Here is a 55,255-nt window from a genome sequence, read left to right as displayed (position 1 = left end):
GCTCGGCCTGGGCTGGTGGGGCGGTGGCTGGAGCGGCGTGGCCGCCACGCTGCTGCCATCACTGCTGTGCGCCTACGGTGCGGGTGTGGCCGGTGCCGCGCTGCGGGTCGCGCGGGTGGCGCGTCGCAACCTGCTGGGCCTGTGCAGCGGCCTCGGCCGCGATCCACGCAGGCCGGCGCTGACCGAGTGGTTGCATGAATGCCTGCAGCAGCTGTCGGGCAAGCCGCTGGATGCACCGTTGACCTTCGCCGACCTGCACGATGCGCCGCGCTACGCCGGTGAGCCTGACAGCCCGCATGCGATCAGCCTGCAGATGATCACCACCTGCATCTCACACAACGAGCCGCGCACGCTGCCGCTGGGCGGTGCGCAGTTCTGGTTCCTGCGCGAGGAGTTCGAGCAGCTGTTCCCCGCCAGCGTGGTGCAGTGGCTGGTGAGCCAGGCCGGCCCGCCGCTGGAGGTGGAAGGGCGGCAGTACTACCACCTGCCACAGGGCCCGAAGTTGCCGGTGCTGGTGGCCACGCGCATGAGCCTGAGCTTCCCGCTGCTGATCAGCGCGGTGCCGCTGCATGAACCCTCACGCCGCGAACGACGCTGCGAACCGACCGCCCCTGCGGCCGACCAGGAGCACAACGTTGCCGACAGCATGGAAGGGCTGACCAGTGCCGGGCAGACCTGCGGCCCGGTGATCACCGCCTTCCGCATCTGCTGGTTCTCCGATGGCGGCATCAGCAGCAACTTCCCGATCCATCTGTTCGACGCCGCCCTGCCGCGCTGGCCGACCTTCGCCATCAACCTGGTTTATCCACAGCACGCCGAAGCGGTGAGCCAGGGCAGCGGCGGCCGCCAGGCGCTGGAACATGCGGTGTTCCTGCCCACCGAAAACCGCCACGGCTGGCAACGGCATTACCAGTCCATCGCCACGCCACTGGCCGCAGCCGAGCTGGGTCGTTTCCTGTTCGCGGTGGTGGCGACCATGCAGAACTGGCGCGACCTGCTGCAGGCGCGCGCACCGGGTTATCGCGACCGCATCGTGCACGTCAGCCTGCAGGGCGACGAAGGCGGCATGAACCTGGACATGCCGCAGGAGGTACTCTCCCGCATCGCCGACAAGGGCAGCCTGGCCGGTGCGCGCTTCTGTTCGTTCTCGTTCGAGAACCACTACTGGATCCGCTGGCGCAACCTGGCCTCGGCCTACCAGCGTTACACGCTGGAAGTGGCGCGCACCGATGATCCGGCGCAGCAGGTGCTGGCCTACCGCGCGGCGTACGCGATGGTCGCCAGCGGTCAGCCGACGCCACCGTCGTACAAGCTGGGCTCGGAAGACAAACGGCTGGCCTCGCAGCAGTTGTGGGGCTTGATGGTCGAGCAGGGCCGCACCTGGGAGGACCTCGGCCCCGACCTCACCGACGGTGCACCGCGTCCGCTGCCGCAGATGAAGGTCACGCCGATCTACTGACCCGATCCTGCGGTCGAATCGGGGTCAGATCCGTTTCCGCAGGAAAACGGATCTGACCCCGCAGTGGTTGCTGCTCTTGCCGGCCAGCGGCCGGCGCTACCACGGGTGCAGGGCGCGGCCCTGCCAAACCCGCCCTATCGCCCCGGCAACTGCGCGAACGCGCGCTGCATGCAGTCCTCGCGCGGGCACACCCGGCACCCCGGGCCGATCGATACCGAATTGCCCGGGCTCTGCACATCCAGCCCCAGTGAATACACCAGGCGTTCGGCATGCTGCAGGTCGCAGCCCAGCGCCACCGCGAAGGTCTTGCGCGGTTGGCCATGGCCGACCGGGCCACTGCTGACCTGCCGCGCCAGCCAGAAATGACGGCGGCCATCGGGCATGCGCGCGGTCTGGGTGAGGATGCGCCCGGGTTGGTTGAACGCCTCGTAGACGATCCACAGCGGGCACGATCCACCCACCTGCGAGAAGTGGAAATCGGTGGCCGAATGGCGCTTTGAGACGTTGCCCGCCCGATCCACGCGGATGAAGAAGAACGGCAGGCCGGGCGCGCTGCGCCGTGCCAGCGTGCTCAGCCGGTGGCAGACCGCTTCGAAGCCGACGCCGAACTGGTGCGCCAGCAGTTCGATGTCGTAGCTGCTGGTTTCGGCTGCACGCAGGAAGCGCATGTACGGCATCACCAGCGCACCGGCGAAATAGTTGGAGAGACCGATCCGCGCCTGCGCGATGCGTGCCTCATCGGTGAACCCGGCGCGCGCCACCACCGCATCGATCTGCGGCAGGTAGCCGTGCAGGGCCAGCTCGGCCGCCATCTGGAACGCCTGCTGTCCGGGCTCCAGGTAATCGGGCAGCCACAGCCGCCGCGCACCGGCATCGTAGTGCCGCTTTTCGCGCCCGGCCTGCAGTGCGGCCACTTCCACCAGCACGCCATGGCGGTCGGCCAGCAGCTGGCGCAGCCGCGGTGCCACATGCCCGGGCGACAGCCCCCATTCGGCGAACAGCTGCTCGGCCAGCTCGTCCAGCTCGGGAATGTGGTTGTGCATGCGGTTGAAGAACTCGCGCACCTGGTCACCGGCGGGCAGGGTACTGCCGGCGCCGGGCTCGCCCAGCTGGAACTCCAGTGCGGCCGCGTGCTCGCGCAGCGCCAGGTGACGACGGTGCAGGTCCAACAGCGCGCGGCTGACCTGCGGCAGGTTCCCGGCCAGCGCGCGCAGTTCGGTCGCGCTGACCTCGGCCAGGCCCAGGTCGCGCAGGGTTTCGCCCAGCGCTTCCTGCAGGGCGGCGGGCTCATCGTCATCGAACAGCGAGGAAACGTCGCCCAACACCTCTCCCAGCTTCTTCTGCACCGCCGGTGTCAGTGGGCGCTTGTTGCGCTCGATCTGGTTCAGGTAGCTGGCCGACAGCCCCAGCGCACGCGCCAGATCGGCCTGGCTGTAGCCGCGCCGCTCGCGCAGCCGCAGCAGGCGCAGGCCGAGTTGCCGCTGGGGAGCTGAATAATTCACAGAATTAACAGGAATCGTGGGGCGTGTTGGCCAGATTAAGCGGATTCAGCCCGGAAATCGAGTCGGGTGCTGTGAATAATGCCAAGCATCTTTCGCACCCTGTGGGATTGTCGTCATGACTGTTGCAGCGCCCCGTATCCGCATGCTGATCGATGGCCAGTTCGTTGAATCGGCCACTTCCCACTGGCAGGACGTGATCAATCCGGCCACTCAGGACGTGCTGGCCCAGGTGCCGTTCGCCACCACCGGCGAAGTGGACGCCGCCGTCGCCGCCGCCAAGGAAGCCTTCAAGACCTGGCGCAAGACCCCGATCGGCACCCGCGCGCGCATCTTCCTGAAGTACCAGCAGCTGATCCGCGAAAACATGAGTGAGCTGGCCCACATCCTCACCGCCGAACAGGGCAAGACCCTGCCGGACGCCGAAGGTGATGTGTTCCGCGGCCTGGAAGTGGTCGAGCACGCCGCCGCCATCGGCAACCTGCAGCTGGGCGAGCTGGCCAACAACGTGGCCAATGGCGTGGACACCTACACGATCATGCAGCCGCTGGGCGTGTGCGCTGGCATTACCCCGTTCAATTTCCCGGCGATGATCCCGCTGTGGATGTTCCCGATGGCGATTGCAACGGGCAACACCTTCATCCTCAAGCCGTCCGAGCAGGACCCGATGGTCACCATGCGCCTGGTCGAGCTTGCCCTGGAAGCCGGCATTCCGAAGGGCGTGCTGAACGTCGTCCACGGCGGCGAGGAAGTGGTCAACGCGATCTGCGACCACCCGGACATCAAGGCCGTGTCGTTCGTCGGGTCCACCCGCGTCGGCACCCACGTCTACAACCGCGCTTCGCTGGCCGGCAAGCGCGTGCAGTGCATGATGGGCGCCAAGAACCACGCCGTGGTGCTGCCGGACGCCAACAAGGAACAGACCCTCAACGCAATGGTCGGTGCCGCCTTCGGTGCCGCTGGCCAGCGCTGCATGGCGGCTTCCACGCTGGTGCTGGTCGGTGAGGCGCGCAACTGGGTGCAGGACCTGGTGGCCAAGGCCCAGACCCTGAAGGTCAGCGCCGGCACCGTGTCCGGTACCGACGTCGGCCCGGTCATCTCCTGCAGCGCCCGCGAGCGCGTGGAAGGCCTGATCGCCTCGGGCGTGGAGCAGGGCGCCAAGCTGGTGCTCGATGGCCGCAAGCCGCAGGTCGATGGCTTCGAGAAGGGCAACTTCGTCGGCCCGACCATCTTTGCCGGTGTCACCACCGACATGCGCATCTACCAGGAAGAGATCTTCGGGCCGGTGCTGGTCATCCTCGAAGCGGAAACGCTGGAAGAGGCCATCGCGATGGTCAACAGCAACCCGAACGGCAACGGCACCGCACTGTTCACCCAGTCCGGCGCTGCCGCGCGCAAGTTCCAGGAGGACATCGACGTCGGCCAGGTCGGCATCAACGTGCCGATCCCGGTGCCGGTGCCGCTGTTCTCGTTCACCGGTTCGCGCGCCTCCAAGCTGGGCGACCTGGGCCCGTACGGCAAGCAGGTGGTGCTGTTCTACACCCAGACCAAGACGGTCACCGCGCGCTGGTTCGATGACGAGACGCTGAGCCACGGCGTCAACACCACGATCAGCCTGAAGTAACGGCAGGAGCAGCCATGAGCCACTCGATGACGACGGAACTGGAAGAAGCGCAGCAGGCGTACCGCGAGGCGGCGCGCGACTTCGCACAGGCCGAACTGGCGCCGCACGCCGCGCGATGGGATGCGGAGGGCATCTTTCCGCGCGAGGCGATCGCCAAGGCCGGTGAGTTGGGCTTCTGCGGTCTGTACATGGACCCGGAAGTGGGCGGCAGCGGCCTGAGCCGACTGGACGCCGCCGTCGTCATCGAGGAGCTCGCCAACGTCGATCCGTCGACCGCGGCGTACATCAGCATCCACAACATGGCCTCGTGGATGGTGTCCAGGTGGGGCCAGCCGGCCCTGCGCGATGCGTGGGGCACCGATCTGTCCTCGGGCAGCAAGCTGGCCTCGTACTGCCTGACCGAACCGGGTGCGGGTTCCGATGCGGCGTCGCTGAAGACCACCGCCGTGCGCGATGGCGACTTCTACGTGCTGAACGGCTCGAAGGCCTTCATTTCCGGCGCCGGTGCCACCGAGCTGCTGGTGGTGATGGCGCGTACCGGCGGTGCCGGTGCCGGCGGTGTCAGCGCCATTGCGGTGCCGGCGGACCTGCCGGGCATCAGCTTCGGCCGCAAGGAAGAGAAGATGGGCTGGAACAGCCAGCCCACCCGTGGCATCACCTTCGAGAACGTCCGCGTGCCGGTCAGCCACCTTCTGGGAGAGGAAGGCGGCGGCTTCAAGCTGGCCATGAAGGGGCTGGACGGCGGCCGCATCAACATCGCCGCCTGCTCGCTGGGTGCCGCACAGGGTGCACTGGATGCTGCGCGCCGCTACATGGGCGAGCGCCGCCAGTTCGGCAAGGCGCTGGCCGAGTTCCAGGCGCTGCAGTTCAAGCTGGCCGACATGGTCACCCAGCTGGTGGCTGCACGGCAGATGGTGCACACCGCGGCACGCAAGCTCGATGCCGGTGCCAGCGATGCCAACGTGTGGTGCGCGATGGCCAAGCGCTTCGCCACCGATGCCGGTTTCAACGTCTGCAATGAAGCGCTGCAGATCCACGGGGGCTACGGCTACATCCGCGAATACCCGATCGAGCGCCTGCTGCGTGACTGCCGCGTGCACCAGATCCTGGAAGGCACCAACGAGATCATGCGGGTGATCGTTGCCCGTCACCTGCTCAACACCGAAGAGGAACTGCGATGAAGGATTGGCGTACCCAGGAGCACGTGGGCCTGAAGGTGGAGGTGGATGGCCACACCGCCGTGGTCACCCTGAACAACCCGCCGGCGCATACCTGGACCGTGCACAGCCTGTCGGCGCTGCGCGACCTGGTCGGCGCGCTCAACGCAGACCGCGACATCTACGCGCTGGTGATCACCGGTGACGGCGAGAAATTCTTCTCCGCCGGTGCCGACCTCAACCAGTTCGCCTCCGGCGACAAGGCCGCTGCACGTGAGGCCGCGCGCCGCTTCGGTGAAGCCTTCGAAGCGCTGTCCGGTTTCCGTGGCGTGTCGATCGCCGCGATCAACGGCTACGCCATGGGCGGTGGCCTGGAGTGCGCGCTGGCCTGCGACCTGCGCATCATTGAAGACCATGCCCAGGTCGCGCTGCCGGAGGCCACCGTCGGCCTGCTGCCGTGTGCCGGCGGTACCCAGAACCTGCCACGCCTGGTCGGCGAGGGCTGGGCCAAGCGCATGATCCTGCTGGGTGAGCGCATCAACGCCGAGACCGCGCTGCGCATTGGCCTGGCCGAAGAAAAGGTCGGCAAGGGCGAAGCCAAGGCGCTGGCGCTGGAATGGGCGAAGAAGGCCGGCAAGCAGAGCCCGACCAGCATCGCCGCCTGCAAGACCCTGGTGCAGGCCACCCGCACCGGCACCCACGCCTCGGCGCTGGTGGCCGAGCGCGAAGCCTTCGTCGACCTGTTCGACACCGCCGACCAGGTCGAGGGCGTGACTGCCTTCCTGGAAAAGCGCGCCGCGCAGTGGAAGAACGCATGAGCACGGATACCGCTGCCGACGACGCACCGGTGCTGTTCGAAGAGCGCGTGGCTGGCAACGGCACGCGCATCGGCATCGCCACGCTCAATGCGCCGCGTACGCTCAACGGTTTCTCGCTGCCGATGGCGCACCTGCTGCTGAAGCAGCTCAACGCCTGGGCCGACGACGATGGCATCGCCATGGTGGTGCTGCAGGGCGCCGGCGAAAAGGCGTTCTGTGCTGGTGGCGACCTGCACAGCCTGTACAAGGCCATGGTCGCCTTCCGTGAGGCCGGCCACAGCGACATCCGCCAGAACGCCTATGCCGCCGAGTTCTTCGACGTCGAATACCGCGTCGATTACCTCATCCACACCTACACCAAGCCGATCCTGTGCTGGGGCCACGGCATCGTGATGGGCGGCGGCATCGGCCTGATGTCCGGCGCCAGCCACCGTGTGGTCAGCGAGCGCTCCAAGCTGGCCTTCCCGGAAATCACTGTTGGTTTGTTCCCCGATGTCGGTGGAAGCTGGCTGCTGCCGCGCGTGCCGGGCAACGGCGGCCTGTTCCTGGCCCTGACCGGCGCACTGCTCAACCCGGGCGATGCCATCTACGCCGGCTTGGCCGACGTGCACGTGGCTGAAGAGCGCCGCAGCGCGGTGTTCGATGCGCTGCTGCAGGTGGCCTGGTCCAATGACACCGCACACAACCACGAACGCCTGACCCATCTGCTGCAGTCGCATGCCAGCGATGCCGCCACCGGTCCACTGCTGGCCCACGCGGCGCAGGTCGATGCGTTGTGCGAAGGCGATGACCTTGAAGCCATCGTGGCGCGCATTGCCGGCCTGCAGACCGACGACGCCTGGTTGCAGGCGGCTCAGAAGACCCTTGCTGCCGGTGCACCGGGTTCGGCACGGTTGGCGTACGAACTGCAGCGCCGCAGTGCCGGCCAGGACCTGGCCGCGATCTATCGCCTGGAGTACATCGTCGCCCTGCATTGCGCCGCCCATGGTGATTTCGCCGAAGGCATCCGCGCGCTGCTGGTCGACAAGGACCGCAATCCGCAGTGGAACCCGGCCACCCTGGCCGAGGCCACTGGCGCGTGGGCAGACACCTTCTTCGCTTCCCCCTGGGCCGACGCCGCGCATCCGCTGGCCGACCTGGGCACTCCCCTTGTTGAAAGGAGCCTTGCATGAGCCGCATTGCATTCATCGGGTTGGGCAACATGGGTGGCCCGATGGCCGCCAATCTGGTCAAGAACGGCCACAGCGTGCGCGTGTTCGATCTGGTTCCGGCCGCGGTGCAGGCCGCTGTCGACGCCGGCGCCAGCGCTGCATCGTCGGCGCGCGACACCCTGGCCGATGCCGAAGTGGTGATCTCGATGCTGCCGGCCAGCCGTCATGTCGAAGGCGTGTACCTGGGCGACGACGGCATTCTTGCCGCGATCCCGGCCGGTGCAGTGGTCATCGACTGCAGCACGATCGCCCCGGCCAGCGCCCGCAAGGTCTCGGAAGCGGCCGCCGCGCGTGGCCTGCAGATGATCGACGCACCGGTGTCCGGCGGTACCGCCGGCGCCCAGGCCGGCACCCTGACCTTCATCGTCGGCGGCGAGGAAGACGCGCTGGAACGCGCACGCCCGGTGCTGCAGGCGATGGGCAAGAACATCTTCCACGTCGGCGCCAGCGGCGCTGGCCAGGTCGCCAAGCTGTGCAACAACATGGCGCTGGGCGTGATCATGGCGGTGACCGGTGAAGCCATCGCACTGGGCGTGGCGCACGGGCTGGACCCCAAGGTGCTGTCGCAGATGATGGCGGTCAGCACCGGCCGCAGCTGGGCCACCGAAGTGTGCAACCCGTGGCCGGGCGTGCTGGAGAATGCGCCGGCCTCGCGTGGGTACAGCGGCGGTTTCGGCAGTGATCTGATGCTGAAGGACATGGGCCTGGCGGTGGAAGCGGCGATGAGTGTCGGCGCTTCGATTCCGCTGGGCGAAGTGGCCCGCAATCTCTACTCGATGAACCACCAGGCCGGCCGCGGCAAGCTGGATTTCTCCAGCGTCGTGCAGCTCATCGCGAGCGAGAAGTGACCTGGTAGTGCCGGCCGCTGGCCGGCAACCTCATGCCCCCGTGCGGGACAACGGAGGTGGGATGGGCGGATGTTCGGTTTCGACCGGCATCCGCCCATTTTTTTGGGGGTCGGATCCCTTTCGCAACGCGAAAGGGCTCTGACCCCATATAGCCGTGCGGGCCTGGGATGGGGTCAGAGCCCTTTGCCGGTGGCAAAGGGATCCGACCCCGGCGCCGCATCAGGCAACGATCAGCGTTACATCAATGTTGCCGCGGGTGGCGTTGGAGTACGGGCACACGATGTGCGCCTTCTGCACCAGTTCTTCCACCTGCTCGCGCGGCACGCCCGGCACGTTGATGGTCAGCTCTGCCTCGATGCCGAAGCCGGTCGGGATCTGGCCGATGCCGACCTTGCCGGTGACGGTGGTGTCGGCCGGCAGCGCGACCTTGGCCTGGCCGGCCACGAACTTCAGCGCGCCCAGGAAGCAGGCCGAGTAGCCAGCGGCGAACAGCTGTTCCGGGTTGGTGCCCGGGCCGCCGGCACCACCCAGCTCGCGCGGGGTCGACAGCTGGATGTCCAGCACGTTGTCGGACGAGACGGAACGGCCTTCACGGCCGCCGGTGGAGGTGGCCTGGGCGGTATACAGAACCTTTTCGATGGACATCGGGATGCTCCTGGTCAGTGGGTGGGTACTGCTATGGAGCCTACTTTGCCCGGTTTCTGCGTACGTTGGGTTGCAGTCCGTACGAAAAACTTGATTGATCGTCCTGTTGGCCTAGATCGTCCACTCGCGGTCGGTGGTGAACATGATGGTCAGCCAGCGGTCCGGCGAGGCCTCGCCCAGCGCATCGCCGATCTCGTCGCGCAGCTGGTCCCATTCCAGCAGGGGCCGCGGCGGGTCGTCCTCGCGTACCACGAAGAACAACTCGATCTGCTCGCCACGCCCCACCTGGGCGACGTAGCTGCGATGCTCGACGAAGCCATGCTTGGCCACGATCGCGCGTGCCACCGCGTCCACGTGCGCCTGCAGTTCCGGCGGGGTGACCAGCAGGATGCCGGCCAGCGCCCGGCGCACCGTCCCGAGCGGGGCGATCATCACCAGCACGCAGACGAAGGCAAGGATGGCCGGGTCGATGTACGGCCCGACCCAGGCCAGCGAGGTGCCGCGCACCAGTACGCCGCCAAGGAAGGCCAGCAGGTAGCAGGCCGACATGCTGGCGGCGATCACCCAGTTCTTCGCGTCCAGCGCGATGAACTCCGAACCGATGCGGCGGTTGGCGCGCAGCACGAACCAGGCCAGCGCACCTTCGCCGATGATCGACAACCCGGCGAAGGCGATGGCTGGGCCGAGTGCGATGTGGCGGCCGCCGGACATCAGCGCATCCACCGCATTGACCAGCGCATACAGTGCCGCGCCGATCATCAGCGTGCCGCTCACCCCCAGCACGATGGGCTCCAGGTGCCAGAAGCCCATGGTGAAGCGCTGGTTGAGCCGCGACTGCAGCGCGTCGGTGCTGGTGGACAGTGCGATCAGACGCGCGACCAGCAGTGACAGCCACGTCATCACCACATCGATCAGGCCGTAGATGCCATCGAAGATGATCAGCGAGGAATTGGCCAGAAGACCAAATACCACCGCAGCGGCAGCCAGCAGCAATGAGCCTGCGATGGACAGGCGCAGCACGCCTTGTTCGGTACGCGCATCGAAGAAGCGTTCGGTGTTGGCAGGCATGCGGGAATCCAGCGGGAAATGGGCTGCGGAAGCAGCGCGTTGCCATTCTATCCAGCCTGCGGCACGTCGCCATGACCACGCCCGCACAGCGCCAGGAAAAGTCACCAGACTGGTAACCGTTTGCGGATTGACGGGTGCACACCCGAAGCGTATCGTTTGTACCACGATGACATAGAAGCCTCCGGTGACCCCGGGGGCTTCTTTCGTTTGCGCCGTCGCGCGCTGCGAGGTCACCGCCACCGGCCCTGACGTCCCCGTCGCAGCCGTTCTGTTTTCCGCCCCGATCCTGCCTTTCCCGCGCCGTCCTGGTGATCGTGTGGGGCGCCGCCGTGCGCGCAGGATCGGGGCACTCCACATCCATCAACGAAGGAGGATTCGATGCCCCTGCTGACCCTTGAGCAGTGCCGCGCGCACTGCCGTATCGACGGCGATTTTGACGACGCCATCCTGGGTGACCTGCTGGCCGCAGCCAGCGACGCAGCCGCGGCCTACCTGGGCCGCGAGCTGTACGCCGACCAGGCGGCGCTGGACCAGGCGCTGGACCAGCTGCCGCAGGACATGGCGGCGGCGGTGACCGGGCATGAAGCCGCGGTTGCCGCCGCCAATGCCGAGACCAACGCGGCCAAGGCCAAGGCCATGCGTGATGTGGCCGATCGCCGCCTGGCCGTGGCGACCGCGCGCAGTACGCGCCTGCTGCAGGGCATGCCGGTCAACGACAGCATCCGTGCAGCGGTGCGCCTGTTGCTGGGCCACCTGTACGCCCATCGCGAAGCCGTGGTCGTCTCTGCGCAGACGTTCGATGCACCGGCAGGCGCCACGGCCATTGCACTGGAGCTGCCGTTCGGCGTGGCCGCGCTGCTTGATCCGTACCGATCGGCAGCAACGCCATGAACGCCGGCCACTTCAATCGCCGCATCCGCATCGAGCGCCAGGACGGCCAGCTCGATGCGTGGGGGCAGCCGCTGGACGCCTGGCAGCCGGTGGCAGAACTGTGGGCCGCCATCATCGCCGACCGCGCAGACAGCGTGCAGCGGCTGACGCTGGCAAGCCGCCTGCCGGCGACGATCCGGCGCCAGCGCTTCCATGTCCGATTGGCAGCCGCACGACAGGCAGGCATCCAGGCCGGCATGCGCATCGTGCATGACGGTCGTGTTTTCAACATCACCGGCGTTGCGCCCGACTTCAGCCGGCGCCAGACCACGGTGCTGTTCACCGAACAGTCTTCAGGCATCGCCTGAGCGACGCCAACCAGGACACCGCGATGAGTTACGAAGCACAGCTGCACGCGCTGCTGGCCCCGCTGCTGCAGGGCCGGCTGTATCCCGACCTTCCGCCGGAACCGGTCATCTATCCGTGTGCCGTCTACCAGCAGATGGGTGGACAGTCCGTGTGGTTCAACGAAGGTTCCATTCCCGAACAGAAGCACGCTCGCGTGCAGCTGACCGTCTGGGCAGACAGCCGCGCCCAGGCCAACGCCCTGATCCGCAACATCGAGGATCAGGTATGCGCAGGATTGCCGACCGCCGAATCGTTCGGCGCTGCAATCGCCGTGCATGAGCCGATGCTGCACAAGTACGGCGCGCGGCTCGATTTCGGCCTGTGGTACGTCGACCCGTAAACCGCATCACCCGTGCAACACCCCAGCCCGGCATTCGCCGGGCTTTTTTTTATCCAACGAGGAAATACACCATGGCACTCAAGCTTCCCAAGGGCACCCAGTTCGGCTTCGCACCGGTCGTCTCCACCGCGATCGCCACCAGCGCGATCTCCAAGGCTGCGCCGGCGCTGGCCAGCGTTGCCGCCAACAGCGTCGACACCGGCGATGTGGTGGTCATTGAACTGCCGGGCTGGCCGGCCCTGAACAACCGCGCCACCCGCGCCGGTGCTGAAGCCACCGGCAGCGTTGAACTGCTGGGCATCGACACCACCGATACCGTGCTGTTCCCCGGTACCAGCGGTGCCGGTGTACTGCGCAAGGCGGGCGCCTTCGTCGACCTGGACCAGCAGGGTGACCCGACCACCGCCGGTGGCGAGCAGCAGTACTGGAGCGGCACGCTGCTCGAAGACCCGACCGGTCGCCAGGTCCAGATGCCGACCTTCAAGAACGCCAAGACCATCACCCTGCCGCTGTTCTACGATCCGAAGAAGCCGTGGTATTCGGCACTGAAGAACGCTGACGCCAAGGGCGAGCCGGTGATCCTGCGGGCCAAGCTGGTCGGCGGCGACGTGCTGTACTGGTACGGCTACCTGAGCTACAACGGCGACCCGACCATGGCCGCCAACACCCCGATGGGCACCACCGCGACCTTCACCGCGCTGGCAGACTCCATCCTGGTCGAGGGCGCCTGATGTTCCAGGTCAAGGCGCCGGAGAGCTTCAAGAGCACCCTGACCATCGTCGGTCACGGCCGCGAGCAGAAGCTCAACCTGACCTACCGGCACCTGTCGGTAGCCGACTACGCCAGCCTGCTGGAGCGTCTGGGCGATGACACGTTGAGCGTGGCCCAGGCCATCCTGGACATCGTGGTGGACTGGGATGCCGATGTGGCGCTGGACACCGCCGGCGTCGAGCTGGCGCTGCAGCAGCAGGCCGGCCTGGATGGCGCCATCATCGGTGGCTACACCCAGGCCCTGCAGGTCGCACGCAAGGGAAACTGATCGAGGCGGTGGGGGCCCTGTACTGGCGGGCCCCCACCGAGTCCGAGCTGATGAAGCTTGGATTGAAGGCAAAGCACTTTCCACCACCGCAGGTCGAGCTGTGGCCGGAGTGCGTGCTTCCCATCGAACTTTTTTCGCGGGTTGCCACCCAGTGGCGCGTCGGCGCAGGTGGCCCGATCGGGCTGGATTACAACGTGGTCTACCGGGAGCTGGAGCGCGAAGCGCTCGACGGCGACCAGCATGACGAGGTGATGGCGGCCATCCGCATCATCGAACGCGCTGCCTTGGAGCAGATGCAACAGGAATGAGCCGGCCATCGCGGCAATGCCGATGGCCGATCCCGGCTCCGCCGAAGCGGAGCCGACTCTCCCGAGGAACACTCAATGAGCACTACATCGCCTGGCAGCACACGGACCACCGTGGAGGCCAGCAACGCATTGGAAACGGCCATGCAGGCAGCAAGGCGCGGCATGACCGAGATGACCGGCACCACACAGGAGTTCCAGCGGCAGCTGGAGAAGATCAACACGGTGCAGCAGGCCTTCAATGCCGTGCTGACCACCAGCGCATCATTGGTCACCGCACTGTCCACGCAGCTGACCGCCCTGAACACGCAGCTGCAGGCGGCGGCGAAGGCAGGAACAACCGCAGCGGGCGCGGACGCCGGCAAGGCTGCAAAGAAGGAAGAGAAGGCCCAACAGGACGACAAGGGCCTGGCGGGCATCCGCAAGGGCCTGGGCGGCGCGCTCGGCGACTATATCGGCAAGACCGAAAACACCGCCACGGCTGCCAAGAAAGCCTTCGACAAAGCATTCACCGGCGCCGACGAAGCGTTGAGGAGCTTCGTGACCACCGGCAAGTCCAAGTACAAGGAACTGGCCCAGTCCATCCTGTCCGACCTCAAGATGATCGCCGCACAGCAGGCACTGGTCTGGGGGGCGAGGAAGATCGCCGGCTTGATGGGGGTCGACCTGACGCCCAAGGATGCAGCGACGGACGCGGCGGCGGTGGCTGCAGGCGTGGCGACTGCCAAGGACGCCAAGGTCGGTGATGCCAAGGCGGGCGAAACCAAGGACGCCAAGGACACCAAGGGCACCACAGGACTTTCGGGGTTCCGCAAGGGCTTCGGCAGCGCGCTCGGCGAGTACATGGAAAAGACCGAGAACTCCGCCAAGTCCACCCAGGATGCCTTTTCCAAGGCGTTCACCGGCGCAGAGGCGGCACTGCAGAGCTTCGTGAAGACGGGCAAGTCCAACTACAAGGATCTGGCCAAGTCGATCATCGCCGATCTAAAGATGATCGCCATCCAACAGGCAATCGTCTGGGGCGTCAAGAAGATCGCGGGCCTGTTCGGATATGGCACGGGGGTGGAGGCCAACGCCAACGGTGGCGTCTACCAGTCGCCGAGCCTGTCGGCCTATTCCGGCGGTGTCTACAACACCCCGCAACTGTTCGCCTTCGCCAGGGGCGCCGGCGTATTCGGCGAAGCGGGACCGGAAGCGATCATGCCGCTGCGGCGCGGGCCGGACGGCCGCCTGGGTGTGGCCGCGCACGGTGGCGGCGGTGGTGGCGGAGTGGGAGTCAGCATCCGCATCGACAACAACGGTGGCAAGGAAGTCACCACCAACGAAAGCATGCTGCAGCAGTTCGGCAACGAGATTGGCCAGTTCGTGGAACGCAAGTACCGCGAGCTGCAGAGTCGTGACCTGAAGGCAGGTGGTGTGCTCAGCAGGAGTGCCATGCAATGACCGACACCTTCACCTGGCCGGCAACCAGCCAGAGTACTGGAACCACCACCGCCGCCGTGAAGCGCGCGAAGTTCGGAGATGGCTATGCGCAGGCCGCTGCCGATGGCCTGAACGCCACTTCACGCAGTTACCAGCTGCAGTTCGTCGGCAACCGCAAAACGATCAACGAGATCGTGACCTTCCTGGATGGTCATGCCGGCCGCAGCTTCCTGTGGAAAGGGCCACTGGGGCAGGGGCTGTACATGTGCGATTCCTACACCGACAGCCATCTCGGCGGCCAGGTATCGACCATCACCGCCACCTTCGAGCAGACCTTCCACGCGTAGGCATGAGCATGGATCTTCAACGGATCGACCTGGATACCATCCAGCCCAACGGAAAGCGTGGGGAGACCCAGCGGCCGGCCTTCACCAAGATCAACCAGAACTTCCAGCAGGTTGGCCAGGCAGTCGACGGCCTGCCCGGGCAGCTCGCCGATACCATGATGCGCGCGCCGGCACGGCGCAATCGCCTGCTCAATGGCAATTTCGACATCTGGCAGCGCGGCAGCAGCTTCGGCATCTCCGGGAACTACACAGCCGACCGATGGTTCCTGCAGATGGGCAACGTCGAAGACGCCGTGTTCAAGCGCAATCCCGCAGCGGCAGGCGACAACAACTTCCCGTTCAGCACCTTCACGTTGTCGGTCAGTTCGAGTGGCAATACGGATGGCACAAACCACTTCTTTGTCTTCGAGCAGCGCGTGGAAGACGTCCGCAACTTCGCGGGCGTGGAGAGCACCGTTTCGTTCCTGGTGTTCAACGCCGGCGCCGCCGGGCGGAAGATCGCCCTTGAATTCGCCCAGACCTTTGGCGCGGGGGGAAGCACGCCTGTGCTGGGAATCGCGCCGGAGGTGGTCGAGCTGGCCTCCGGCCTGAACCGGATCCGCAGGACGGTGACACTGCCTTCCATCTCAGGGAAGGCACTGTCCGGTGACGGTGCGGCCGTGGTCTGCATATGGGTAACGGCGGGCACGCAGTTCGCCAGCCGCACCGCAGGACTGGGCGCGCAACAGGGCAAGCTGTACTTCGGAGAGTTCCAGTGGGAGGCGGGCCCGCTCGCGACGCCGTTCGAGTGGAGGCCGAAGGGGGAAGAGCTGCGGCTGTGCCAACGCTACTACCAGGTGGATGCCACTGGCGTGCCGTTCGACGGTGGATCGCGCTTCAACGCGGGCGTGGGCCTGATTCGGGGCGACAACGCGGTGTACCTCACCTACCGATTCAATCAGCGAATGCGGTCGGTACCCGCGGTCGCCTTCTCGAACCCATCGCAATGGCGGCTGCTCACGGGAGACGGTGCAACCAGCCTGACAGCGCTCAGTGCGGCGGAAGTTACGTCGACCCGCATGACCATCATCGGTGCGCTGAACACTGCCGCAGCGGGTCAGGCCGGCATCCTGCAGAGCGGAGATTCGGCAGCGGAGGGCACTGGATTGACCATGGATGCCGAAATCTGAGGTCCGCGGGAGGGCTGGAGAGCGTTCCTTCGCAACCGAAACCATCAAGGAAACAGCACAAATGCCACGAAAGATCATCGACCTCGATTCCGTTCAACCGAACGGAAAGCGGGGTGAAACACAGCGCCCGGCGTTTACCAAGATCAACGAGAATTTCGCCGAGGTCTACGACGCGTTGACCGAGGTCGCGAAGATCCCGGAAACCGTGGCGAATGCCATCACCGAGCGCGTTCCAGGCAGGAATCTGCTCATCAATGGCGCCCTGCAGTTCTGGCAACGCCGTACATCTGGTCGTGTCGGCACTGGGGCGGGGACGCTGGGCGCGGAAGTGTTCTTCGCCGACCGTTTCACGAACTCGGCACTGGTCTGCAACCACGACGTACAGCGGGTGGCGTACGACGGGCAGGCCGGATTTCCGGAAGATACACGGTCGATTCTGGTCTGCACCGTATCCGAGGCCATCGCCAGAAGTGGCGCCTGGATGGGGCAGAAGATCGAGGGTGTCCGCAGTGCAAGTGGAGACATCACGATCTCGGTATGGGCGAACTCTGATGCGCCCGGTCGCAGTGTGGGCGTTCGTGTCATCCAGGATTTCGGAACCGGCGGCTCACCCTCGCCGCAGGTGGTGCTGGAAGCCGGTGTGCTCACACTGGGCACCACCGCCAAACGTCACAGCATCACGGTGACGTTGCCGAGTACCCGGGGAAAGGTGCTCGGCAGCAACGGCAACGACCACCTCTACGTAGTGTTCGACCTGTGCGGTGCTGGTCAGAAGGGCGAGCTGGTGGCACAGAACGGCTCGTTTGGCTTTACCCAGTTCCAGGTCGAATCGGGCCGCGCAGCGACACGCTTCGACTGGCGGCCGCCAGGTGTGGAACTGGCGTTGTGCCAGCGCTACTACGAGAAGAGCTACAACCTCGACATCGTACCCAACACGGCGCACAACGAAGGGCGCGAGGCATTCTCGATCAACTCACCGGGAATGGCGCATTACCAGAGCGTGCGATTCCAGACGGCAAAGCGCGCTCATCCCTACGTGATGATCATCTCGGCCGACAACATCCAGCAGGATGGACACATCGCGGAAGACAACATCTCCCGCGTGCCCTGCCTGGTCAACTACGCCTCGCCTTCCGGGTACGAAGTCAGCTGGACCAACAATCCAGGCCGCTGGGGCGGCTGGTGGCATTGGTGGGCCGACGCCGAGCTTTGATGGGGCGCCCGCAGGGAACAGGACGACAGCAATGACGAGAAAAATCATCGACCTCGATTCCGTTCAGCCGAACGGAATGCGGGGCGAAACCCAGCGCCCGGCGTTTACCAAGATCAACGACAACTTCGCCGAAGTGTATGGCGCGCTGGATTCGCTGGAAAGCGCATTGCAGAGCGCGGCTCCAGGCAGGAACCGCCTGATCAACGGCAACTTCGATTTCTGGCAGCGGGCCACCACTGGCACCACCCAAGGCGGCGAGATCTATGTGGCCGATCGTTGGACCGTGGCAGCGCTGAGCTGCACGCATACCGCAAATCGCGGGGCCAATCTTCCTGCCGGCGGAGCCGCGCCGGAATCGCGCCGTTTCCTCAACAGCGTTGTCTCCAAGGTCAGTGCAGGCAGCAGCGCCTATGTCGCACAGAAGGTCGAAGGGGTCGCCACGCTGTCCGACGGCGAAGTGGTGGTTTCCGGCTTCGCCTATGGCCCGCCAGGAAAACGCATCGGTGTTCGTCTCATCCAGCACTTTGGCACCGGTGGTTCGCCGTCCGCCGCGGTCAGCGTAGAGCTGGGAACCGTGGCGGTCACCGCCGCGTCCTGGACCTATTTCCAGCTCAGTGCGCGACTGCCATCGGTGAAGGGGAAGACGCTGGGCAGCAATGCCGACAGCGATTTCCTGTGGCTGGTGGTGGATCTGTGCGCCGATGCCTATGGCGGTGTCATCTCCGGTCAGAGCGGAGAGTTCGGCCTTGCGATGATGCAGCTGGAGCGCGGCGACAGGGCAACGGCATTCGACCTGCGCCCGCTGGCTCACGAGCTGCAGCTGTGCCAGCGCTACTACGAGAAGAGCTACAACCTGGATGTGCCGCCTGGCACGGCCGATGGCATCGGACGCGACAACCAGTTCTACGACCGCAGTGTCGGCGTTGGCAGCACCTCGCAAATCCGGTGTCGCGTGCCCAAGCGGGCCATCCCAGCCTACACGGTCTACAGCGATGTGAACGGGCAGGCAGGGCGCATATCCGGCGCAAGCGGCGGCATCGGCACGGTGACGTCCATCGTATATGCCGGCCAGTCCGGCGCACAGGTCAATTACCAATCCGCCGCAGGCAACTGGGGCTCCTCCTTCCATTGGACCGCCGACGCGGAGCTATGACATGTATCAACTGACCGAAGAGATCGACACCATCAAGTGCCTGCAGACCGGCGCCTTCATTCCACGTGGCCACCGTCTGTGGAATGACTATGAAGCCTGGTGTACGGCAGGCAATGAGCCGGAGCCGGTACCGCCGCTGTTCGTACCCGGCTCGGCGCAGTTCCATCGCTTCATCCGCGGAAAGGCGTGGGAGTGGATGGCCCAGTGTGCCCGCGATCGCGGCTATGACAGCATCGAGAGTTGCTGCAGCTACGCGGGCAGTGCGGTGCCGCGCTATGCGCAGGACGCCATCGCCATGATTGCCTGGCGCGACGGGGTCAACCTCGCATTGGAGACTATTGAGTCCACCGCCGAGGAGAACGCGCCGGACTGGCGGCAGGTCCAGGCGCAACTGCCGCAGCCGGATGCATTCGGCTGGCCTGCCGAGCAGGCGCCGGAAATCATCGGCGGCTGAGGAGGACGACGCATGGCACGACGCACAATCGACCTTGATACCGTGCAGCCGAACGGAAAGCGGGGTGAGACGCAACGGCCGGCCTTCACCAAGGTCAATGAGAACTTCGCCGATCTCTACACGGATCTGGATGAACTCGAAACCACGGTGCAGGATCTCCGGCGCAGGCAGAACGGCCGGAACCGGCTGATCAACGGTGACTTCAGGTTCTGGCAACGGGGCAGCAGCCGCACTGTGGTGTCGCCTCTGGCGGTGTATGTTCCCGATCGCTTCCAGGTGGTATGCACCGGGGCGGGGCAGGTCGCGGTGTCACGCCGCAGCTTCGATGCCCCGGCATTCGGGGTCACGGGATTCATGAACTGCGATCTCACCGGATCGACGGCCGCGACCGAGGCGTTCGTCACCCAGCCGGTGGAAGGCGTGCAGACGCTGGCGGGAAGTACCGTGACGCTGAGCATGCAGGCATGGGCCGCGACGCCGGGCTGCCGCATCGGCGTTCGCTTCATCCAGACGTTTGGTACCAATGGGTCTCCGGACGTGACGGTCCGGGCAGGCGTCCAGGAGATCGGCACCGCGGCCGCGCTCAGGTACTTCACCGTCGAGTTGCCATCCATTGCTGGCAAGACCGTGGGAGCCAACAGCAAGCTGCACGTCATCGTCGACTTTGCGACGCCCGGTGGTTATGGCGGACAGCTTGTCGGCCAGTCTGGGTCCTTCTCGCTGACCTGCATGCAGTTGGAGAAGGGGGCGACACCTACCGACTACGACATGCGTGATGACGCAACCGAGTTGATGCTGTGCCAGCGGTACTACGAGAAGAGCTTCCCGCTGGAACAGGCACCGCAGCTTGGCATGCCGTCACCGCAGGGCGTCGCCGCCGCGTTCCAGGCAGGCCTGGCGCGCAGTGAGCAGATCTCCTTCAAGGTCGCCAAACGCACTGTGCCCGCACTCACGCTCTACTCCAACAGTGAAGTGGCGCCGGCCCTCGGCTACTGGTCGTTGTTCAACGGCAACGGGTGGTCACGTGGAATGGCTGTCCCGCTGTTCCTTCGTCCCGATGGATTCACGCTTCAGCTTGATTTCGGTTCTGGCCTGACGCCGTTCTATGCCTATCTGGTGGGCGGCAACTGGGCGGCTGACGCCGAGATCTGACCCTGGCCGTCAACACCGGCGCACGCAGCGAGGACTGCACATGACACGAAGAATCATCGACCTGGACACCGTCCAGCCCAACGGCAAGCGGGGTGAGACCCAGCGACCGGCATTCACCAAGATCAACGACAACTTCGCCGAGATCTACGCTGGTCTGGACGACGCGCAATCGGCGCTCATGCATCTGGAAGGCCGCATGGCCGGAAGGAACCCGCTCATCAACGGCGACTTCCGGTTCTGGCAGCGCGGTGCAGTGTTCCCTGCATCCACGGGCTCTCGCTACATCGCTGACCGCTGGGCGATCAATGCCATCGGCACCAGGGTGGCTGCCTCACGCGAGGATGTGCCTCCAGGCGGCGGCCAGGGAGGGCGCCTGCTGGCTGGGTCGCGCCACCTGCTTCGGCTGGAGGTGCAGAGCGTTGCCGGTGCCGGCAACATGGCGCTGGTCCAACAGCGCATCGAGGATGTCCGGACACTGGCCGGGCGCACCGTCACGATCAGTTTCAAGGCGCGCGCCTCGGTGGACGACTTCCGCATCGGCGTGGAGCTGCAGCAGTCCTACGGAACGGGTGGGTCTACCGCGCGCGACAGCATCGGCGCCTCGGTCGTGCTCGATACGCTGTGGCGATGGCACCAGGTCACCGTGGAAGTTCCCGGTCTTGCCGGCAAGACGCTGGGCCCGGACAGCTACCTGCAACTGGGCTTCTGGCTGGACGCAGGTGCCGATTTCGGCGGCCGCGCGTTCGCCGCCGGGCAGAAGAGCGGCAGCGTGCAACTGGCCGAAGTGCAGATCGAAGAAGGCGATAACGCCACCGACTTCGACCGCCGGTCCGAAGCACTGGAGCTGCTGTTGTGCCAGCGCTACTACGAGACGGTGGATGTAAACCGGATCATCGGCATCACCTACACCGCCAACGGCGACACGCGAGCGTTCATCCCGTTCAAGGTGCGCAAACGCTCAGCACCCAGAATCTCCTCGCCGTCCACCGCGCTGAACCTGGTGGGCTTCGGCAATGCCGGCAACCTGGTCAACTTCGACGGCGGAGCGCCCAGCTGGCAGTCCACGGTTGACGCGGCAGTCATCGCCTCGATGCCGAACAACATGCAGCTCTGGGGCGCGGTGGTGGTGTGGTCGACCACCTCGCAGGTGCTGGTCCAGGCCGATGCGGAGCTCTGAGCCATGACAACCCCCGCTCCGCAGGCGCCAAAGCACGCCTGCTTCACCACCACTGCCTCGCTGCGCCCAGGCCACCACGTCATCGTGCCGTGCGGCCAGGAACGGTACCCCGTACCACCTCCTCTTCCCAATGCCGCACAGGAGAACACCCCATGATCACCGCCGATGCCCAGCAGCTTGAGCCGGGTGGCCGCATCACCGTCTATGAACTCGACGCCAGCAGTTTCGGCGCCGACAAGCTCTTCTTCCACGCGCACCTGCAGAGTGGCCTCATCTGGTGGCAGGGCCAGGAATATGGCCCCTGGCCGATCGAGGCCAGCGGCTTCGAGCGCACCAGCGACCAGCCGCCGAACCCGCGCCTGCGCGTGAGCAACATCGATGGCCGCATCACCGCCATGTGCCTGTTGTTCGATGACCTGGTCGGTGCCCGCATCATCCGCCGGCAGACACTGGCCAAGTACCTGGATGCCGCCAACTTCGAGGAAGGCAATCCCAGCGCGGATCCTGGCGAGCACTTCCCTGATGAAGTCTGGTTCATCGAGCGCAAGATCGGTGAGGACAAGCAGATGGTCGAGTTCGAGCTGACCACCGCGATCGATCTCAATGGGCAGCAGCTGCCGGGCAGGCAGATCATCGCCGGCATGTGTGGCTGGCTGGTGCGTGGCGGCTATCGCGGCGCGTACTGTGGCTACAACGGTCCAGCGGTGGCCGACAGCGACGACGTCGCCACCGATGATCCGGCGCGTGACCAGTGCGGCGGTCGGGTACGCAGCTGCAAGCTGCGCTTCGGCCAGGACAAGCCGCTGCCCTATGGCGGCTTCCCCGCCGCGGGCCTGTTGCGCTCCTGATCGATCCCCTCCCGATTCCACTTTCCAGGCCCGCCCGCGCGGGCCTTTTTCATGGGTGAAACATGCAACCGACAACCCTGCAGGCCATCCAGGCGCACGCCGTGGCCGAGTACCCGCGCGAATGCTGCGGGCTGATCGTGGCCATTGAAGGCCACGAACGCTATCTTCCCTGCCGCAACGTGGCCGCCACGCCCAGCGAGCATTTCCGCCTGCCCGCTGAGGACTATGCCGTGGCCGAGGACAAGGGCGAGGTGCTGGCCCTGGTGCACAGCCATCCCGATGCCGCCGCAACGCCGTCCGACGCCGATCGGGTCATGTGCGAGCGCAGCGGGCTGACCTGGCACATCGTCAGCGTCGGCCAGGTAACAGGCGAGGCACCGCTGTGCGGTGATCTGCAGACCCTGCATCCCACGGGCTACATGGCACCGTTGGTCGGTCGCCAGTTCGCCCACGGTGTGCTGGACTGCTACAGCCTGGTCCGCGATTTCCACGCACGCGAACTGGGCATCCCGCTGTCCGAGTACGAACGCCAGGACGACTGGTGGAGCCACGGCCAGGACCTGTACAGCCTTGAACGGCTGCACGCCGAGGGCTTCGACCTGATCGAGGGCGAGCCGCAGCGGGGCGACATGATCCTGATGCAGATCCGCTCGCCGGTCACCAACCACGCGGGCATCTACCTCGGCGACGGGCAGATGCTGCATCACCTGCATGGCCGCCTGTCCGAGACCGTACCGTACGGCGGCATGTGGGCCGAGCGCACCCGTTGCATCGTCCGCCATCGCGAGGTGCGCCATGACTGACCGTCTTCGTACGATCCGCCTGTACGGCAAGCTGGGTGCGCGCTTTGGGCGCAGGTTCCGGCTGGCGGTGAACAGCCCGGCCGAGGCGGTGCATGCGCTGTGCACGATGTTGCCGGGATTCCAGCAGTACCTGATGGGCGCAAAGGCCAAGGGCATGGAGTTTGCCGTGTTCAACGGGCGGCAGAACCTGTCGCGGGATCAGCTGCACGACCCGCCGGGACAGGATGACATCCGTATTGCGCCGGTGCTGGTGGGCAGCAAGCGGGGAGGCATTCTGCAGACGATCATGGGCGTTGTTTTGATTGTTGTTGGCGTCTACATGAACATTGCGGCCGGTGGATCCGGTACCGGATTCATCCAGATGGGTGTGGGCATGGTGGTCGGTGGCGTCGCCCAGATGCTCTCCCCCCAGCCAAAAGGCCTGGGTGCCAAAGACACACCCGAAAACGCGCCCAGCTACAGCATGAACGGCACCGTCAACACGCAGGCGCAAGGCAACCCCGTGCCGGTCGCCTATGGCGGCCATGACACCAAGGGCATGTTCATCGGCTCGGCCGTGATCAGCGGCGGCATCCTGGCGGAGGACCAGTTTTGAATCAGACCACTCATCCCACGCCGCGCACGCGCGGCGCAGCCACGCCAGTGCTGGCGGGTGCCAAGAAGGGCGCGAGTAACGCCCGAACCCCGGTCGAAACCGCCGACAGCCTGCACTCGATGGCGGTGGCCCGCATCATCGACCTCGCCAGCGAGGGCGAGATCCGTGGCCTGGTTGCCGGCAAGCAGTCGATCTACCTGGACCAGGTGCCGATCGAGAATCCGGACGGCACGCTGAACTTCTCCGGCGTGGACGTGCAGACGCGCTCCGGCACCCAGGACCAGGAGCACATCAGCGGCTTCCCCTCCATCGAGAACGAAGTCGGGGTCAACGTCGAGCTGCGCAGCGATGCGCCGGTGGTGCGCACCGTATCGGGTGCCGATCTGTCAGCCGTCCGTATCCGCTTTGCGGTGCCGGCGTTGCAGAAGACCAACACCGAGAACGGTGATACTGAAGGCTACCGGATCATGTACGCGGTGGATCTGTCCACCGACGGCGGCCCGTTCAGCACGGTGCTGACCGATGCCTTCAGTGGCAAGACCACCAGCCAGTACGAGCGCAGCCGCCGCATCGATCTGCCTGCCGGCAGCCAGTGGCAGGTGCGCATCCGCCGGCTGACCGCCAACGCCAACAGCAGCACCATCGCCGATACCATCAACGTGCTGTCGATGACCGAGATCATCGATGCCAAGCTGCGCTATCCGAACTGTGCGCTGGCGGCGGTGCAGGTTGATGCCAGCCAGTTCCAGAACATTCCCACCCGGTCCTACCAGCTGTGGGGCCGCATCGTACGCATCCCCTCCAACTACGATCCGCTCAGCCGTCTCTACAGCGGTGTGTGGGACGGTACCTTCAAGAGTGGCTGGACCAACAATCCGGCCTGGGTGTTCTTCGACATCGTCACCAACGATCGCTTCGGCCTGGGCCATCGTGTTCCGCTGGACTGGGTGGACAAGTGGCGGCTGTACCAGATCGCGCGCTACTGCGATGAACTGGTCAGCGATGGCCAGGGCGGCAAGGAGCCGCGCTTCACCTGCAGCCTGTATCTGCAGACCCGCGCCGAGGCCTACCGCGTGCTGCAGGACATCGCCACCATGTTCCGCGGCATCAGCTTCTATGCGGCGGGGCAGGTGATGGCCTCGGCCGACATGCCCAAGGACCCGGTGCTGACCTACAGCCAGGCCAACGTCATCGAAGGGCGTTTCCACTATGCCGGCAGCAGCCGCACGGCGCGGCACACGGTGGCCCTGGTGTCGTGGATCGATCCGGACGACTTCGGCCGGCAGAAGGTCGAAGTTGTGCAGCACCTGCCTGGCGTGGCCCGCTACGGCATCAACCAGACCGAAGTGACGGCGGTGGGCTGCCACTCGCGTTCGCAGGCGCAGCGCGTGGGCAACCACATCCTGCATACCGAGATGCTGGAAACCGAGACGATCAGCTTCTCGGTGGGCCTGGATGCGCTGGGCTGCATGCCCGGTGATGTGATCCAGGTGGCCGACCCGAACCGCGCCGGCCGCCGCAATGCGGGCCGCATCCGTAGTGCGGGTACGCGCAGCCTGGTGCTGGACCGCATGCCGGAACAGATCGCGGTCGGTGACACCCTGCGTGCCACCCTGCCCAGCGGGCAGACCGAAGCACGCACGGTGCAGTCGGTGGACGGCGAGACGGTGACCGTCACCGCGCCGTGGTCGGCGGTGCCGGTGGCGCAGTCGGTCTGGGCATTGGAATCGCCGGAGCTGGCCCTGCAGCACTATCGCGTGCTGTCGATCAGCGAAGGCGAGGACCTGACCTATCAGATCACCGCGCTCAAGCACGTGCCGGGCAAGTACGCCGCCATCGACGATGGCACGCGCCTGGAACAGCCGCCGATCAGCATCATCCCGCCCAGCGTGCAGCCGGCACCGGCCAACGTGCGGATGGCCTCGCATGTGGTGGTCGACCAGGGCATCGCTACCTCCGTGCTCACGATCGAGTGGGATGCTGCAGACAAGGCGATCGGTTATGACGTGGAATGGCGCCGTGGCGATCTCAACTGGGTCCGCGCTGGTCGCGTCGGGACGCAAAGCCTGGAAGTGCGGGGCGTCTACGCAGGCGAGTATCTGGCCCGCGTACGCGCGGTCAATGCGCTGGGCGCGGTGTCGCAGCCGACGCTCAGCGCGCTCACCGCCATTGAAGGCAAGACGACGCCGCCACCGGCATTGACCTCGCTGACCGCGCGCAGCAGGGTGTTCGGCATCGAGCTGGGCTGGCAATTCCCGGCAGGCGCCACGGATACCGAACGCACGGAGCTCTGGTACAGCACCAGCCCGGATCGCGCAGCGGCCATCAAGCTTGGCGACTTCGCCTATCCACAGTCGCGGCACCAGATGAACGGTCTCGCGGCGGGCGCACGCTTCTGGTTCTGGGGGCGCCTGGTCGATCGCAGCGGCAACGTGGGTCCGTGGCATCCGGTGGAGATGGGTGTTCTGGGCGAGTCCAGCAGCAACCCATCGGACTACGACGCCTATTTCGCCGGCCGCATCAACGAAAGCGCGCTGGGCCAACAGTTGAAGGGCAAGATCGAGCGCGTCACCGAAGTGCTGCCGCTGGTCTGGGATGCCGAGGCAACCTACAGCCCAGGGCAGACCGTCATCCACGACGGCAGGATCTGGAGCTGGCAGGGCGCCGCTGCAGGCAACGAGACGCCGCCGGGCAGCCACTGGAAGAACATCGGCGACGCGATCGCCGAGGCGGGTGCCATCGTCGGCCGTGTCGACCAGCTGGAAATGGACGTGACCGACGTCGATGGCAAGGTGGCTGCGCAGGGGCAGAAGGTCGACGGCCTGTTCGCCCAGGTCAGCGACCACACTGCCGGCGAGGAGGACTACAACGTCGGCGAGAACGATGTCAGCGCCGGTGCCATCACCGTCTACAGCGTGATGGCCGAGAAGGACGCGGCACTGGCTAAGCGCGTGGACACGGTCGAAGCGTCCATCGAAGGTGTTCCAGGCAAGATCGAGGGCGTCAGCGCCGCGGTCCAGCAGGTCTCGCAGGCCGTGGTCAACCTGGATGGCAAGGTCAGCGCGACCTATACGGTCAAGGCGCAGATCACCAGCGCCGGGCAGATCTACATGGCCGGCATGGGTCTGGGCGTGGAGCAGCAGCCAGATGGCAGCTATCAGAGCCAGATCCTGATGCAGGCTGATCGCTTCGCGCTGATCAACACCAACAGCGGGCAGGTCAGTGCGCCCTTCGTGGTGCAGGGCGGGCAGACCTTCATCAGCCAGGCACTGATCGGCAACGGCTGGATCCAGAACGCCATGATCGGCGACGTGATCCAGTCCAATGCGGTTGGTGCCGGCGGGCAACCGCGATGGAGGCTCGACAAGAACGGCACGCTGACGATGAACGGCCCCGAGAACGGCGGCCGCCTGACCATCAATGACAGTGTCATCCACGTTTACGACAGCAACGGCCGCGTCCGCGTCCGCATGGGGATCTGGTAATGGCAACAGGTATGCAGATATTCGGCCCGGATGGGCAGATGTGGTTCGACACCAATGATCGTGCCGGCAAGATCATGGGCACTCTCTCGGTCGTTGGGAGCTCGTCCAGCAGCGTGGGCCTGGCCGGCCTGGGTGAGCCATTTGCCATCCTGCCCAGCCCTGGCTCCGACAGTTGGCAGGACCAGAATGGCAATCAGTTTTCCGCGCCTGCGCTGGGGTACATGTCGTTTGTCGACGGCGGCAATACATTGCGGATGCAGTTCACGTTCTCGCCGATTGCCAACCCGACTGCTTCCATCTACTACGGAGTCTTCTGATGTCTGTTGGTCTTGAAGTCACCAATGACAGCGGCGTTCCGGTTCTTGTGAACGCACATTCCTTCGTCTTCTTCTCGATAGCCAAGGGCACGCAGTCCATTGCAAGCAATACGTCCGCCTATGGCGCGAGCGGGTTTGTAAGCCTTCCCGCACAGAGCGTGCCGTACCTGGTGTTCATCCGCTGCAATGGCGGATCCGCACAGGTGATGTCAGCGCTGAATGGCTTTTACTGGAGCATGGGGCAAGGGACCACCAGCTTCGAGTGGTGGGCATGGGGGCGGGCGGTCAACAGTGGAAGTACAGGCATGCAGGTCTACAACGCCGACGGATCCATCCAGTGGGATATGTCAAACCGTCCACTGCGCATCGCTGGTTTGGTCGATAAATCGGGTGGAAGTGTTCCAGGCTTTACCGAGATGTCCACCGACAATGTGAGGCAAGGGCCACTGTTCAACGGTCCTGGTGAGAATCTCGCCTATCTGATGTCCGACATTGGACTGTGCCATGACATCTACGCCTACTACGGAAGTGGCCCGACCATTCGCGGCAACATGCGCTATCAGCCGTACATCAATACTCCAAATGCTTCGCAGGTGCGATTGAACTACTGCAGGCGTAGAGAGAACCGTCAACGTTCGTTGAGCGGCGCGTCCTACCAGAGTTTCACGGGGCAGTTGCCGAACTTCCTGATTGCCGCACACACCTACTAGCCTGAATCAGGCCCGTGCAGGCGGCCATTTGAGCCGCCTGGGCCTAGACTGCGCCCCTCCTACGCTCCTCGACGACGCACTGCAGTGATCACGCCACCCTGACCCTTGCCGCACATCGGCAGCCGGCCCGCCCGGCTCAGGATGGTCGGCCTGCTCGAATCGATGATGACCCTGCAGATCGTCGAGGACATCACCGAGACGCCCAGCGAGCGCAACCGCGAATGCGTCGGCCAGGGCGTGGCGAATACGGTCACCGGTTTCCTCGGCGGCATGGCCGGCTGCGCGATGATCGGCCAGTCGGTCATCAACGTGACGTCCGGTGGCCGTGGCCGCCTGTCCTGCCTGGTGGCCGGCGTGCTGCTGGTGCTGGTGGTGTACGGCAGCGACCTGGTGCGGCAGATCCCGATGGCCGCTCTGGTGGCGGTGATGATCATGGTCAGCATCGGCACCTTCAGCTGGCGCTCGCTGCGCGACCTGCGCACGCATCCGCGCAGTTCCTCGGCCGTGATGCTGCTGACCGTGGTGGTCACCGTGGCCACCCACGACCTGGCCAAGGGCGTGCTCAGTGGCGTGCTGTTGTCGGCGCTGTTCTTCGCGCGCAAGGTTGGCCGCATGCTGGATGTGCAGCGCGAGGATGTCGCAGACACGTAGATCTACCGCGTACGCGGGCAGGTGTTCTTCGCGTCCGCCGGCCAGCTGGGCGCCGCGTTCGACTACCAGCATGTGGCGCCGAAGGTGCAGATCGACCTGCGTGATGCCCATCTGTGGGATCTGACGGCGGTGGCCGCGCTGGAACGCGCGCACGAAAAGCTGGCCGCGCATGGGGCGGGGGTGACGGTGGTGGGCCTGAATGCGGCCAGCCAGACGTTGATCGAACAGGTAGGCGGGCGCGGAGGCGGGCATTGAGGTTCCAGCGTCCGCGTCTGAGACGACGTGCACGCATTCTGAATCCAGTCAGGCACCTGAAACCGCCACTGTCGTAGCATTGCCCGCGTGATGGGGGTCGATGGACGGCCCCTCCCTGCCGGCACCCGCTGGCGACACGCAAGGGAGAAACAGGCAATGCAGGCAATGGACGCGCTTGGGCGCAACGAACGGGTCGGCGTCGGCCGTGGGTGTTGGAAGGTGCTGGCCCTGTGCCTGGCGCTCACCGCATGCCAGGCGCCTTCTTCCCAGGCATCGACCGAAACGGCGGCCCCCGCGTCGATTGCTGCGGCATCGCCGACAGCCCCTTCCGGCCCGGCATCGGCAGATTCCCCCCACTACCCGGATGCGTCCTATACCGAGGGTCGCCTGCGCCCAGCCTATGGCTGGTGTGTGGATGGGGTGGAAGATGCAGGCAAGCTCCAGGCCTGCGGCAAGGACGAACTCGCCTACCAGGAAGCGCGCCTCGAAGCGGCGGCCAGCAAGGCGCTGGCCGGACTCGACGCCGCTGCCCGGACGGCATTCCAGGCCACCCAGGCGAGCTGGCGCAGTGATACAGACCGTTATTGCCGCGTTGTTCCCAACGGCAGCGTGCAGCAGCTGCAGGCCGCGCAGGAATGCCGCCTGTACCGTGTCGCCAACCGTGCCGACCAGCTGCTGGCGCAGAGCGCGCCGCCGGATACCTCGTATACCCAGGCAACGCTGCGTCCGGAATACACCCGTTGCGTGCAGGACGCCCGTGGCATGGACGACCAGCTGGAAGCCTGCGATGCGGCCGAGCTCAGCCACCACAAGGCGCTGCTGGAAGTACAGGTTGCGCGACTGATGGACGGCCCCGACGGCCCGGGCAAGGACCGCTGGATGGACGAGCAGGCCAACTGGGCTGCAGACACGGACAAACACTGCAGCCAGGCCACTGACAGCGTGGGCCCGGCGTTGGATGCACAGTCGTGCCTCATCAATCGTTACGCCAACCGTGCGGTGGAACTGCAGAAGGGCGTGTTGGCGCGATGATGAGCCTCGATGGCGGCATTGCAGGGGGCCTCGACGCCGATCCGAAAGCCCGTCTGCTGGCAGGGCAGCGGAATTGACTGCGGTCAAGCCTTCAAGATGTCCTTGAAACGGCAGTTTGGTTGAGATTCGTGAGCATTGGGCATCATGTGAGCGACCTCAACATACGAATTCGCGAACGCGATCGCGAGGACGTTGCGCCGTGCAGATTGCAGTTGGGACAAGGTGCACACATTCTGAATCCAGTCAGGCATCTGAAATCCACGCTGGCGTAGCATGCAATTCCCGATGGGGCCGATGGACGGCCCCGCGTTGACGGGCCACGTGCCTGGATGCCAAGGAGATGCAAGCAATGCAGGGAACAAACCACCTTCCAGCGGCCCCCCGCGAAACGTTCGGCAGGGCCGGGGCCATCGCGCTTGCGCTGGCCCTGGGCCTCAGCCTGGCAGCATGCCAGGCCAAGAGCCCGGAGGCGGATACGGCAGTTGCCCCCGCGGCCGCCGCGCCCGCCACCGCATCGCCGCCCGCCACTGCAGAGCCTGCACGCGCCGCACCTGCCACGACAGCGGCCGATGCCGATGATCAGGACATGCCGCCGCAGCGCCCGGATGATTCCTACAACAAAGCCACGCTGCGGCCGCAGTACGCCACGTGCGTGAACTCCAGCGGCGGCGAGACCCCCGCACTGCAGGCGTGTGGCGATGAGGAGCTTGCCTGGCAGGAGCAGCGACTCGAGCAGGCCTTCATGAAGATCGTCGACGGTCCCGATGGCAAGGACAAGGATAGGCTGATGGACGAGCAGGCCGCCTACATGTCCGATACCAATCGCTACTGCAGCTGGAACCCTGCCGAAGACGGGCAGGGGCAGATGCTGGACGCGCAGTCCTGCCGGATCAATCGCACCGCCAACCGTGCCGACGTGCTGCAGGCACTGACCTCGAAGTAATTCCCCCGCAAAGGAGTGCAGGAAAATGGATGTTGTGACCCAGGCAAAGCAGGCAATGGACAACTGGCATCGCGGCCAGACGTCGGCGCATTTCGAAACCGGAGGTCGCGGCCCCGGCCACGTTTCCACCGGCAGGGGCGACCATGGCGGCGTGTCGTATGGCAGTTACCAGTACGCCACCAACGTTGGCGGCGTGGATGAGTACGTCGCCGCCTCGCGCTATGGCAACCGCTTCAACGGCCTGCAGGCAGGAACCCCGGCCTTCACCGAACGCTGGAAGGAAGTGGCGGCCGCCGATCCGGCAGGGTTTGCCAGGGACCAGCACGACTTCATCCAGCACAAGTACTACGACGTGCAGATGGGCCGCCTGAAGGATGTGGGCATCGATCTCTCCGGCCGTGGTGCGGCCGTGCAGGATGCGCTGTGGAGCACCTCGGTGCAGTACCGCGGCATGACCCGGTCGGTGTTCCAGAAGGGCCTGCAGCAGGCCTATGGCGAAGACTTCAAGCTGACTGAGCTGAGTGACGAGCAGATCGTCCGCGCGGTGCAGGACTACAAGCACGCCAATGTGCAGGTGCACTTCCAGAGCTCGCCCACCCTGTGGGATTCGCTGCGTGATCGTGCGCTCACCGAGAAGACCGCACTGGTCGGGCTGGCGCGCTACGACCAGGTCAACCACAACCCCGAGGCTTACCGGGGCAAGGATTACCAGCAGGTGTTCGGTGAACCTGAGCCCGGCCAGCGCGGCCAGCGTGCGGCGGCATCGGCGATGGCCGACGGCGTGCTGGCACCCGGCGAGCGTGGTACCGAGGTCCAGGCCCTGCAGGCCAAGCTGATCCAGGCCGGCCATAGCGGTCGCAACGGGCAACCGCTGACAGCCGATAGCCACTACGGTGCCAATACCGAGCATGCAGTGCGCGAGTTCCAGCAGGCGCATGGGCTGACCGTCGATGGCAAGGCCGGCCGGCAGACCCTGCAGGCCCTGGATACGGCGGTACGCGAGCACACGCCGGCGCAGCCTGTGGCACCGGCCACGCCTGCACCGGTCACTCCTGCTGCGGCACCCGCACCCGCGACTGCGCGGGAAGCCGATGCCGCCGCCGCGCCCGGTGGCCAGCGCATCGTCGTGGTCGAACCCTTTGGCAACGGCAGCAGCAACCGCACACTGCGCCATGGCACCAGTGGCGAGGATGCCTATCGCGAACTGAAGATCCATCACCCCAACACCAATGCCGAGGCCGTGCGCACCGGCAATGCCGCCAAGGCTGACCGCCCGTCGGCCATGGTCGAGGGCGAACTGGAAACGGTACGGACCCGCGGTGATCGCAACGGCATCCCGCTGGTGCACAAGGATCTGATTCTGAGCAATGCGCGCGGCGATCGGGAGGTGATGATTCCCAATCCGGTCGCCGGGTATGTCCAGGTCAACAATGACAAGTGGAATTCGATCAGCATCTGGAGCCATCCGGCCGGGCATCCGCAGCGCGAACTGGTCGGGCAGGTGCTGCACGGTGCGCGTGGAACCACCCCTTACAAGACCGGTGATTTCGTCGAGTACGGTGCGCCGTTGATCCGCCAGTCCGATGCCGGTACCCCGGGTGCCGTGCACGCTCATATCGAGCTCGAGCCCGATCAGTACCGCAGGTTCCTGGGTGACATGCTCAACGACCGCATCACCCTGGGCGGCAAGGTCCACGCGCAGGGCCCCGAGGCCGCGCAGGCCGCACGCAGTGCACAGCAGGCGCCGATGGCCGATGGCGTGCTGAAGCAGGGCGAGCGCGGCGATGAGGTCAAGGCCCTGCAGGGCAAGCTGGCGGCGCTGGGCTACGCCGGGGCCGACGGCAAGCCGCTGCACGCCGATGGTGTGTATGGCAAGGACACCTTTGCAGCGGTCAAGCAGTTCCAGGCCAACAATGGCCTGGACGACGATGGCAAGGCCGGCCGCAGGACCCTGGCGCAGGTGGATGCGCCCAACGCGGTGAAGGCCGGTATCGCGCCGGCGGCACCGGCCCAGGCCGAACCTGCAGCGCCGGCCAGCATGCGCGACGCCGGGCATGCCGACAACGCGCGCTTCGGCCAGGCTTTGGAGAAGCTGCAGGCGCTCGAACAGCAGCGCGCCCAGGCCGGCCTGAAGCCGCTGTTCGCCAACCCGCAGGAAGCCGAACGAGCGGCTGGCCAGCTGGCCTACGAAAGCAAGGTGTCCGGCATGCGCCAGATCGACCATGTCGTGGCCCGCCCGGACGGCACCGGCCTGTTCGCGGTGCAGGGCGAGCTGGGTGACCCGGCAGCGCAGCGGACCTTCGTCGACCGCCAGCAGGCGGTGTCGCACTCGGTCGAGGCCAGCAGCCGGCAGAGCGAAGCGCTGGACAGTCAGTTCAACCAGCGTGCGCAGGAACAGCAGCAGGAACAGGTTCGCAACCGCGGGTTGTAAGCCACGCGGTGTCCCCGGGGCCGGTCGAGCGGCCAGCCCCGGAGCCACCCGCCGCCATTCAGCCGTCCGGTGTAAACTATTGATCTCACTGGCAATGCCAGTCTCCACGATCAACACCCCGATGACGTCCGCCACCGCCCGTTACGCCGATTCCCTGCGCCTGTCCGTGGCCCCCATGATGGACTGGACCGATCGCCATTGCCGCGTGTTCCATCGCGTGCTGGCACCGGGGGTGCGCCTGTACACGGAAATGGTGCACGCCAACGCGGTCATCCACGGCGATCGCGCGCGCCTGCTCGGCTTCGACCGCAGCGAACAGCCGCTGGCGCTGCAGCTGGGGGGCAGCGATCCCGCGCTGCTGGCGCAGGCTGCGCGCATCGCTGCCGACTGGGGCTACGACGAGGTCAACCTCAACTGCGGCTGCCCGTCCGACCGCGTGCAGGCCGGGCGCTTCGGCGCCTGCCTGATGCGCGAGCCGATGCTCGTGGCCGAGTGCGTGGCGGCGATGGTCGATGCCGTCGAGATCCCGGTGACGGTGAAGTGCCGCCTGGGCGTGGACGAGGACAACGACTACGACGTGTTCGCCGCCTTCGTCGACCGCCAGGTCGCCGCAGGTGCCGCGATGGTGGTGGTGCACGCGCGCAACGCGTGGCTGAAGGGCCTGTCGCCGAAGGAGAACCGCGAGGTTCCGCCGCTGAAGTACGACTGGGCCTACCGCCTGAAGCAGGAGCGCCCGGCGCTGCCGGTGGTACTCAACGGCGGCCTGGCCAGCGTCGAGGCGGTGCAGGCGCAGGCCGCGCACGTCGATGGCGTGATGCTGGGCCGCGCGGCCTACCACGATCCCTACCTGCTGCATCAGCTGGAGGCGCTGCAGACCGGCGCCCCGCTGCAGGCCCGCGGCGACCTGCTGCGCGCGCTGCGCCCCTACGTGGAAGCGCGCCTGGGCGAAGGCCTGGCGCTGAAGCACATCACCCGTCACCTGCTCGGCCTGTTCCATGGCCAGCCCGGTGGCCGCGCATTCCGCCAGGTGCTGAGCGAGGGCGCACACCGCCCGGGCGCCGATTGGAGCCTGGTCGAGCAGGCGCTTGCCGCGACCGAACGCGACGCTGATCGCGCCGCAGCGTGACCGCTGTCACATTCCTGACTTGACAAGGCGCGGCGATTCGTTCCGAATGTTCACCTAGCTGAACATCGCGGGGTCGCGGCCGGAAAAGTTCAGACCGGATTCACTGCCCCAAACCAAGAATTTGCAAAGGATTTGTAAAGCGCCGGGCCCCGAACCCGGCATCCGGATTTACGACTTTTGAACGAATCGCCGTGCTCGGCTAGGATCGCATCGATGTCTTCCGCTCCCTTCCATCGCCGCATTGCCCTGGCCACCTGCGTGGTCCTGTCGGCCGTGCCGCTGTCGTCGGCGCTGGCACAGCAGCCGCCGCGGGGTGAGCAGGGGCGTGCGGAGATGATGGAGCGGGGCGAGCGCGGCAACCGTGGCGACGAGCGTTCGCTGTCCGATGCCGTGCGCCGCGTGCAGCGCACCACGGGTGGTCACATCCTCGGTGCCGAGCGCGTGCCGTTCGATGGTCGTGATATCAACCGGGTGAAGTACATGGACGACCGGGGCCGGGTCCGCTACATGGACGACCCCGCCCCGTCGCGTTCACAGCCGCGCACGCCGCGGTCGGATATGTCATCACTACGCGGCGATAACCCCTGAACAGGGATAGTTGTCGCTATCAACCCGTACCCCACAGGCCTCCGGGCCACACCCAGGACACTAGGGAGAGTTCATGCGTATCCTTCTGGTCGAAGACGAAGCCCCGCTGCGTGAGACCCTGGCAGCCCGGCTCAAGCGCGAAGGCTTTGCCGTCGATGCTGCGCAGGACGGCGAGGAAGGCCTCTACATGGGGCGCGAAGTTCCGTTCGATGTCGGCATCATCGACCTCGGCCTGCCCAAGATGTCGGGCATGGAGCTGATCAAGGCCCTGCGTGATGAAGGCAAGAAGTTCCCGGTGCTGATCCTGACCGCGCGTTCGAGCTGGCAGGACAAGGTCGAGGGCCTGAAGCAGGGTGCCGACGATTACCTGGTCAAGCCGTTCCACGTCGAAGAGCTGCTGGCCCGCGTCAACGCGTTGCTGCGCCGCGCCGCCGGCTGGAGCAAGCCGACCCTGGAATGCGGCCCGGTCGCCCTGGACCTCGCCGCCCAGACCGTCAGCGTGGCCGGCAGCAATGTCGACCTGACCAGCTACGAGTACAAGGTGCTGGAGTACCTGATGATGCATGCCGGTGAACTGGTCTCCAAGGCCGACCTCACCGAGCACATCTACCAGCAGGACTTCGACCGCGACTCGAACGTGCTGGAGGTGTTCATCGGCCGCCTGCGCAAGAAGCTGGACCCGGATGGCGAACTGAAGCCGATCGAGACCGTGCGCGGTCGCGGCTACCGTTTCGCGATCCCGCGCAACGAGGGCTGAGCCGGCTCACCCTGGCGATAACACGATGTCCGGCCGTCTGTGGTTCTTCCGACGCTGGCGGCCGCGCTCACTGCAGGCGCGCCAGATGCTCGCCGCGTCCGTGGGCTTGGTGGCGTTCCTGGCCCTGGCCGGTTACGCGCTCGACGCCGCCTTCGCCGACACGGCGAAGGCGAACCTGCGTGAGCGCCTGAAGAACTACGCCACCTCCTACGCGGCCGGCATCGACTTCACCCGCGACCGCTCGCTGTACATCCGCGAGCAGCCGCCGGATTCCCGCTTCGACGTGCCCGGCAGTGGCCTGTACCTGCAGGTGGTGATGCCGCACGGCAAGGGCAATTCGATGTCCGCTGAAGGCCCGATGCTGCCCACCGTGGGCGGCGGCCTGCTGGCACCGCGCCAGGAAGTGTTCGAAGGCCCGCTGCCGATGATCCAGATCGACGGCAGCCAGGGCTCGGTGTACCGCTATGGCCTGGGCCTGGTGTGGGGCGCCGATGCCGACCCCGCCACCGAATTCCCGTACACCATCTATGTGATGGAAGACTCGCGCGCGCTGGGTGCCCAGCTGCGCGTGTTCCGTGGCCGCGTCTGGTTCTACCTGGGCGGCATCGGCCTGATCCTGCTGCTGCTGCAGACCGTCATCCTGCAGTGGAGCCTGCGCCCGTTGCGCCGGGTGATCACCGAGTTGACCAAGGTGCAGCGCGGCGAGACCGAGCGCATGAGCGAGCGCCACCCGCGCGAGCTGGAACCGCTGACCGACAGCATCAACGCCTTCATCGAAAGCGAGCGCGAGAACCTCGAGCGCCAGCGCAACACCCTGGCCGACCTGGCGCACAGCCTGAAAACGCCGATTGCCGTGTTGCGCACGCAGATGGACAGTGGTGCCGGCGACGGCGCGCTGCGTGAGGAACTGGACGTGCAGCTGCAGCGCATGAACAACCTGGTTTCGTACCAGCTGGCACGCGCGGCCTCGTCGGGCCACAAGCTGTTCTCCGCGCCGCTGCCGATCGAGTCCAACGCCGAGGAAATCGTACGTGGCCTGGAGAAGGTCTACGCCTCCAAGGGCGTGCTGTGCGAGTTCGACATCGACCCGGCGGCACGCTTCCACGGCGAACCGGGCGACCTGCAGGAACTGCTCGGCAACCTGCTGGAGAACGCCTTCAAGTGGGCCAACCGCCGCGTGCTGTTGACCGCGCAGCCGCTGCCGGCCCCGAACGCGCGCCGCGCCGGCCTGCTGCTGGCGGTGGATGACGACGGCCCGGGCATTGCCCCGGACGACATCGGCAAGGTGCTGCAGCGTGGCGTGCGTGGCGACGAGCGCGTGCAGGGCCACGGCATCGGCCTGTCGATCGTGCAGGACCTGATCAAGGATTACCGCGGCGAACTGACCGTGGGCCGTTCGGCCGAACTGGGCGGCGCCCGCTTCGAAGTGCGCCTGCCGCCAGGGCCGTAAGCCTCGTTGATCGGTAGTGCTGGCCGCGGGCCGGCAACCAAGCAATGCCATCGAAGATCATGGGGTTGCCGGCCAGCGGCCGGCACTACCGCATTGCGATCCTGGGCGGCTCGCCGTAGAACCGTCGCAGCTGCGCCGCCACCTCCGGCAACGCCTGCTGCAGCAGATCCGGTGCCGAGAAGTGGTACTCGCTGGCCACCGCGAAGAACTCTTCCGGCGCCTCGGCCGCATACGGATCGATCAGCGTCTCTTCGCCTGCGTCCACCTGCGCACAGAACGCGTCGTAGGCGCGCTGGAACGTGCCCGCCCACTCGCGCTGCCATTCGCGCGGCAGCGGCGGCGCACCGTCCATCGCACCATCGAGCGCATCCAGCTTGTGCACCATCTCGTGCACCGCCACGCAGTAGCCCTCGTGCGGCGCCGCCAGGTCGGCCTGCACATCGGCCCAGGACAGGATCAACGGACCGCTGTCCCACGACTCGCCGATCAGCTCGTCATCCCACTCGTGCAGCACGCCAGCCGCATCCATGTGGCTGCGGTGCACGCGGAAGGCATCGGGGTAGACGATCAGCTGCGACCAGCCCTCCAGCCCCACCTCACCGAACGCCAGCAGCGGCAGGCAGCACAGCGCGGCCAGCAGCACGCCGTCACCGGCCTGCAGCTGCAGCTCACCGATCGGGGTGATGGTCTTCTCGTGCAGGAAGCGCGTGGCCAGTACGCGCAGGCGCGCGCGGCGTTCGTCGTCCAGTCCGTCCAGCCAGGCCGCGCGGCGGCAGGCGTGTTCCCACAGTGCATCGTCGATCGGCCGCGGCGTAGGCCGCAGCCACTGCAGCAACGACTTGATCAGCGGAACATTCCCGGCAGGTAGCTGTGCCACTTCGGCGCACGGATGCGCTGCAGCACGTCATCGTCGCTGCCGCCGCCCCCGGTGCTGGTGGCACTGCTGGCCGCAGGGCGTACCGGTGTCGGCTTGGTGGTCGCAGCCGAGGCAGTCGCGGTCGGCGCGCGCTGCGAGGCGGCATCACCGTTGGAGGACACGCAGGCGCCGCGGCTGTCGTCCAGCGCTGCCGTCGCAGACGCCGCGAAGGGCATCATCAGCAGGATCAGGCAATGGGCATAACGGCGCATTGACGACATCCACGTTAAGGGAGGGTGAGTTCCCGATTCTAGCCCGAACCCGGCGCCCCGTTGGAAGCCCCCGCGGAACCCAGCGTGGCGGGCGTCGCTGGCGGCTTTCCCGCATAATTCCTGCCTGACTTCGTGGAAGCTGCCGTGGACGATCGCCAATTGCTGGCCAAACTCGCTGCCGGTCGCCTGTCCGGCGACGCCCTGGCCCGTGAGCTGGGCCAGACCCGTGCGGCTATTTGGAAGCGTATTCAAGGGCTTAGGGCCGCCGGTGTGGATGTCGAGGGCCGTGCCGGCGAGGGCTATGGCCTGACCCGCCCGGTTGACCTGCTGGACCCGGCGGCGATCCGTGCTGGCCTGCCGGCCGGGGTTCTGCCGCTGCTGCACGACCTGCAGGTGGCCTGGACGGTGGACTCCACCAACGCTGAATTGCTGCGGTGCAGCGCGCCCCAGCGCGGGGTCAGCGTGCTGCTGGCCGAACGCCAGACCGGTGGCCGTGGCCGTCGTGGCCGCACCTGGGCCTCGCCGCTGGCCGCCCATGTCTACCTGTCGGTGCTGCGGCTGTTCTCCGGAGGCCTCGGCCGCCTGGCCGGCCTGAGCCTGGTGGCCGGCGTCGCCGTGGCCGAAGCGCTGCACGATCTGGGCTACACCCAGGCGCAGCTGAAGTGGCCGAACGACCTGCTGGTCGATGGCCGCAAGCTGGTTGGCCTGCTCGCAGAAGGCGGTGGCGAATACGCCGGCCCGGCGCGCGCGGTGATCGGCATCGGCATCAACACGCACATGCCGCCGTCGTTCGCCGAGCAGATCAGCCAGCCGTGGGTGGACCTGGACACGCTGGCTGGCAAGCCAGTGGATCGAAACGTGGTTGTTGCCGCCGTGCTGGCGCGCCTGCTGCCGGCGCTGGAGGAATTCGATCGTGAAGGTCTTGCTCCGTTCTTGCCGCGCTACGCCGCCTTCGACATGCTGGCCGGCCGCGAGGTGCGGGTGGAACTGGATGGGCAGTGGCAGCATGGCACCGCACTCGGCCTGGCCGATGACGGCGCGTTGCGCGTGCGCATCGTTGGCCGTGAGCGTCTGCTGCACGCCGGCGAAGTCAGCGTGAGGGCAGCATGAGCGATTGGTTGTTCGACCTCGGCAACTCGCGCTTCAAGTTCGCGCCGTTGCAGGGTGACCGTGCCGGTGACGTGCAGGCCTGGGCGCATGGCGCCGAAGGCATGGCCGGGCAGCCGCCGCACAGCCTGCCCAGCGGCCGCACCGCGTTCGTGGCCAGCGTGGCCGCGCCCTCGCTGACCAGCGCCATGCTGGACCAGCTGCAACGCCGCTTCGAAAACGTGCACGTGGTGCGCACCAGCGCCGAATGCGCCGGTGTGCGCATTGCCTACGCCAAGCCGGAAAAGTTCGGCGTCGACCGCTTCCTGGCCCTGCTGGCTGCCGCAAAGGCACAGCGCCCGGTGCTGGTGGTCGGCGTGGGCACCGCGCTGACGATTGACCTGCTCGACGCCGACGGCCAGCACCACGGTGGCCGCATTTCCGCATCGCCCACCACCATGCGTGAGGCATTGCACGCCCGTGCGGTGCAGCTGCCGGCCACTGGCGGCGACTACAGCGAGTTCGCCAACGACACCGCCGATGCGTTGGCCTCCGGTTGCGATGGCGCCGCGGTGGCGCTGATTGAACGCAGTGCGCAGCAGGCGCACGCGCTGCTGGGCGTAGCGCCCTCGCTGCTGGTGCACGGTGGCGGCGCACCGGCACTGATGCCGTTGCTGCCGGGTGCCGACTACCACCCCTCGCTGGTGCTGGATGGACTCGCCCGCTGGGCGGTGCACCAGCCCGCAGGCTAGTATCCGCGCATGCTGACCCGTGCCCTGATCGTCGTACTGGCCGTTCTCAATCTTGGCGTCGCCTGCTGGTGGCTGCTGCGCGATGCACCGCAGCCGCCTGCGCCTGCACCGCAACCGGCTGGCGTCGCCGAGCTGCGCTGGGTGCCCGGTGGCGCGGATGCCAATGCCGCAGCCGAGGCCACCGCCGCCGCCCCGACCGCACCGCTGATGGAGCGCGAACCGGCCGCGAAGACCGCAGTGGCTGCGACGCCCGCACCCGCGCCGGCCGTGCCGGCCAAGCCGGAAATTCCCAAGCCGCAGACGGCTGACGCTACGCCGGTTGCTGCCGCCGCCAAGCCGGCAACACCGCCTGCACCCGTTCCGGCACCGGAAAAGCCCGTAACCCCGCCCGCGGCCGCCGAGCCGCCGCGCTGCGTCGCGCTGGGTCCGTTCGCCGACCGCGCCGCCGCGACCACTGCGCAAGGCAAGGCCGGCGCGCTGCTCAGCCAGGCGCGCCTGCGCGAACAGCCCGCTGCCAGCGGCAGCGCCCGCTACCGGGTGATGCTGCCGGCCGCCGCCAACCGTGATGAAGCGCAGGCCACCGTGAAACGTATCGTCGCCGCCGGCCTGAGCGACTACTACATCATCAGCCAGGGCGAGGAGGCCAACGCCGTGGCGCTGGGCCAGTACCGCAACCGCGAAGGCGCCGAGCGCCGCATGGCAGCGGTGCAGGCCGCCGGCTTCCAGCCGCGCCTGGTGGCCAGCGGCGACGCCGGCCAATGGTGGCTGGAAGGACAGCTGGCGGCGGGCACGCAGCCGGCCCAGGCCCAGCAGCGCAGCGGCGCGGCACAGAGCCGGTCGCTGGACTGCACGCGGTTGCGCTAGAATCCCCAGACCGCGGCGATGCCGCCGGTGCACCACCCATGCCGCTTTAGCTCAGTTGGTAGAGCAACTGTCTTGTAAACAGTAGGTCATCCGTTCGATTCGGATAAGCGGCACCACATGGGAAGCGCCGAAACGCCTTGAAAATAGGGGTTTCAATAGAAAAGGCCAGCGCGGGGCGCTGGCCTTTTTACGTCTACCGGGAAAATTACCGGGGCTCGATCCGCGAGGCGGCGACCGTGTGGACTGCAATGGAACTGTCACCCCTGCAGACGCGGCTGACCGCGCTTAACGAATGGCTGGGCGATGAGGTGATCCGCTTCAACCCCTTCGACCTGGGCGCCGCAGCTTAAGGGCTGCTGGTCCACCTCAATGGGCATCTGCCTGGGAGGTGTGTTTTTGTCCAGAGGGGGGGGGTTGCAGTGTACCGTGTATCGGTATACGATACGCCTGTCGCTACGAGTAAAGGAGGCGCCGGTGATAAAAACGTATGGAAGTAAGGATACCGAACGAATAGCCAGCGGTAAGAAGGTCAAACCTCTGGCAGGTATCGAGAGGCAGATTCAGATCAAACTGGTGTACCTGAATGCTGCGGTGACGTTACAAGATTTGAAGTCACCGCCCGGCAACCGATTGGAAGCGCTGAAAGGCGACCGAGCTGGGCAGCACAGCATCCGCATCAACAACCAGTACCGCATCTGTTTCAAATGGAAGGATGGTGACGCCTACGATGTAGAAGTCACCGATTACCACTAAGGAGAGTGAGCGCCGGCTAACACCGGCGCGGGCCTCCCAAGTAAGACCCTCAGTCCATCACGTAGAGTCTCATTTAAGAATCGAATTTCAGCTTCACACAATTGGAACATTCCGTAAGCATTCACACTCAAATAGGAGGCGCCGCGCACGCAACGTGCGGCGAAACTATCAAGTCCATGACACGCGCCAACGCGAAAACCGCCACCGCGCTCCCCGCAATTCACCCGGGAGAGATCCTGTCCGTCGAGTTTCTAGCCCCGCTGGGTATGTCCGCCCGCGCTCTGGCCCATGAAATTAACGTTACCCCGGCCCGCGTTTCCGACATTATCGCAGGGCGTCGCGGCGTAACTGCCGATACCGCTTTGCGCCTTGGGCGCTACTTTGGCACCTCGGCCGAGGTGTGGCTTAACCTGCAGGCCAACTACGACCTGGTGACGACCAGTGCTGAGTTGGCCGATGTGATCGACGAAATCACCCCTCGGGCGGCATAAGCCCAAACCTCGGTAGAAGGAAGGTTACCCTTCCTTGCCTTCTGTAGCGACCAAAGCCCCTGCCTCACGGCGGGGGCTTTTTGTTGCGCGGCTGTTGCCCGCACTTCACTGTGCACCAGCCGCCTCCGGGCGGCTTTCGTTTGCCTGGTCGGCCTCCGGCAATTCGGGCCTGAGAACCATGAGTTCGTCCTGTAGCGCTTCCAGCCTCGCCATGTGAAGGTCGTAGCTCCCTTCGGGTAGGTAGACCACCGCTTCGAGTGCACGTGCAGCATGGACCAGCGAGTAGGTGGCGAGCGAGAGGACGAGGAACAACACGTCGTATGCTACGGGCGCGCGAAGGATCAGCCCGCGCTCGCCTTGGTGCCGGAGCGCCAACGCAGTCAGATCGCTGTGGGTGAAGCTGCATAGCATCGTGTATGGCCCAATCAGTTCCGGCAGCCCTGCTGCGATGAAGTGATCGGCCTGGGAAGGCTTACCCCTGCGGAACTCTTCATGCAAAGGCTGATAGCGCGTCAAGCACTCAGCCAAGCGCGCCTCCAGCATCGCCCGGTCGTGCGGCTCCAGCAGGTCGGTGGCTAGCATCCGGTCGTAGAGCTTCTTCTCGCCATGAGCCTGCTCGTAGCGCATTCGCCGCACGTGATCGCTCTTGGAAGCAAGCTGGTACACGTCAGCCAGCGCTTCCAACATAGAGCGGACATGAACGCCGGCATGAGTAGTCAATCCGGCCTGAGCCAGCAGGACCGTCGCCTCAAACTGCTCTGCGATAGACAGGAATAGGGCGCATTGCGGTCGTCCAGGGGCATCAAGTGGAGCGCGCATCTCCGCAACCATCGCCTGGGTGGCCGGGAACTGGGGCCTGTCGCGGCACTCGGTATGGGTGAACGGCGGGTGCCGGGCGGTGTTCCGCAATGTGTCCAAAGTGGCGTACAGCGCGCCGGCGGGTGATACCGCGCTGGGCTCCTGCAATATGCGCAAGGGCGCGCAGGGCACGCTGGTGACCCGGATGCCGGTGGGCAGCGATTACCAGGAACTGATCATCGATTATCCCGATGGCCGCTTCCTGTGCATGATGCGCAACAACGGCCAGGTGCAGAGCCTGACGCCGGTTCGTCGCCGCGGCGGTTGAGTTCATCGCGCCAGCGGCCTTATGGTGACCGCCCATACACCCGTCTGGTGGCACCTATATGTCCCATCTTCTGGCCAAAGCAGCTGAGAAGCAGGATCTCGCCCGAATCGACGCGCTGCTGGATGAGGGTGCCGATATCGAGTGGCAGCACAAAGGCACGGGGCGCACCCCGCTGCTATCGGCTGTGATCGCCGGGAAGGCTGACTCGGTGGAGCGGTTACTGGATCGTGGCGCCAACATCCAGCACGCCTGCACTGCACTGGGTTACACCGCGCTGGGTTGGGCTGCCAACGCAGGCGATACGGAAATCGGACGTGTGCTGATTGCTCGCGGTGCATTGCTGGATGCTGCTTCGCCGGAATCGAGGTACACGCCGCTGATGTTGGCGTCTTCGGGCGGCCATCTCGCGATGGTCGAACTGTTGCTGGATAGCGGAGCTACCGTCGCACCGTTGAACTTCGAGGGGACAAACGCACTGGCAATGGCTGATGCCCGCAAGCACGAAGACGTAGTGGCGCGTTTGAAGTTGGCGGGGGCGCAGTTGCCGCCGCCGTTGATAGAGGCGCCGGCGCTTGAGTGGCCCGAACCAGACGCCGAAGGTGAACCCGCCTCAGTGGTGCGTGGCTATTTGTTGGCCTATTACGAATGGGAAACGCGTGGCTACAAGGATTCCCGGTCCGGTGGCAACCTTCTGCGAAGCTCCGGCTTCCAGCAGGAGAAAGCGGATATTTTGACAGCCTGGTGCACCGACCGCCAACGTGTGTACTCGACTGGAATTTCAGTCGGCAGCCCCCGACGGTATGTGCCGGATGACCTACTGGTATCAGTTGCGAGGCTTGGGATCTCGAAGGCGGAAGTGCTGGTACGCGACGATCCTCAGAAGTCGAGTTCCTTGCGTTACGAGCACTTGTTCGTACTCAGACGCGTGAGTGGACAGTGGCGTATCGACGTGTTGAAAAGGCGCCCGTTCCGAGTTGAAAAGTGGTCGTCGGCGATCCTCTAAGCGCGGCCCGCCAAACGGTCGGTCACCAATTTTCCGCCGCCGTAAAGGCCGTCGCAGGCCGACATGACCGCCGTCGGCCGGGAGTCTAAAGGGGCAATGCGGCAAACATTGCCCCCGTCCCGTTACTGCTGGTTTACCGGGTCATTGCCCTTCTTGTAGGTGTACCCGGTGACATCCCAACCACCGCCATGGCCGGACGAGGGTTCCACCCAGGTGAATTCCCACGTCTGCAGGGAGCCGTCGGGAAGCAGGTTTTCCACCCGGTAGATCTCACCGGGAATGCCCTGCTCCGGCAGCTTTCCCGGAATCGATTCATCCGCGCGTGCAGACGCGCGCCCCACCGAGAATGCACGCCGTTCCACCTGTACGTTGCCGTAGCCCTGCGGGGCGAACGACGGCTTTACCCGCTGCGCCACCCAGTCGAGCACCTGGCGTGCGCTGGCAGTCTGCATGGGATACGCGTCGGTGGTCACCGTATGCGTGATGCGTTGCGAGGAGGCATTGGCAGCTGCCGGAAACAGTCCGCCCAGGGCAATTGCCAGTACCGCAAATCCATTGAGTGCATGTTTCATGTGCGTCGTTCTCCAGGGTTGGGGAAATGAAGCCGCACCGTCCGGGTGCCGACGCAGGGTGGCCACAAGGACCGCCGTGGGTAAGAGGCGATGCCGACTCGGGTGTGAAGTGGATCAAGGAAGGGCGGATTTCTGACCGCTCAGCGCTGGAATGCCTGACCGGGGCGCCTTTGTGCTCGCGGCGATCCGGGTATTGCCCTGCTGCACCGCCGCGAGTGGTGTCACACAGCTCTGGCTAGACTGTGCTTCTTTTTTCCCACCGCAGGAGGCACCCATGGCCCATCCCATCTCCGTATCCCTGATTGGCGTTCCCACCGACGTCGGTGCGGGCCATCGCGGTGCACGGCTGGGGCCGGAGGCGCTGCGCGTGGCGGGCCTGCCGGAGGCGCTGGAAGCACGTGGTGTGGACGTCCGTGACGTGGGCAATCTGGATGGCCCGCGCAACCCGTGGACCGCGCCGGTGGAAGGCTACCGCCATCTGGATGAAGTGGTGGCGTGGAACCATGCACTGATGGAAGCCAGCTACGCCGAGCTGCAGGCCGGCCGCATGCCCATCATGCTCGGCGGCGACCACTGCCTGGGGATCGGTTCGATCACCGCCGTCGCGCGCTGGTGCCGCGAGCAGGGCAAGACCCTGCGCGTGCTGTGGCTGGATGCGCACTCGGATTTCAACACCAGCGATGTCACCCCGTCGGGCAACATCCACGGCATGCCGGTGGCCTGCCTGTGCGGCCTCGGCCCGGAGGCGCTGACCCACCTGGGCGGCAGCGCACCGGCGATCACCCCGGCGCAGATGCACCAGATCGGCATCCGCTCGGTGGACCCTGAGGAGAAGCGCCTGATCAAGACCCACAAGGTCGATGTGTACGACATGCGCTACATCGATGAGAACGGCATGAAGCGCGCGGTGGAAGCGGCGCTGGCCGGCATCGATGAGAACACCCATCTGCATGTCAGCTTCGATGTGGACTTCCTCGACCCCAGCATCGCACCGGGCGTGGGCACCACGGTGCCGGGTGGGGTGAACTACCGCGAGGCGCAGCTGGTGATGGAGATGATCGCCGACACCGGGCGCATGGGATCGCTGGACATCGTCGAGCTCAACCCCTTGCTGGACAAGCAGAATGCCACCGCCGAACTGGCCGTGGACCTGGTCGAAAGCCTGTTCGGCAAGTCCACCCTGATGCGCGACTGAGGGCCTGGCCTGAACGGATCGCCGATCCGTTCACACCCGCTCCACGCCGCTGCCGCCAGATTGCACTTCACGCGGCGGCGGTGGCAGTGTGCCCTCCCGCCGAGCGACAGAACCCCATCCGCGAATGAAGCGGTGTAGCGGCGAACCCAAGGAGAAGCCCATGAAGCGCGTAGTTGCCCTGATGCTGTTGTCGATGTTCTCGGTGGCCCTGCTGGCCGGTTGCAATACCGTTGCCGGTGCCGGCAAGGACGTGCAGAAGGCCGGTGAAAAAGTTGAGGACGCCGCCAAGGGCAAGTGAGCCCGGCGCGGATTGGAAGCGAAAAGGCCGGGAATCTTCCCGGCCTTTTTTGTGCGCGCTGTTTGCCGCGTGGCTGTCGAAGCGGAGTGAACCATTCAAGCAGGTGAGCATGTATTTCATTGCCGGTTGACCGGTACTCAACAGCCGCTGCGCGAAGCTGGAGCCACGGTAAGAACGCCGTTGCAACCAAGGACTCCCAGCAATGAACAAAGACATCATTTCCGGCAAGTGGTCGCAGCTGAAGGGCAAGGCCCAGGCCAAGTGGGGCGATCTGACCAACGACGATTTCGATGTGGCCGAAGGCAATGCCGAGTATCTGGCCGGCCGCCTGCAGGAACGTTATGGCTGGGCCAAGGACCGCGCGGAGAAGGAAGTGCGCGAGTTCCAGGACGCGGTGAGCAAGGACTATCCGGACTACAAGTAAGCGCTTCGGTTTCCCCCACAACACGACGCCCGCACCGTGAGGTTGCGGGCGTCGTGTTGTCTGCGCGGGACGATCAGCGCGCCGGCGGGTCCGGCACGTAGCGGTTGGGGAACGCCTGCGGTTCGCGCGGCAGGCGCGAGGGCGAATCCACCAGGATGCCGCGCGCACGCAGGTTGCGGGCGCTGTCGTAGCGCAGCTGCAATACCTGTGCGGGGCTGCGGCTGGCGCGCTCGAAGTCGGTATCGCGCACCGAGGACTGCTCGCGCGCACCGTGGCCGGTACCCAGCGCTGGGGCCTGCGACTTGCTGGCGTAGCCTTCGATGCGGCTGGCATTGGCACTGGCACTGGCATCGGCCGCCGCTTCGGCCGCCGGGGCCGGCAGCGGCAGGCCACGGCGCAGGATCGGCTCAGGGCGCCAGCGACGTGCCTCTTCGAACACCGCCACGCCCACAACGCCGATGTTGTCCGGGCGGCCGGTGCGGCTGGCATAGCTGCCGCTGGGGCTGCTGAACACGAACTGCGCCACTTCGTCCTGGCTCTTGCGCCAGCCGGTGATGTCGGCGCGCTGGCCGGGGTTGAGCACGTAGCCGGTCTGCGAGGGATCGGCATCCTCGCCGGAGATGGCGTTGACGCCGTCCACCGACAGCACCACCAGCACCCGGCGCGGGCTGTCGTTGTACAGGCGCACGGCGTAGCGGTGGCCGCGCTCGCCGGCCACCCAGCGCTGGCCCTCGGCGGGGTAGCTGCGCAGTTCGGTGCCACGGTCGCGGTCGACCAGGGTCATGCGCACCGGGCCGCCTTCGTAGGCCGGTGGCGGAGGTGGCGCCGGGCGGAAGCCGGCCAGGGGCAGGATCAGCAGCAGGGGCAGCAGGCGTTTCATCGGGCGTCTCCAGCGGGGTTGGGTGAATGAACGCGCCGCAGGCCCTGACGGGGTTGGTGGCGTGCAAGGTAAACTGGCCCCGTTCATCGAAGGTTACCCCACGCAGTCATGACGACCCGAGTCCTTACCGGCATCACCCCCTCCGGCACGCCCCACCTGGGCAACTACGTTGGCGCCATCCGTCCGGCCATCGCCGCCAGCCGCGCGCCGGGGATCGAGAGCTTCTTCTTCCTGGCCGACCTGCACAGCCTGATCAAGTCGCAGGACCCGCAGCGCACCCAGCGCGCGACCCTGGAGATCGCGGCCAGCTGGCTGGCCTGCGGCCTGGACCCGGAGCATGTGTGGTTCTACCGCCAGAGCGACATCCGCGAGACCACCGAGCTGATGTGGTTCCTGACCGCCATCGCCAGCAAGGGCATCCTCAACCGGGCGCACGCCTACAAGGCGGCAGTGGACAAGAACCGCGAGGAAGGCGTGGACGAGGACGCAGGCGTCAGCGCCGGCCTGTTCATGTACCCGGTGCTGATGGCCGCCGACATCCTGATCTTCAAGGCCAACCAGGTGCCGGTGGGCCGTGACCAGATCCAGCACATCGAGATGGCGCGCGATTTCGCCCAGCGCTTCAACCACGTGTACGGCAAGGAGTACTTCCCGCTGCCGGACGTGGTGATCGATGAGCAGGTGGCGACGCTGGCCGGCCTGGATGGCCGCAAGATGAGCAAGAGCTACCACAACACCATTCCGCTGTTCGTGCCGCGCGAGGAGCTGAAGAAGCTGGTGTTCTCGATCCTGACCGACTCGCGCGCACCGGGTGAGCCGAAGGACACCGAAGGCTCGGCGCTGTTCCAGATGTACCAGGCGTTCGCCACGCCGGAACAGACCGCAGAGTTCGCCAAGGCGTTCGCTGCCGGCATCAGCTGGGGCGACGCCAAGCAGCAGCTGTTCGAGCGCATCGACAGTGAACTGTCGCCGCTGCGCGAGCGCTACAACGCGCTGATGGCCGAGCCGGAGAAGATCGAAGCGCTGCTCAAGCGCCGTGGGCAGCAGCTGCGCGAGCAGTTGGCGGCACCGCTGCTGGAAGAACTGCGCCACGCCGTGGGCCTGCGCGACCTGTCCACGGCGGGCAACATCGCCAGCGAAGATGCCGGCGTGGCCCGCGTGGCGCCGCCGCAGTTCAAGCAGTACCGCGAGAAGGACGGCCGGTTCTACTTCAAGCTGACCGCCGGCGACGGCACGCTGCTGATCCAGAGCGAAGGCTTCGATTCGCCGCGTGATGCCGGCCAGCTGATTGCCGTGATCAAGCAGGCCGAGCAGGGCGACCAGCTGCAGAGCGAGCTGTTCAAGCTGGACGCCGAGGTGGACGCCGTGCTGGCCGCGCTGGCCGTGCTGCGCGAAGCGGCCTGATCGCCGGGCCTGCCTGCCCTTTGTAGAGTCGAGCCATGCTCGACTTTGCTCCGCCTCTGTAGAGCCGAGTCCGTGCTCGGCTGGGTAACAAAGCAGCCGAGCATGGGCTCGGCTCTACAGGGAAGCCCCCCGCCGGCACGACCGTGGCACAGCACCCATGGCATGATGTCCGCGCGCCGCCGGCGCGATGACATGGAGTCTGCGATGGCCTGGTTGTCGCTGCTGCTGTTCCTGCCCTGGTTCCTGCTGCTGGGCAGCCTGTACTGGCTGTTCCCGCGCCAGCCGCGCAGCGCGCGGCGGCGCCTGTTCGATGGCACCACCCTGGTACTGGCGTTCGCGCTGAGCATTGTGTCGATGCTGTGGGGCTACCGCATCGGCGTGGTGCAACCCGGCGCCGGCCCGATCTGGCCGCAGGTGCTGGCGGTGCTGTACGCCTACGGCGCGTTCCTGGCGGTGCTGGTGCTGGCGTTGCTGCTGCGACCGCGCTGGCTGGACCGGTAACCCCGCCTTTGTAGAGTCGATCCATGCTCGACTGCACGCGCCCTCTGTAGAGCCGAGCCCATGCTCGGCTGATGTCTGGCAGAAAGGCAGCCGAGCATGGGCTCGGCTCTACGGAATCTGGACTCCGACCAAAGCCGCATCGAACCCGGGCCGCCTGCGCGCCTACCATGGGCGTCTGTTCCCGATCCTGCCAGGTGCGTGCCGATGACCGCCGACCCCAGCATCCACACCATCGATACCGGCTTCCAGCGCCCGGACTTCGACGCGGCTTACCTGATCGTTGAAAACGGCCGCGCCGCGTTTGTCGACTGCGGCACCGGCCTGTCGGTGCCGGCGATGCTGCAGGCGCTGGCGGATGCCGGCCTGGGCGTGGAAGCGGTGGACTGGTTGCTGCTCACGCACGTGCACCTGGACCACGCCGGCGGCGCCGGCCAGCTGATGCAGCAGCTGCCCAACGCAAAGGCGGTGCTGCACCCGCGCGGTGCGCCGCACATGATCGACCCGACCCGGCTGATCGCCGGTGCCACGGCGGTGTATGGCGCCGAAGAGATCGCGCGCAGCTATGGCCGCATCGAGGCGATTCCGGAGTCGCGCGTGGTGGTGGCCGAAGACGGCCACCGCATCGATCTGGCCGGCCGCGAGCTGGTGCTGCTGCACACGCCGGGTCACGCGCTGCACCACTATTGCGTATGGGATGCGCGCAGCCGCAGCTGGTTCACCGGCGATACCTTCGGTATCTCCTACCGCGAGCTGGACAGCGCGCAGGGCGCTTTCATCTTCCCGACCTCCTCGCCGGTGCAGTTCGACCCGGAGGCGATGAAGGCCTCGATCCAGCGCATGCTGGGCTACGGCCCGCAGGCGATGTACCTGACCCACTACGGTCGTGTGGAACAGGTGGAGAAACTGGCCGGCGACCTGTTCGAGCAGATCGATGCGATGGCCGCCATCGGCCGCCAGTGCGACGGTCGACCGGACCGCCATCGTTGCCTGTTGGCCGCGTTGCAGGCGCTGTATCTGGAACGTGCACAGCTGCATGGCTGTGCGCTGGACGATGCGGCAGTGACCACCGTGCTGGCGATGGATATCGAGCTCAATGCACAGGGCCTGGCCTGCTGGCTGGATCGCATCAGCAGGTAGATCCACGCCCTGCGTGGATGACGCGGGCCCAAGCCGCGCCGTGATGTCACGACCACGTTACACTCTGGTGACTTCCAAGCTAGCCGTGGTACTGCCGTGAATCCGATGCGCGTGTTGCTGCTGTCGTCCTGCCTGTTCGTCGGTGGCCTTGCCCATGCGGCCAACGACCTGCCGGGTGGCGGCATCGATCCGCAGGCGCTGTCGCGCCATGTGCGCGTTCTGGCGTCGGATGAATTCGAGGGCCGCGCGCCGGCCACCGAGGGTGAAGAGCGCACGGTGCAGTACCTGATCGAGCAGTTCCGCAGCTACGGCCTGCAGCCCGGCGGCGTGGATGGCAGCTGGGTGCAGCCGGTCCCGTTGGTGCGCGCGCAGCTGGACGGCCCGGCCAAGGCCAGCCTGTCGCTGAAGCAGGGCAAGCGTGCGCTGGTCAATGGCGTGGACGTGACCCTGCAGAGCCTGCAGCCGCGCAAGCGCGTGCAGATCAGGAATGCACCGCTGGTGTTCGTCGGCTATGGCATCGATGCGCCGGAACGCCAGTGGAACGACTACAAGGACGTGGACCTGCACGGCAAGATCGCCGTGGTGCTGATCAACGATGCTGATTTCGAGGCCGATGCGCCGGGCGCGTTTGACGGCAAGGCGGTGACCTACTACGGCCGCTGGACCTACAAGTTCGAGGAAGCCGCACGCCGTGGTGCCGAAGGCGTGCTGATCGTGCACGAGACCGCGCCGGCCGCCTACGGCTGGGCCACGGTGAAGAGCTCGGGCACATCGCCGCTGTTCGACATCGAGCGCGGCCAGGACGAGGCGATGGCGCAGCACACGCCGCTGCGTGGCTGGATGCAACGCGAGCTGGCCGAGGCGATTTTTGCCGACGCCGGCCTGGACTTTGATGCGGAGAAGCGCAAGGCGATGCGCGCCGACTTCCGCCCGGTGGCACTGGACAACGCCAAGCTGAGCGTGGACTTCGCGCTGAAGCGCGAGCAGGTGGTGACCCGCAACGTGGTGGCCAAGCTGCCCGGTGGCGAGCATGGCGACGAGGCGGTGATCTTCTCTGCGCACTGGGATGCCTTCGGTATCGGCCAGCCCGACGCCAAGGGCGACCGCATCCGCCGCGGTGCGATCGACAACGCCACCGGCGTGGCCACGGTGCTGGAACTGGGCCGGGTGTTCGCCGCCGGCCCGCAGCCGCAGCGCACGCTGTACTTCGTGGCGCTGACCGCCGAAGAGAAGGGCCTGCTGGGCGCCAGCTACTACGCCGCGCACCCGCTGGCGCCGCTGGACAAGACCGCCGCGGTGCTGAACATCGAGATGTTCAGCCCGGATGGCCCGACCCGCGACATCGCGTCGTGGGGCAAGGGCCGGGTCTCGCTGGAAGGCGACCTGGAACGCGTGGCCAAGGCCCGCGGCCGCAGCTACAGCCCGGACCCGAACCTGGAAGCGGGCTTCTTCTACCGCGCTGACCACTTCGCCTTCGCCCGCCTGGGCGTGCCGGCAATCACCATCGGCCCGGGCCTGGACAAGCTGGACGGTGGGGTTGAAGCCGGCCGCGCGCTGCGCGAGAAGTACTTCGCCGATTGCTACCACCAGGCCTGCGATGCCTGGACGCCGCGCTGGGACCCGAGCGGCCACGCTGCCGATACCCTGCTGGTCTACGATCTGGGCGCGGAGCTGGCCAACAGCCGCCGCTGGCCGACGTGGGAAAAGGAATCGGAGTTCCGCGGCGCGCGCGACAAGAGCGAAGCGGCCCGCCGCTGAGGTAGTGCCGGCCGCTGGCCGGCAACTCCCTGCTCTTTCCGGAGGTTCATGAGGTTGCCGGCCAGCGGCCGGCACTACCAAAGGAATGTTGAGTTGCCGGCCAGCGGCCGGCACTACCAAAGGAATGTGGAGGTGTCGGCCAGCGGCCGGCACGACCGGGTGTTCGTCAGCGCCGGCGCAGCAGCTTCCACGCGCCCCAGCCGCTGGCGGCGAGCGCTGCCAGATAGCACGCCACCATCGTGCGCAGGCCGACCAGCGATCCGCCGTTGACGCCGCGATGCAGGCGCAGTTGCAGCGAGCTGTGGCCGCTGCCCAGGTCCACTGCCAGCTGCAGCGCCAGTGCGGCGCAGAACAGCAGCAGGGCGATCCCGAAACCGATGCGTGGCCATGCGGCCTGTGCGCTGGGGCGGCGCAGCAGCCAGGCCAGTGCCGTGGCTGCGGCCAGCGTCACCGCGATCCACATCAGTGGAGGAGCGGGAGACGCAGCGGCCACCGGCATTGCACCGGTGGCCGCGATCAGGGCAACGCGCTTACTTGCGGGTGCCGTCGAGCCAGTTCGGGCCCTTGTTGGTGAGGAAGAACACATAGACCACCAACGATACCGCGATCGTGGCAGTCACGTAGAGGGCGAACCAATCGACGTGGCCGGTCTTCAGCGCGCCTTGGTACAGCAGCGGGGCGGTGCCACCGAACAGCGAGTTGGCCAGCGCATAGCCCAGGCCCACGCCCAGTGCACGCACGTGGGTGGGGAACAGCTCGGCCTTCACCACCGCGTTGATGGAGGTGTAGCCGGTGAGGATGACGAAGGCCAGCGCCAGGGTCAGGAAGGCCAGGGTGGCGTCATGCTGGTGCGGCAGCTGGGTGATCAGGTACCAGCTGTACAGCACGCCGCCGACGCCGAAGAACACCAGCAGGGTCTTGCGGCCGATGATGTCCGACAGCCAGCCACCGACCGGCTGCAGCACCATCAGGAAGGCCAGCACGCCCAGGTTGATCAGGGTGCCGGTCATCGGATCGTTGCCGGCGAAGGCGCTCTGGATCATCTTCGGGCCGTTCACCGAGTAGGTGTAGAAGGCCACGGTGCCGCCGGCGGTGATCAGGAAGCACAGCAGCAGCGGTCGCCACTGGTGCACGAACAGCTCGTACATCGAACCGGACTTCTGCGCCTTGCCCTCGCGCGCGGCCTCGATGGACGACTCCGACAGCGACTCGTCCATGCCACGGCGCAGCCAGAACACCACCACCGCGGCGATGCCGCCGATGCCGAAGGCGATGCGCCAGCCCCACTCGGAGATTTCCGGCTTGCCCCAGAAGGTCAGCATCAGCAGCAGGGTCAGCTGGGCCAGCACGTGGCCGCCAACCAGGGTGACGTAGTGGAAGGACGACAGGAAGCCGCGGCGGCCGGGAATGGCGGCTTCGGACATGTAGGTGGCGCTGGCGCCGTACTCGCCACCGGTGGCGAAGCCCTGCAGCAGCCGTGCGAACAGCAGGATGACCGCGGCCCAGATGCCGATGCTGGCGGCGGTGGGGGTGATGGCGATCAGGAACGAGCACAGCGCCATCAGCGTGACCGAGACGGTCAGCGCCAGGCGGCGGCCATGGCGGTCGGCGAAGCGGCCGAAGAACCAGGCGCCGATCGGGCGCATCAGGAAGGTCGCGGCGAAGATCGCCCACACGTACATCGTGGAGTTCTTGTCGTCGGGCGAGAAGAACTGCGATTCGAAGTACACGGCGAACACCGAGTACACGTAGACGTCGTACCACTCCACCAGGTTGCCGGCGGAGCCTTTGAGGGTGTTGGAGATCGACCGCCGCAGGGCGGCGCGGTCGTTCGCGGGGACAGCAGGTTGGGGCGTGGTGCTCATCTGGGTGGGAATCCTCGATGCGGCGCGTCCGTGCGCAGGGAAAACGGCGCACGGCCTTGGGGCGGCGCGGCCGGGCAGCCCTCTTGGTACTGCATCGACCGTCAACACGGGGTAGCAGACCAGAGCAGGGTGCATGGATGGATGACAGCGTGCCACCGTATGGGGTCCCGGACCATACTCAAAACGTCCTAGAATCCGCCTTCCCCCGGCTCCCTGGTGTGTCATGTCGGTTCCCCCCTCTTCGTCTGCGGCTGCCCCCCGGGGTGGCCTTGTCGCGCTGGCACTGCTGCTGGTCTACGTGGTCTGGGGCTCGACCTACCTGGGCATCGCCAAGGCCCTGCACGGCGGCGCACTGCCGCTGACGATGGTCTCCGGCAGCCGCTTCATCATTGCCGGCGGCCTGATGTTCCTGGCGCTGCGCCTGTTCTGGAAGCTGCCGAACCCGACCCTGCGGCAATGGCGCAACCTGGTCATCATGGGCGTGACCATGCTGGTGCTGGGCAACGGCATGGTGGTGCTGGCCGAGCGCGAGGTGTCCTCGGGCCTGGCCGCCACCGCGGTGGCCTCGGTGCCGCTGTGGATGGCGCTGTTCTCGGCGCTGCGCGGGCAGCATGCCAGCCGCGGTGAGTGGCTGGGCATCGCCATCGGC

Annotated in this window: 58 protein-coding genes, 1 tRNA gene and 1 pseudogene (2 of these 60 running past the window's edge); 50 read left to right on the top strand and 10 right to left on the bottom strand. The window is 66.2% G+C overall.

All coding sequences use genetic code 11. The annotated features are described in order from the left end of the window. Positions 1–1,459, top strand: the 3' portion of a protein-coding gene (locus AC5P5W_RS19480) for a patatin-like phospholipase family protein (RefSeq protein WP_197574395.1). It extends 434 nt beyond the left edge of the window; only the last 1,459 of its 1,893 coding nucleotides appear in the window; the start codon falls outside the window, past its left edge; its stop codon occupies positions 1,457–1,459. A gap of 134 nt (positions 1,460–1,593) precedes the next feature. On the opposite strand, the gene AC5P5W_RS19475 is transcribed toward AC5P5W_RS19480, so the two are convergent. Further along, on the bottom strand, positions 1,594–2,961 hold the full coding sequence (locus AC5P5W_RS19475) for a short-chain fatty acyl-CoA regulator family protein (RefSeq protein WP_197574396.1): 1,368 nt from the start codon (positions 2,959–2,961) through the stop codon (positions 1,594–1,596). Positions 2,962–3,076: 115 nt separating this feature from the next. Between AC5P5W_RS19475 and AC5P5W_RS19470 the strand changes: the two genes are divergently transcribed. The 5 genes from AC5P5W_RS19470 to mmsB are packed head-to-tail and all read left to right on the top strand — an operon-like array spanning position 3,077 to position 8,616. Next, complete coding sequence (locus AC5P5W_RS19470) at positions 3,077–4,582, top strand: CoA-acylating methylmalonate-semialdehyde dehydrogenase (RefSeq protein WP_014645591.1); 1,506 nt, start codon at positions 3,077–3,079, stop codon at positions 4,580–4,582. Positions 4,583–4,596: 14 nt separating this feature from the next. After that, positions 4,597–5,763: an acyl-CoA dehydrogenase family protein gene (locus AC5P5W_RS19465; protein WP_014645592.1), complete on the top strand. Its 1,167-nt coding sequence runs from the start codon at positions 4,597–4,599 to the stop codon at positions 5,761–5,763. Beyond that, on the top strand, positions 5,760–6,557 hold the full coding sequence (locus AC5P5W_RS19460; protein WP_087921197.1) for an enoyl-CoA hydratase: 798 nt from the start codon (positions 5,760–5,762) through the stop codon (positions 6,555–6,557). Before AC5P5W_RS19465 ends, AC5P5W_RS19460 begins: the two co-directional genes overlap by 4 nt. After that, positions 6,554–7,729, top strand: coding sequence for an enoyl-CoA hydratase/isomerase family protein (locus AC5P5W_RS19455; RefSeq protein ID WP_197574397.1), 1,176 nt, complete (start codon positions 6,554–6,556; stop codon positions 7,727–7,729). Before AC5P5W_RS19460 ends, AC5P5W_RS19455 begins: the two co-directional genes overlap by 4 nt. Next, positions 7,726–8,616 carry a 3-hydroxyisobutyrate dehydrogenase gene (gene mmsB / locus AC5P5W_RS19450; RefSeq protein WP_495221391.1) on the top strand — a complete coding sequence of 297 codons (891 nt, stop codon included), beginning with the start codon at positions 7,726–7,728 and terminating at the stop codon, positions 8,614–8,616. The genes AC5P5W_RS19455 and mmsB overlap by 4 nt, the downstream gene beginning before the upstream one ends. 219 nt (positions 8,617–8,835) lie before the next feature. On the opposite strand, the gene AC5P5W_RS19445 is transcribed toward mmsB, so the two are convergent. Next, positions 8,836–9,261, bottom strand: a complete 426-nt coding sequence (locus AC5P5W_RS19445; protein ID WP_004153735.1) for an organic hydroperoxide resistance protein — start codon at positions 9,259–9,261, stop codon at positions 8,836–8,838. A 111-nt stretch (positions 9,262–9,372) separates the two neighbouring features. After that, positions 9,373–10,329 carry a cation diffusion facilitator family transporter gene (locus tag AC5P5W_RS19440; protein WP_014645594.1) on the bottom strand — a complete coding sequence of 319 codons (957 nt, stop codon included), beginning with the start codon at positions 10,327–10,329 and terminating at the stop codon, positions 9,373–9,375. A gap of 378 nt (positions 10,330–10,707) precedes the next feature. On the opposite strand from AC5P5W_RS19440, the gene AC5P5W_RS19435 reads away from it, so the two are divergent. The 28 genes and pseudogenes from AC5P5W_RS19435 to AC5P5W_RS19300 all read left to right on the top strand — a co-directional run bounded on the left by AC5P5W_RS19435 (position 10,708) and on the right by AC5P5W_RS19300 (position 37,369). After that, positions 10,708–11,220 (top strand): head-tail connector protein, encoded by a 513-nt coding sequence (locus AC5P5W_RS19435; RefSeq protein ID WP_111206535.1) that lies wholly within the window; start codon positions 10,708–10,710, stop codon positions 11,218–11,220. After that, entirely contained in the window at positions 11,217–11,567 is a 351-nt protein-coding gene (locus AC5P5W_RS19430) for a head-tail adaptor protein (RefSeq protein ID WP_197574399.1), read from the top strand. The genes AC5P5W_RS19435 and AC5P5W_RS19430 overlap by 4 nt, the downstream gene beginning before the upstream one ends. A 23-nt stretch (positions 11,568–11,590) precedes the next feature. Next, positions 11,591–11,947 carry a tail completion protein gp17 gene (gene gp17 / locus AC5P5W_RS19425; RefSeq protein WP_053494639.1) on the top strand — a complete coding sequence of 119 codons (357 nt, stop codon included), beginning with the start codon at positions 11,591–11,593 and terminating at the stop codon, positions 11,945–11,947. Between the two features lie 71 nt (positions 11,948–12,018). Next, the gene (locus tag AC5P5W_RS19420) at positions 12,019–12,678 is read left to right on the top strand and encodes a phage tail protein (RefSeq protein ID WP_014645598.1); all 660 of its coding nucleotides are present in this window, start codon (positions 12,019–12,021) and stop codon (positions 12,676–12,678) included. Further along, on the top strand, positions 12,678–12,986 hold the full coding sequence (locus AC5P5W_RS19415) for a phage tail assembly chaperone (protein ID WP_014645599.1): 309 nt from the start codon (positions 12,678–12,680) through the stop codon (positions 12,984–12,986). The genes AC5P5W_RS19420 and AC5P5W_RS19415 overlap by 1 nt, the downstream gene beginning before the upstream one ends. An 8-nt stretch (positions 12,987–12,994) precedes the next feature. Continuing rightward, positions 12,995–13,294, top strand: coding sequence for a DUF1799 domain-containing protein (locus tag AC5P5W_RS19410; protein ID WP_227863846.1), 300 nt, complete (start codon positions 12,995–12,997; stop codon positions 13,292–13,294). Positions 13,295–13,456: 162 nt separating this feature from the next. Further along, the gene (locus tag AC5P5W_RS19405; protein ID WP_495221388.1) at positions 13,457–14,734 is read left to right on the top strand and encodes a phage tail tape measure protein; all 1,278 of its coding nucleotides are present in this window, start codon (positions 13,457–13,459) and stop codon (positions 14,732–14,734) included. Continuing rightward, positions 14,731–15,060, top strand: a complete 330-nt coding sequence (locus tag AC5P5W_RS19400; RefSeq protein ID WP_049441818.1) for a phage tail protein — start codon at positions 14,731–14,733, stop codon at positions 15,058–15,060. The genes AC5P5W_RS19405 and AC5P5W_RS19400 overlap by 4 nt, the downstream gene beginning before the upstream one ends. Positions 15,061–15,062: 2 nt before the next feature. Further along, complete coding sequence (locus AC5P5W_RS19395; RefSeq protein ID WP_197574400.1) at positions 15,063–16,229, top strand: hypothetical protein; 1,167 nt, start codon at positions 15,063–15,065, stop codon at positions 16,227–16,229. A gap of 61 nt (positions 16,230–16,290) precedes the next feature. Continuing rightward, a complete protein-coding gene (locus tag AC5P5W_RS19390; protein WP_197574401.1) occupies positions 16,291–17,442 on the top strand; it encodes a hypothetical protein in 1,152 nt (383 codons plus the stop codon). A gap of 31 nt (positions 17,443–17,473) precedes the next feature. Further along, positions 17,474–18,595, top strand: coding sequence for a hypothetical protein (locus AC5P5W_RS19385; RefSeq protein WP_140222781.1), 1,122 nt, complete (start codon positions 17,474–17,476; stop codon positions 18,593–18,595). Position 18,596: 1 nt separating this feature from the next. Further along, entirely contained in the window at positions 18,597–19,049 is a 453-nt protein-coding gene (locus AC5P5W_RS19380) for a hypothetical protein (protein ID WP_075076396.1), read from the top strand. A gap of 12 nt (positions 19,050–19,061) precedes the next feature. Beyond that, a complete protein-coding gene (locus tag AC5P5W_RS19375; RefSeq protein WP_053494634.1) occupies positions 19,062–20,201 on the top strand; it encodes a hypothetical protein in 1,140 nt (379 codons plus the stop codon). A 40-nt stretch (positions 20,202–20,241) separates the two neighbouring features. Next, entirely contained in the window at positions 20,242–21,378 is a 1,137-nt protein-coding gene (locus tag AC5P5W_RS19370; RefSeq protein WP_197574402.1) for a hypothetical protein, read from the top strand. Between the two features lie 152 nt (positions 21,379–21,530). Then, complete coding sequence (locus tag AC5P5W_RS19365; protein WP_014645608.1) at positions 21,531–22,226, top strand: phage minor tail protein L; 696 nt, start codon at positions 21,531–21,533, stop codon at positions 22,224–22,226. A gap of 62 nt (positions 22,227–22,288) precedes the next feature. Further along, the gene (locus tag AC5P5W_RS19360; protein WP_014645609.1) at positions 22,289–23,029 is read left to right on the top strand and encodes a C40 family peptidase; all 741 of its coding nucleotides are present in this window, start codon (positions 22,289–22,291) and stop codon (positions 23,027–23,029) included. Continuing rightward, positions 23,022–23,624 (top strand): tail assembly protein, encoded by a 603-nt coding sequence (locus AC5P5W_RS19355; RefSeq protein WP_049441827.1) that lies wholly within the window; start codon positions 23,022–23,024, stop codon positions 23,622–23,624. The genes AC5P5W_RS19360 and AC5P5W_RS19355 overlap by 8 nt, the downstream gene beginning before the upstream one ends. Next, positions 23,621–27,109, top strand: a complete 3,489-nt coding sequence (locus AC5P5W_RS19350) for a TipJ family phage tail tip protein (protein ID WP_197574403.1) — start codon at positions 23,621–23,623, stop codon at positions 27,107–27,109. The genes AC5P5W_RS19355 and AC5P5W_RS19350 overlap by 4 nt, the downstream gene beginning before the upstream one ends. A 38-nt stretch (positions 27,110–27,147) precedes the next feature. Then, complete coding sequence (locus AC5P5W_RS19345; RefSeq protein ID WP_227863853.1) at positions 27,148–27,426, top strand: hypothetical protein; 279 nt, start codon at positions 27,148–27,150, stop codon at positions 27,424–27,426. Next, positions 27,426–28,136, top strand: coding sequence for a hypothetical protein (locus tag AC5P5W_RS19340; protein ID WP_041862971.1), 711 nt, complete (start codon positions 27,426–27,428; stop codon positions 28,134–28,136). Before AC5P5W_RS19345 ends, AC5P5W_RS19340 begins: the two co-directional genes overlap by 1 nt. A 129-nt stretch (positions 28,137–28,265) precedes the next feature. Continuing rightward, positions 28,266–29,042: pseudogene (locus tag AC5P5W_RS19335) on the top strand (SulP family inorganic anion transporter); the annotation flags it as partial. 420 nt (positions 29,043–29,462) lie between these two features. Then, entirely contained in the window at positions 29,463–30,074 is a 612-nt protein-coding gene (locus tag AC5P5W_RS19330) for a lysozyme inhibitor LprI family protein (protein ID WP_197576158.1), read from the top strand. Positions 30,075–30,660: 586 nt separating this feature from the next. Continuing rightward, entirely contained in the window at positions 30,661–31,017 is a 357-nt protein-coding gene (locus tag AC5P5W_RS19325; RefSeq protein WP_065428057.1) for a lysozyme inhibitor LprI family protein, read from the top strand. Between the two features lie 25 nt (positions 31,018–31,042). Further along, positions 31,043–33,448 (top strand): VgrG-related protein, encoded by a 2,406-nt coding sequence (locus AC5P5W_RS19320; RefSeq protein WP_197574405.1) that lies wholly within the window; start codon positions 31,043–31,045, stop codon positions 33,446–33,448. Between the two features lie 94 nt (positions 33,449–33,542). Beyond that, positions 33,543–34,574 (top strand): tRNA dihydrouridine(20/20a) synthase DusA, encoded by a 1,032-nt coding sequence (dusA, locus tag AC5P5W_RS19315; protein WP_049441831.1) that lies wholly within the window; start codon positions 33,543–33,545, stop codon positions 34,572–34,574. Between the two features lie 213 nt (positions 34,575–34,787). Then, the gene (locus AC5P5W_RS19310) at positions 34,788–35,162 is read left to right on the top strand and encodes a hypothetical protein (RefSeq protein ID WP_014645619.1); all 375 of its coding nucleotides are present in this window, start codon (positions 34,788–34,790) and stop codon (positions 35,160–35,162) included. Between the two features lie 73 nt (positions 35,163–35,235). Beyond that, on the top strand, positions 35,236–35,919 hold the full coding sequence (locus tag AC5P5W_RS19305; RefSeq protein ID WP_004136763.1) for a response regulator transcription factor: 684 nt from the start codon (positions 35,236–35,238) through the stop codon (positions 35,917–35,919). Positions 35,920–35,944: 25 nt separating this feature from the next. Continuing rightward, positions 35,945–37,369, top strand: coding sequence for an ATP-binding protein (locus AC5P5W_RS19300; protein ID WP_014645620.1), 1,425 nt, complete (start codon positions 35,945–35,947; stop codon positions 37,367–37,369). Positions 37,370–37,454: 85 nt separating this feature from the next. Here AC5P5W_RS19300 and AC5P5W_RS19295 read toward each other — a convergent pair whose 3' ends face one another. Together AC5P5W_RS19295 and AC5P5W_RS19290 are read right to left on the bottom strand one after the other, a co-directional pair. Continuing rightward, positions 37,455–38,246 (bottom strand): zinc-dependent peptidase, encoded by a 792-nt coding sequence (locus AC5P5W_RS19295; RefSeq protein WP_197575154.1) that lies wholly within the window; start codon positions 38,244–38,246, stop codon positions 37,455–37,457. After that, positions 38,213–38,497: a hypothetical protein gene (locus AC5P5W_RS19290; RefSeq protein ID WP_046428091.1), complete on the bottom strand. Its 285-nt coding sequence runs from the start codon at positions 38,495–38,497 to the stop codon at positions 38,213–38,215. Before AC5P5W_RS19290 ends, AC5P5W_RS19295 begins: the two co-directional genes overlap by 34 nt. A gap of 144 nt (positions 38,498–38,641) precedes the next feature. On the opposite strand from AC5P5W_RS19290, the gene birA reads away from it, so the two are divergent. From birA to AC5P5W_RS19260, 6 genes are all read left to right on the top strand, one after another. Continuing rightward, on the top strand, positions 38,642–39,607 hold the full coding sequence (birA, locus tag AC5P5W_RS19285; RefSeq protein WP_197575153.1) for a bifunctional biotin--[acetyl-CoA-carboxylase] ligase/biotin operon repressor BirA: 966 nt from the start codon (positions 38,642–38,644) through the stop codon (positions 39,605–39,607). After that, entirely contained in the window at positions 39,604–40,335 is a 732-nt protein-coding gene (locus tag AC5P5W_RS19280; protein ID WP_014645624.1) for a type III pantothenate kinase, read from the top strand. The genes birA and AC5P5W_RS19280 overlap by 4 nt, the downstream gene beginning before the upstream one ends. Before the next feature lie 9 nt (positions 40,336–40,344). Next, positions 40,345–41,199 (top strand): SPOR domain-containing protein, encoded by an 855-nt coding sequence (locus tag AC5P5W_RS19275; protein WP_197575152.1) that lies wholly within the window; start codon positions 40,345–40,347, stop codon positions 41,197–41,199. Between the two features lie 40 nt (positions 41,200–41,239). Then, positions 41,240–41,315, top strand: a tRNA-Thr gene (locus AC5P5W_RS19270). Positions 41,316–41,673: 358 nt separating this feature from the next. Then, complete coding sequence (locus AC5P5W_RS19265) at positions 41,674–41,952, top strand: type II toxin-antitoxin system RelE/ParE family toxin (protein ID WP_046428099.1); 279 nt, start codon at positions 41,674–41,676, stop codon at positions 41,950–41,952. 176 nt (positions 41,953–42,128) lie between these two features. Continuing rightward, complete coding sequence (locus AC5P5W_RS19260) at positions 42,129–42,443, top strand: HigA family addiction module antitoxin (RefSeq protein WP_046428102.1); 315 nt, start codon at positions 42,129–42,131, stop codon at positions 42,441–42,443. Positions 42,444–42,548: 105 nt separating this feature from the next. Here AC5P5W_RS19260 and AC5P5W_RS19255 read toward each other — a convergent pair whose 3' ends face one another. After that, the gene (locus tag AC5P5W_RS19255) at positions 42,549–43,262 is read right to left on the bottom strand and encodes a DUF5677 domain-containing protein (protein ID WP_197575151.1); all 714 of its coding nucleotides are present in this window, start codon (positions 43,260–43,262) and stop codon (positions 42,549–42,551) included. Between AC5P5W_RS19255 and AC5P5W_RS19250 the strand changes: the two genes are divergently transcribed. Together AC5P5W_RS19250 and AC5P5W_RS19245 are read left to right on the top strand one after the other, a co-directional pair. Next, positions 43,207–43,569, top strand: a complete 363-nt coding sequence (locus AC5P5W_RS19250) for a DUF3011 domain-containing protein (RefSeq protein WP_080342703.1) — start codon at positions 43,207–43,209, stop codon at positions 43,567–43,569. The two genes, AC5P5W_RS19255 and AC5P5W_RS19250, sit on opposite strands and share 56 nt — an antisense overlap. Before the next feature lie 58 nt (positions 43,570–43,627). Next, a complete protein-coding gene (locus AC5P5W_RS19245; RefSeq protein WP_134808434.1) occupies positions 43,628–44,572 on the top strand; it encodes an ankyrin repeat domain-containing protein in 945 nt (314 codons plus the stop codon). A gap of 122 nt (positions 44,573–44,694) precedes the next feature. Here the strand turns inward: AC5P5W_RS19245 and AC5P5W_RS19240 are convergent, their stop codons facing one another. Further along, on the bottom strand, positions 44,695–45,144 hold the full coding sequence (locus AC5P5W_RS19240) for a hypothetical protein (protein WP_046428110.1): 450 nt from the start codon (positions 45,142–45,144) through the stop codon (positions 44,695–44,697). A 274-nt stretch (positions 45,145–45,418) separates the two neighbouring features. On the opposite strand from AC5P5W_RS19240, the gene rocF reads away from it, so the two are divergent. The 3 genes from rocF (at position 45,419) to AC5P5W_RS19225 (ending at position 47,061) form a co-directional block, all read left to right on the top strand. Further along, positions 45,419–46,339: an arginase gene (rocF, locus tag AC5P5W_RS19235; RefSeq protein ID WP_032956249.1), complete on the top strand. Its 921-nt coding sequence runs from the start codon at positions 45,419–45,421 to the stop codon at positions 46,337–46,339. Between the two features lie 160 nt (positions 46,340–46,499). Beyond that, entirely contained in the window at positions 46,500–46,637 is a 138-nt protein-coding gene (locus tag AC5P5W_RS19230; RefSeq protein WP_014035659.1) for an entericidin A/B family lipoprotein, read from the top strand. A 202-nt stretch (positions 46,638–46,839) separates the two neighbouring features. Further along, positions 46,840–47,061 (top strand): CsbD family protein, encoded by a 222-nt coding sequence (locus tag AC5P5W_RS19225; RefSeq protein ID WP_004153772.1) that lies wholly within the window; start codon positions 46,840–46,842, stop codon positions 47,059–47,061. Between the two features lie 73 nt (positions 47,062–47,134). Here AC5P5W_RS19225 and AC5P5W_RS19220 read toward each other — a convergent pair whose 3' ends face one another. Next, positions 47,135–47,941 carry a hypothetical protein gene (locus tag AC5P5W_RS19220; RefSeq protein WP_053494621.1) on the bottom strand — a complete coding sequence of 269 codons (807 nt, stop codon included), beginning with the start codon at positions 47,939–47,941 and terminating at the stop codon, positions 47,135–47,137. A 108-nt stretch (positions 47,942–48,049) separates the two neighbouring features. Here AC5P5W_RS19220 and AC5P5W_RS19215 point away from each other — a divergent pair, with 108 nt between their 5' ends. The 4 genes from AC5P5W_RS19215 (at position 48,050) to AC5P5W_RS19200 (ending at position 52,741) form a co-directional block, all read left to right on the top strand. Continuing rightward, complete coding sequence (locus AC5P5W_RS19215; protein WP_014645631.1) at positions 48,050–49,345, top strand: tryptophan--tRNA ligase; 1,296 nt, start codon at positions 48,050–48,052, stop codon at positions 49,343–49,345. A 204-nt stretch (positions 49,346–49,549) separates the two neighbouring features. Continuing rightward, positions 49,550–49,846, top strand: coding sequence for a hypothetical protein (locus AC5P5W_RS19210; RefSeq protein ID WP_014645632.1), 297 nt, complete (start codon positions 49,550–49,552; stop codon positions 49,844–49,846). A gap of 204 nt (positions 49,847–50,050) precedes the next feature. Beyond that, on the top strand, positions 50,051–50,983 hold the full coding sequence (locus AC5P5W_RS19205) for an MBL fold metallo-hydrolase (protein WP_197575150.1): 933 nt from the start codon (positions 50,051–50,053) through the stop codon (positions 50,981–50,983). A 105-nt stretch (positions 50,984–51,088) separates the two neighbouring features. After that, positions 51,089–52,741 (top strand): M28 family peptidase, encoded by a 1,653-nt coding sequence (locus AC5P5W_RS19200; RefSeq protein ID WP_197575156.1) that lies wholly within the window; start codon positions 51,089–51,091, stop codon positions 52,739–52,741. Positions 52,742–52,907: 166 nt separating this feature from the next. On the opposite strand, the gene AC5P5W_RS19195 is transcribed toward AC5P5W_RS19200, so the two are convergent. Both AC5P5W_RS19195 and AC5P5W_RS19190 read right to left on the bottom strand, forming a co-directional pair. Further along, a complete protein-coding gene (locus AC5P5W_RS19195; RefSeq protein ID WP_014645635.1) occupies positions 52,908–53,204 on the bottom strand; it encodes a hypothetical protein in 297 nt (98 codons plus the stop codon). 67 nt (positions 53,205–53,271) lie between these two features. Then, entirely contained in the window at positions 53,272–54,606 is a 1,335-nt protein-coding gene (locus tag AC5P5W_RS19190) for an MFS transporter (protein ID WP_014645636.1), read from the bottom strand. A 223-nt stretch (positions 54,607–54,829) separates the two neighbouring features. Here AC5P5W_RS19190 and yedA point away from each other — a divergent pair, with 223 nt between their 5' ends. Beyond that, positions 54,830–55,255, top strand: the 5' end (the start) of a protein-coding gene (yedA, locus tag AC5P5W_RS19185; RefSeq protein ID WP_049441840.1) for a drug/metabolite exporter YedA. Its footprint extends 480 nt past the window's final position; 426 of the gene's 906 nt are visible here — the first part of the coding sequence; it begins with the start codon at positions 54,830–54,832; its stop codon lies beyond the right edge, outside the window.

The sequence above is a fragment of the Stenotrophomonas sp. YJH_SMC_123 genome, assembly GCF_059368215.1.
The sequence above is the reverse complement of the archived record's forward strand: the minus strand, read 5'-3'. Positions and strand labels throughout refer to the sequence as shown.

Excerpts from the sequence above, each read along its gene's own strand:
- AC5P5W_RS19470 (WP_014645591.1), top strand. The coding sequence starts at position 3,077 with ATGACTGTTGCAGCGCCCCGTATCCGCATGCTGATCGATGGCCAGTTC.
- AC5P5W_RS19465 (WP_014645592.1), top strand. The coding sequence starts at position 4,597 with ATGAGCCACTCGATGACGACGGAACTGGAAGAAGCGCAGCAGGCGTAC.
- AC5P5W_RS19460 (WP_087921197.1), top strand. The coding sequence starts at position 5,760 with ATGAAGGATTGGCGTACCCAGGAGCACGTGGGCCTGAAGGTGGAGGTG.
- AC5P5W_RS19455 (WP_197574397.1), top strand. The coding sequence starts at position 6,554 with ATGAGCACGGATACCGCTGCCGACGACGCACCGGTGCTGTTCGAAGAG.
- mmsB (WP_495221391.1), top strand. The coding sequence starts at position 7,726 with ATGAGCCGCATTGCATTCATCGGGTTGGGCAACATGGGTGGCCCGATG.
- AC5P5W_RS19445 (WP_004153735.1), bottom strand. The coding sequence starts at position 9,261 with ATGTCCATCGAAAAGGTTCTGTATACCGCCCAGGCCACCTCCACCGGC.
- AC5P5W_RS19440 (WP_014645594.1), bottom strand. The coding sequence starts at position 10,329 with ATGCCTGCCAACACCGAACGCTTCTTCGATGCGCGTACCGAACAAGGC.
- AC5P5W_RS19435 (WP_111206535.1), top strand. The coding sequence starts at position 10,708 with ATGCCCCTGCTGACCCTTGAGCAGTGCCGCGCGCACTGCCGTATCGAC.
- AC5P5W_RS19430 (WP_197574399.1), top strand. The coding sequence starts at position 11,217 with ATGAACGCCGGCCACTTCAATCGCCGCATCCGCATCGAGCGCCAGGAC.
- gp17 (WP_053494639.1), top strand. The coding sequence starts at position 11,591 with ATGAGTTACGAAGCACAGCTGCACGCGCTGCTGGCCCCGCTGCTGCAG.
- AC5P5W_RS19420 (WP_014645598.1), top strand. The coding sequence starts at position 12,019 with ATGGCACTCAAGCTTCCCAAGGGCACCCAGTTCGGCTTCGCACCGGTC.
- AC5P5W_RS19415 (WP_014645599.1), top strand. The coding sequence starts at position 12,678 with ATGTTCCAGGTCAAGGCGCCGGAGAGCTTCAAGAGCACCCTGACCATC.
- AC5P5W_RS19405 (WP_495221388.1), top strand. The coding sequence starts at position 13,457 with ATGACCGAGATGACCGGCACCACACAGGAGTTCCAGCGGCAGCTGGAG.
- AC5P5W_RS19400 (WP_049441818.1), top strand. The coding sequence starts at position 14,731 with ATGACCGACACCTTCACCTGGCCGGCAACCAGCCAGAGTACTGGAACC.
- AC5P5W_RS19395 (WP_197574400.1), top strand. The coding sequence starts at position 15,063 with ATGAGCATGGATCTTCAACGGATCGACCTGGATACCATCCAGCCCAAC.
- AC5P5W_RS19390 (WP_197574401.1), top strand. The coding sequence starts at position 16,291 with ATGCCACGAAAGATCATCGACCTCGATTCCGTTCAACCGAACGGAAAG.
- AC5P5W_RS19385 (WP_140222781.1), top strand. The coding sequence starts at position 17,474 with ATGACGAGAAAAATCATCGACCTCGATTCCGTTCAGCCGAACGGAATG.
- AC5P5W_RS19380 (WP_075076396.1), top strand. The coding sequence starts at position 18,597 with ATGTATCAACTGACCGAAGAGATCGACACCATCAAGTGCCTGCAGACC.
- AC5P5W_RS19375 (WP_053494634.1), top strand. The coding sequence starts at position 19,062 with ATGGCACGACGCACAATCGACCTTGATACCGTGCAGCCGAACGGAAAG.
- AC5P5W_RS19370 (WP_197574402.1), top strand. The coding sequence starts at position 20,242 with ATGACACGAAGAATCATCGACCTGGACACCGTCCAGCCCAACGGCAAG.
- AC5P5W_RS19365 (WP_014645608.1), top strand. The coding sequence starts at position 21,531 with ATGATCACCGCCGATGCCCAGCAGCTTGAGCCGGGTGGCCGCATCACC.
- AC5P5W_RS19360 (WP_014645609.1), top strand. The coding sequence starts at position 22,289 with ATGCAACCGACAACCCTGCAGGCCATCCAGGCGCACGCCGTGGCCGAG.
- AC5P5W_RS19355 (WP_049441827.1), top strand. The coding sequence starts at position 23,022 with ATGACTGACCGTCTTCGTACGATCCGCCTGTACGGCAAGCTGGGTGCG.
- AC5P5W_RS19345 (WP_227863853.1), top strand. The coding sequence starts at position 27,148 with ATGTGGTTCGACACCAATGATCGTGCCGGCAAGATCATGGGCACTCTC.
- AC5P5W_RS19340 (WP_041862971.1), top strand. The coding sequence starts at position 27,426 with ATGTCTGTTGGTCTTGAAGTCACCAATGACAGCGGCGTTCCGGTTCTT.
- AC5P5W_RS19325 (WP_065428057.1), top strand. The coding sequence starts at position 30,661 with ATGCCGCCGCAGCGCCCGGATGATTCCTACAACAAAGCCACGCTGCGG.
- AC5P5W_RS19320 (WP_197574405.1), top strand. The coding sequence starts at position 31,043 with ATGGATGTTGTGACCCAGGCAAAGCAGGCAATGGACAACTGGCATCGC.
- dusA (WP_049441831.1), top strand. The coding sequence starts at position 33,543 with ATGCCAGTCTCCACGATCAACACCCCGATGACGTCCGCCACCGCCCGT.
- AC5P5W_RS19310 (WP_014645619.1), top strand. The coding sequence starts at position 34,788 with ATGTCTTCCGCTCCCTTCCATCGCCGCATTGCCCTGGCCACCTGCGTG.
- AC5P5W_RS19305 (WP_004136763.1), top strand. The coding sequence starts at position 35,236 with ATGCGTATCCTTCTGGTCGAAGACGAAGCCCCGCTGCGTGAGACCCTG.
- AC5P5W_RS19300 (WP_014645620.1), top strand. The coding sequence starts at position 35,945 with ATGTCCGGCCGTCTGTGGTTCTTCCGACGCTGGCGGCCGCGCTCACTG.
- AC5P5W_RS19290 (WP_046428091.1), bottom strand. The coding sequence starts at position 38,497 with ATGCGCCGTTATGCCCATTGCCTGATCCTGCTGATGATGCCCTTCGCG.
- AC5P5W_RS19280 (WP_014645624.1), top strand. The coding sequence starts at position 39,604 with ATGAGCGATTGGTTGTTCGACCTCGGCAACTCGCGCTTCAAGTTCGCG.
- AC5P5W_RS19275 (WP_197575152.1), top strand. The coding sequence starts at position 40,345 with ATGCTGACCCGTGCCCTGATCGTCGTACTGGCCGTTCTCAATCTTGGC.
- AC5P5W_RS19260 (WP_046428102.1), top strand. The coding sequence starts at position 42,129 with ATGACACGCGCCAACGCGAAAACCGCCACCGCGCTCCCCGCAATTCAC.
- AC5P5W_RS19255 (WP_197575151.1), bottom strand. The coding sequence starts at position 43,262 with ATGCGCGCTCCACTTGATGCCCCTGGACGACCGCAATGCGCCCTATTC.
- AC5P5W_RS19245 (WP_134808434.1), top strand. The coding sequence starts at position 43,628 with ATGTCCCATCTTCTGGCCAAAGCAGCTGAGAAGCAGGATCTCGCCCGA.
- AC5P5W_RS19240 (WP_046428110.1), bottom strand. The coding sequence starts at position 45,144 with ATGAAACATGCACTCAATGGATTTGCGGTACTGGCAATTGCCCTGGGC.
- rocF (WP_032956249.1), top strand. The coding sequence starts at position 45,419 with ATGGCCCATCCCATCTCCGTATCCCTGATTGGCGTTCCCACCGACGTC.
- AC5P5W_RS19230 (WP_014035659.1), top strand. The coding sequence starts at position 46,500 with ATGAAGCGCGTAGTTGCCCTGATGCTGTTGTCGATGTTCTCGGTGGCC.
- AC5P5W_RS19225 (WP_004153772.1), top strand. The coding sequence starts at position 46,840 with ATGAACAAAGACATCATTTCCGGCAAGTGGTCGCAGCTGAAGGGCAAG.
- AC5P5W_RS19220 (WP_053494621.1), bottom strand. The coding sequence starts at position 47,941 with ATGAAACGCCTGCTGCCCCTGCTGCTGATCCTGCCCCTGGCCGGCTTC.
- AC5P5W_RS19215 (WP_014645631.1), top strand. The coding sequence starts at position 48,050 with ATGACGACCCGAGTCCTTACCGGCATCACCCCCTCCGGCACGCCCCAC.
- AC5P5W_RS19210 (WP_014645632.1), top strand. The coding sequence starts at position 49,550 with ATGGCCTGGTTGTCGCTGCTGCTGTTCCTGCCCTGGTTCCTGCTGCTG.
- AC5P5W_RS19205 (WP_197575150.1), top strand. The coding sequence starts at position 50,051 with ATGACCGCCGACCCCAGCATCCACACCATCGATACCGGCTTCCAGCGC.
- AC5P5W_RS19200 (WP_197575156.1), top strand. The coding sequence starts at position 51,089 with ATGCGCGTGTTGCTGCTGTCGTCCTGCCTGTTCGTCGGTGGCCTTGCC.
- AC5P5W_RS19195 (WP_014645635.1), bottom strand. The coding sequence starts at position 53,204 with ATGTGGATCGCGGTGACGCTGGCCGCAGCCACGGCACTGGCCTGGCTG.
- AC5P5W_RS19190 (WP_014645636.1), bottom strand. The coding sequence starts at position 54,606 with ATGAGCACCACGCCCCAACCTGCTGTCCCCGCGAACGACCGCGCCGCC.